This window comes from Chryseobacterium flavum, from assembly GCF_003385595.1.
GTDB classification, from domain to species: domain Bacteria; phylum Bacteroidota; class Bacteroidia; order Flavobacteriales; family Weeksellaceae; genus Chryseobacterium; species Chryseobacterium flavum.
Genome location: NZ_QNUE01000006.1, coordinates 230685 through 288160, shown reverse-complemented (window position 1 = coordinate 288160; position 57476 = coordinate 230685). Strand labels below are relative to the sequence as shown.

At 36.5% G+C, this 57476-nt stretch carries 60 protein-coding genes (2 of these 60 cut by a window edge); 36 read left to right on the top strand and 24 right to left on the bottom strand.

Going from position 1 to position 57476, the window contains the following annotated elements; all coding sequences use genetic code 11:
- The 12 genes from DRF59_RS10050 to tssO form a co-directional block, all read right to left on the bottom strand.
- Positions 1–164 carry the beginning of a hypothetical protein gene (locus DRF59_RS10050; RefSeq protein ID WP_115959236.1) on the bottom strand. The gene continues 196 nt to the left of window position 1, outside the view, so only the first 164 of its 360 coding nucleotides appear in the window; the start codon lies at positions 162–164; its stop codon lies off the left edge, out of view.
- A gap of 56 nt (positions 165–220) precedes the next feature.
- Positions 221–688: a hypothetical protein gene (locus tag DRF59_RS10045; RefSeq protein ID WP_115959234.1), complete on the bottom strand. Its 468-nt coding sequence runs from the start codon at positions 686–688 to the stop codon at positions 221–223.
- A 67-nt stretch (positions 689–755) separates the two neighbouring features.
- Positions 756–1271 carry a hypothetical protein gene (locus DRF59_RS10040; RefSeq protein WP_115959232.1) on the bottom strand — a complete coding sequence of 172 codons (516 nt, stop codon included), beginning with the start codon at positions 1269–1271 and terminating at the stop codon, positions 756–758.
- Between the two features lie 94 nt (positions 1272–1365).
- Complete coding sequence (locus DRF59_RS10035; protein ID WP_241505519.1) at positions 1366–1902, bottom strand: toxin-antitoxin system YwqK family antitoxin; 537 nt, start codon at positions 1900–1902, stop codon at positions 1366–1368.
- Positions 1903–2079: 177 nt separating this feature from the next.
- Entirely contained in the window at positions 2080–2646 is a 567-nt protein-coding gene (locus DRF59_RS10030; RefSeq protein WP_115959230.1) for a PepSY domain-containing protein, read from the bottom strand.
- Between the two features lie 68 nt (positions 2647–2714).
- Entirely contained in the window at positions 2715–4184 is a 1470-nt protein-coding gene (locus DRF59_RS10025; RefSeq protein WP_115959228.1) for a zinc metalloprotease, read from the bottom strand.
- A 2-nt stretch (positions 4185–4186) separates the two neighbouring features.
- On the bottom strand, positions 4187–6118 hold the full coding sequence (locus tag DRF59_RS10020; protein WP_115959311.1) for a type VI secretion system Vgr family protein: 1932 nt from the start codon (positions 6116–6118) through the stop codon (positions 4187–4189).
- A gap of 156 nt (positions 6119–6274) precedes the next feature.
- Positions 6275–6682 (bottom strand): type VI secretion system tube protein TssD, encoded by a 408-nt coding sequence (gene tssD, locus DRF59_RS10015; RefSeq protein WP_115959226.1) that lies wholly within the window; start codon positions 6680–6682, stop codon positions 6275–6277.
- A 457-nt stretch (positions 6683–7139) separates the two neighbouring features.
- The gene (gene tssR / locus DRF59_RS10010) at positions 7140–9545 is read right to left on the bottom strand and encodes a type VI secretion system protein TssR domain-containing protein (RefSeq protein ID WP_115959224.1); all 2406 of its coding nucleotides are present in this window, start codon (positions 9543–9545) and stop codon (positions 7140–7142) included.
- Positions 9546–9594: 49 nt separating this feature from the next.
- Positions 9595–10506 (bottom strand): PKD domain-containing protein, encoded by a 912-nt coding sequence (locus tag DRF59_RS10005; RefSeq protein WP_115959222.1) that lies wholly within the window; start codon positions 10504–10506, stop codon positions 9595–9597.
- A gap of 49 nt (positions 10507–10555) precedes the next feature.
- On the bottom strand, positions 10556–11080 hold the full coding sequence (locus tag DRF59_RS10000; protein ID WP_115959220.1) for a type VI secretion system transmembrane protein TssO: 525 nt from the start codon (positions 11078–11080) through the stop codon (positions 10556–10558).
- Between the two features lie 11 nt (positions 11081–11091).
- Positions 11092–11625, bottom strand: coding sequence for a type VI secretion system TssO (tssO, locus tag DRF59_RS09995; protein WP_115959218.1), 534 nt, complete (start codon positions 11623–11625; stop codon positions 11092–11094).
- A gap of 248 nt (positions 11626–11873) precedes the next feature.
- On the opposite strand from tssO, the gene DRF59_RS09990 reads away from it, so the two are divergent.
- The 8 genes from DRF59_RS09990 (at position 11874) to DRF59_RS09955 (ending at position 18943) form a co-directional block, all read left to right on the top strand.
- Positions 11874–12476, top strand: a complete 603-nt coding sequence (locus tag DRF59_RS09990) for a response regulator transcription factor (protein ID WP_241505518.1) — start codon at positions 11874–11876, stop codon at positions 12474–12476.
- Between the two features lie 286 nt (positions 12477–12762).
- Positions 12763–13053 (top strand): HU family DNA-binding protein, encoded by a 291-nt coding sequence (locus DRF59_RS09985; RefSeq protein ID WP_002984212.1) that lies wholly within the window; start codon positions 12763–12765, stop codon positions 13051–13053.
- Between the two features lie 366 nt (positions 13054–13419).
- Positions 13420–14979 (top strand): Rne/Rng family ribonuclease, encoded by a 1560-nt coding sequence (locus DRF59_RS09980; protein WP_115959214.1) that lies wholly within the window; start codon positions 13420–13422, stop codon positions 14977–14979.
- A 74-nt stretch (positions 14980–15053) separates the two neighbouring features.
- The gene (locus DRF59_RS09975) at positions 15054–15521 is read left to right on the top strand and encodes an OsmC family protein (protein ID WP_115959212.1); all 468 of its coding nucleotides are present in this window, start codon (positions 15054–15056) and stop codon (positions 15519–15521) included.
- 160 nt (positions 15522–15681) lie between these two features.
- Positions 15682–16311 carry an NUDIX hydrolase gene (locus tag DRF59_RS09970; RefSeq protein WP_115959210.1) on the top strand — a complete coding sequence of 210 codons (630 nt, stop codon included), beginning with the start codon at positions 15682–15684 and terminating at the stop codon, positions 16309–16311.
- A gap of 27 nt (positions 16312–16338) precedes the next feature.
- Positions 16339–17145, top strand: a complete 807-nt coding sequence (locus tag DRF59_RS09965; RefSeq protein ID WP_115959208.1) for a lysophospholipid acyltransferase family protein — start codon at positions 16339–16341, stop codon at positions 17143–17145.
- Positions 17146–17161: 16 nt separating this feature from the next.
- A complete protein-coding gene (locus DRF59_RS09960) occupies positions 17162–17599 on the top strand; it encodes a hypothetical protein (RefSeq protein WP_115959206.1) in 438 nt (145 codons plus the stop codon).
- 6 nt (positions 17600–17605) lie between these two features.
- Positions 17606–18943, top strand: coding sequence for a UDP-N-acetylmuramate--L-alanine ligase (locus DRF59_RS09955; RefSeq protein ID WP_115959204.1), 1338 nt, complete (start codon positions 17606–17608; stop codon positions 18941–18943).
- 46 nt (positions 18944–18989) lie between these two features.
- On the opposite strand, the gene DRF59_RS09950 is transcribed toward DRF59_RS09955, so the two are convergent.
- Together DRF59_RS09950 and DRF59_RS09945 are read right to left on the bottom strand one after the other, a co-directional pair.
- Entirely contained in the window at positions 18990–20054 is a 1065-nt protein-coding gene (locus tag DRF59_RS09950; protein WP_115959202.1) for an NAD(P)H-dependent flavin oxidoreductase, read from the bottom strand.
- Positions 20055–20225: 171 nt separating this feature from the next.
- On the bottom strand, positions 20226–21101 hold the full coding sequence (locus DRF59_RS09945) for an aldo/keto reductase (RefSeq protein ID WP_115959200.1): 876 nt from the start codon (positions 21099–21101) through the stop codon (positions 20226–20228).
- Positions 21102–21242: 141 nt separating this feature from the next.
- Between DRF59_RS09945 and DRF59_RS09940 the strand changes: the two genes are divergently transcribed.
- Both DRF59_RS09940 and DRF59_RS09935 read left to right on the top strand, forming a co-directional pair.
- Positions 21243–21677: a GNAT family N-acetyltransferase gene (locus tag DRF59_RS09940; protein ID WP_115959198.1), complete on the top strand. Its 435-nt coding sequence runs from the start codon at positions 21243–21245 to the stop codon at positions 21675–21677.
- Entirely contained in the window at positions 21678–22145 is a 468-nt protein-coding gene (locus DRF59_RS09935; RefSeq protein WP_115959196.1) for a GNAT family N-acetyltransferase, read from the top strand.
- Here DRF59_RS09935 and DRF59_RS09930 read toward each other — a convergent pair.
- A complete protein-coding gene (locus DRF59_RS09930) occupies positions 22119–23018 on the bottom strand; it encodes a LysR family transcriptional regulator (protein WP_115959195.1) in 900 nt (299 codons plus the stop codon). The genes DRF59_RS09935 and DRF59_RS09930 overlap by 27 nt on opposite strands.
- Before the next feature lie 403 nt (positions 23019–23421).
- On the opposite strand from DRF59_RS09930, the gene DRF59_RS09925 reads away from it, so the two are divergent.
- The 6 genes from DRF59_RS09925 (at position 23422) to DRF59_RS09900 (ending at position 27974) form a co-directional block, all read left to right on the top strand.
- Entirely contained in the window at positions 23422–24039 is a 618-nt protein-coding gene (locus tag DRF59_RS09925) for an NAD(P)H-dependent oxidoreductase (protein WP_115959193.1), read from the top strand.
- Complete coding sequence (locus DRF59_RS09920; RefSeq protein ID WP_115959191.1) at positions 24036–24323, top strand: putative quinol monooxygenase; 288 nt, start codon at positions 24036–24038, stop codon at positions 24321–24323. Before DRF59_RS09925 ends, DRF59_RS09920 begins: the two co-directional genes overlap by 4 nt.
- Before the next feature lie 3 nt (positions 24324–24326).
- A complete protein-coding gene (locus DRF59_RS09915; RefSeq protein WP_206606742.1) occupies positions 24327–25082 on the top strand; it encodes a type 1 glutamine amidotransferase domain-containing protein in 756 nt (251 codons plus the stop codon).
- Positions 25083–25291: 209 nt separating this feature from the next.
- Positions 25292–26275: an aldo/keto reductase gene (locus DRF59_RS09910; RefSeq protein ID WP_115959307.1), complete on the top strand. Its 984-nt coding sequence runs from the start codon at positions 25292–25294 to the stop codon at positions 26273–26275.
- 155 nt (positions 26276–26430) lie between these two features.
- The gene (locus tag DRF59_RS09905) at positions 26431–27399 is read left to right on the top strand and encodes a cyclase family protein (protein WP_115959189.1); all 969 of its coding nucleotides are present in this window, start codon (positions 26431–26433) and stop codon (positions 27397–27399) included.
- Between the two features lie 86 nt (positions 27400–27485).
- On the top strand, positions 27486–27974 hold the full coding sequence (locus DRF59_RS09900; RefSeq protein ID WP_115959187.1) for a VOC family protein: 489 nt from the start codon (positions 27486–27488) through the stop codon (positions 27972–27974).
- Positions 27975–28178: 204 nt separating this feature from the next.
- Here the strand turns inward: DRF59_RS09900 and DRF59_RS09895 are convergent, their stop codons facing one another.
- From DRF59_RS09895 to DRF59_RS09885, 3 genes are all read right to left on the bottom strand, one after another.
- A complete protein-coding gene (locus DRF59_RS09895; RefSeq protein WP_105702563.1) occupies positions 28179–28622 on the bottom strand; it encodes a carboxymuconolactone decarboxylase family protein in 444 nt (147 codons plus the stop codon).
- Positions 28623–28629: 7 nt separating this feature from the next.
- On the bottom strand, positions 28630–29061 hold the full coding sequence (locus DRF59_RS09890) for a DoxX family membrane protein (protein WP_167456667.1): 432 nt from the start codon (positions 29059–29061) through the stop codon (positions 28630–28632).
- Positions 29062–29124: 63 nt separating this feature from the next.
- Positions 29125–29697, bottom strand: a complete 573-nt coding sequence (locus tag DRF59_RS09885; RefSeq protein WP_115959185.1) for a Crp/Fnr family transcriptional regulator — start codon at positions 29695–29697, stop codon at positions 29125–29127.
- 65 nt (positions 29698–29762) lie between these two features.
- On the opposite strand from DRF59_RS09885, the gene DRF59_RS09880 reads away from it, so the two are divergent.
- From DRF59_RS09880 to DRF59_RS09865, 4 genes are all read left to right on the top strand, one after another.
- Entirely contained in the window at positions 29763–30128 is a 366-nt protein-coding gene (locus DRF59_RS09880; RefSeq protein ID WP_115959183.1) for a DUF1304 domain-containing protein, read from the top strand.
- Between the two features lie 493 nt (positions 30129–30621).
- A complete protein-coding gene (locus DRF59_RS09875; protein WP_115959181.1) occupies positions 30622–31872 on the top strand; it encodes a quaternary amine ABC transporter ATP-binding protein in 1251 nt (416 codons plus the stop codon).
- A gap of 1 nt (position 31873) precedes the next feature.
- Positions 31874–32701 carry an ABC transporter permease gene (locus DRF59_RS09870; protein WP_115959179.1) on the top strand — a complete coding sequence of 276 codons (828 nt, stop codon included), beginning with the start codon at positions 31874–31876 and terminating at the stop codon, positions 32699–32701.
- A gap of 1 nt (position 32702) precedes the next feature.
- Entirely contained in the window at positions 32703–33563 is an 861-nt protein-coding gene (locus tag DRF59_RS09865) for a glycine betaine ABC transporter substrate-binding protein (protein ID WP_115959177.1), read from the top strand.
- A gap of 59 nt (positions 33564–33622) precedes the next feature.
- Here DRF59_RS09865 and DRF59_RS09860 read toward each other — a convergent pair whose 3' ends face one another.
- Positions 33623–34012: a winged helix-turn-helix transcriptional regulator gene (locus DRF59_RS09860; RefSeq protein ID WP_115959305.1), complete on the bottom strand. Its 390-nt coding sequence runs from the start codon at positions 34010–34012 to the stop codon at positions 33623–33625.
- A gap of 92 nt (positions 34013–34104) precedes the next feature.
- On the opposite strand from DRF59_RS09860, the gene DRF59_RS09855 reads away from it, so the two are divergent.
- Together DRF59_RS09855 and DRF59_RS09850 are read left to right on the top strand one after the other, a co-directional pair.
- Positions 34105–35100, top strand: coding sequence for an NADP-dependent oxidoreductase (locus tag DRF59_RS09855; RefSeq protein ID WP_115959175.1), 996 nt, complete (start codon positions 34105–34107; stop codon positions 35098–35100).
- Entirely contained in the window at positions 35090–35563 is a 474-nt protein-coding gene (locus DRF59_RS09850; RefSeq protein WP_115959173.1) for a cupin domain-containing protein, read from the top strand. Before DRF59_RS09855 ends, DRF59_RS09850 begins: the two co-directional genes overlap by 11 nt.
- Before the next feature lie 300 nt (positions 35564–35863).
- On the opposite strand, the gene DRF59_RS09845 is transcribed toward DRF59_RS09850, so the two are convergent.
- Complete coding sequence (locus DRF59_RS09845) at positions 35864–36325, bottom strand: thioredoxin fold domain-containing protein (protein WP_115959171.1); 462 nt, start codon at positions 36323–36325, stop codon at positions 35864–35866.
- A complete protein-coding gene (locus DRF59_RS09840) occupies positions 36322–38388 on the bottom strand; it encodes a TonB-dependent receptor plug domain-containing protein (RefSeq protein ID WP_185144917.1) in 2067 nt (688 codons plus the stop codon). Before DRF59_RS09840 ends, DRF59_RS09845 begins: the two co-directional genes overlap by 4 nt.
- A 123-nt stretch (positions 38389–38511) precedes the next feature.
- Here DRF59_RS09840 and DRF59_RS09835 point away from each other — a divergent pair, with 123 nt between their 5' ends.
- From DRF59_RS09835 to DRF59_RS09790, 10 genes are all read left to right on the top strand, one after another.
- Positions 38512–39663: a homogentisate 1,2-dioxygenase gene (locus tag DRF59_RS09835; RefSeq protein WP_115959169.1), complete on the top strand. Its 1152-nt coding sequence runs from the start codon at positions 38512–38514 to the stop codon at positions 39661–39663.
- A gap of 161 nt (positions 39664–39824) precedes the next feature.
- Positions 39825–41336, top strand: a complete 1512-nt coding sequence (locus DRF59_RS09830) for a succinate CoA transferase (RefSeq protein ID WP_115959167.1) — start codon at positions 39825–39827, stop codon at positions 41334–41336.
- Between the two features lie 205 nt (positions 41337–41541).
- Entirely contained in the window at positions 41542–42816 is a 1275-nt protein-coding gene (locus DRF59_RS09825) for an acetyl-CoA hydrolase/transferase family protein (RefSeq protein WP_115959165.1), read from the top strand.
- A 135-nt stretch (positions 42817–42951) separates the two neighbouring features.
- On the top strand, positions 42952–43743 hold the full coding sequence (locus tag DRF59_RS09820; RefSeq protein WP_115959163.1) for a hypothetical protein: 792 nt from the start codon (positions 42952–42954) through the stop codon (positions 43741–43743).
- A gap of 236 nt (positions 43744–43979) precedes the next feature.
- Positions 43980–45110: a 4-hydroxyphenylpyruvate dioxygenase gene (gene hppD, locus DRF59_RS09815; protein ID WP_115959161.1), complete on the top strand. Its 1131-nt coding sequence runs from the start codon at positions 43980–43982 to the stop codon at positions 45108–45110.
- A gap of 69 nt (positions 45111–45179) precedes the next feature.
- Positions 45180–45641: a hypothetical protein gene (locus tag DRF59_RS09810; RefSeq protein ID WP_115959301.1), complete on the top strand. Its 462-nt coding sequence runs from the start codon at positions 45180–45182 to the stop codon at positions 45639–45641.
- A gap of 57 nt (positions 45642–45698) precedes the next feature.
- A complete protein-coding gene (gene fahA / locus DRF59_RS09805; protein ID WP_115959159.1) occupies positions 45699–46946 on the top strand; it encodes a fumarylacetoacetase in 1248 nt (415 codons plus the stop codon).
- 98 nt (positions 46947–47044) lie between these two features.
- Positions 47045–47458, top strand: coding sequence for a GxxExxY protein (locus tag DRF59_RS09800; protein ID WP_115959157.1), 414 nt, complete (start codon positions 47045–47047; stop codon positions 47456–47458).
- 83 nt (positions 47459–47541) lie between these two features.
- On the top strand, positions 47542–48363 hold the full coding sequence (locus DRF59_RS09795; protein ID WP_115959155.1) for a flavin reductase family protein: 822 nt from the start codon (positions 47542–47544) through the stop codon (positions 48361–48363).
- Between the two features lie 13 nt (positions 48364–48376).
- Positions 48377–48973 carry a hypothetical protein gene (locus DRF59_RS09790; protein ID WP_115959153.1) on the top strand — a complete coding sequence of 199 codons (597 nt, stop codon included), beginning with the start codon at positions 48377–48379 and terminating at the stop codon, positions 48971–48973.
- A gap of 54 nt (positions 48974–49027) precedes the next feature.
- Here DRF59_RS09790 and DRF59_RS09785 read toward each other — a convergent pair whose 3' ends face one another.
- A complete protein-coding gene (locus DRF59_RS09785; protein WP_115959151.1) occupies positions 49028–49540 on the bottom strand; it encodes a hypothetical protein in 513 nt (170 codons plus the stop codon).
- Between the two features lie 47 nt (positions 49541–49587).
- Positions 49588–50430, bottom strand: a complete 843-nt coding sequence (locus DRF59_RS09780; RefSeq protein WP_115959149.1) for an alpha/beta hydrolase family protein — start codon at positions 50428–50430, stop codon at positions 49588–49590.
- A gap of 127 nt (positions 50431–50557) precedes the next feature.
- Here DRF59_RS09780 and DRF59_RS09775 point away from each other — a divergent pair, with 127 nt between their 5' ends.
- The 4 genes from DRF59_RS09775 to DRF59_RS09760 all read left to right on the top strand — a co-directional run bounded on the left by DRF59_RS09775 (position 50558) and on the right by DRF59_RS09760 (position 54790).
- Positions 50558–51331 (top strand): HipA family kinase, encoded by a 774-nt coding sequence (locus DRF59_RS09775; RefSeq protein ID WP_115959147.1) that lies wholly within the window; start codon positions 50558–50560, stop codon positions 51329–51331.
- The gene (locus DRF59_RS09770; protein ID WP_115959145.1) at positions 51318–51701 is read left to right on the top strand and encodes a DUF3037 domain-containing protein; all 384 of its coding nucleotides are present in this window, start codon (positions 51318–51320) and stop codon (positions 51699–51701) included. The genes DRF59_RS09775 and DRF59_RS09770 overlap by 14 nt, the downstream gene beginning before the upstream one ends.
- Positions 51702–51724: 23 nt before the next feature.
- Positions 51725–52744 carry an alpha/beta hydrolase gene (locus DRF59_RS09765; RefSeq protein ID WP_115959143.1) on the top strand — a complete coding sequence of 340 codons (1020 nt, stop codon included), beginning with the start codon at positions 51725–51727 and terminating at the stop codon, positions 52742–52744.
- A 204-nt stretch (positions 52745–52948) separates the two neighbouring features.
- Positions 52949–54790 carry a carbon starvation CstA family protein gene (locus tag DRF59_RS09760; protein ID WP_185144916.1) on the top strand — a complete coding sequence of 614 codons (1842 nt, stop codon included), beginning with the start codon at positions 52949–52951 and terminating at the stop codon, positions 54788–54790.
- Between the two features lie 62 nt (positions 54791–54852).
- Here DRF59_RS09760 and DRF59_RS09755 read toward each other — a convergent pair whose 3' ends face one another.
- Positions 54853–57476, bottom strand: partial view of a TonB-dependent receptor plug domain-containing protein gene (locus DRF59_RS09755; RefSeq protein ID WP_115959141.1) — the 3' portion only. The gene runs 121 nt beyond the window's last position; only the last 2624 of its 2745 coding nucleotides appear in the window; its start codon lies beyond the right edge, outside the window; it ends in the stop codon at positions 54853–54855.

Below are 57476 nucleotides of genomic sequence, written 5' to 3'. Positions count from 1 at the left end.
ACTGCTGTTAATGAAGATATAAAATTTTTAAGATACCATGCTGTAAATACTCCGTATCCTTTAGCGGCTTCTCCTTGATAGTTTATATTTTTTTCAAAGCTCATCAGGATCAATATAACGAATGCTAACAACGCATTAAGAAAAAATACTTTTACTGATTTCATGGTTTATTTTAAAACTTCCCTGAATTTCTTCTGAAGTACGGTTTAAAATATTTATGCTACTTGTATCGCTGAATTAATAAATTGACTCTCTCTACGTCATAATCAAAAACAAATTCTTTATTCATTTCTTTTAAATGATATTGTTTGTTTTTTCCCTTTTCTTTATGTCCATATTCCTGATATTCACTTTCAATTTTTCCAACTCTTATAAATTTATTTTGCTTCCAATCCAGAAAATAAAACTTTGCAACAATATTTTCTTTTTGGGTAGAAGTTGTAAAATCTGTATATTCTGTATTCCTTACAGTATTTGTTTCCCTGATAATTAATATGGGGATCTTATTTTTGAGATAAACAATCAGATGATCATGATTCCATTTTTCTCCAACATCTTCTATTTTTATAATATCAGGATCAGATAGTTCTTTATCTATTTTATTTATAAATTTTCGCTCTGATTTGCTTTGAGAAAAAACTAAAACGGATAAAAAAATCAAGGAAGTTTTAATTATTTTTTCTATCATCAGATAAGCTTTAAATTTAATTATTAATTACAGGCTTAGAAAAAAGATTATCCTTAGCTTTTTATTATTAACTGCTTACAAACGGAACCTTTTTCCTCTCCATCTCCTTCCCTGTCTGACCATCTAAAACAACCATCTGTATATCTCCATCCGGGATCAGATATTTTATCACCCAGACCTTTTTTCCATTACGAGCTTCTTTTATAATCTGTGTATGAAAGCCAGATTTCTGATATCCTTTAGGAAGCTCAATCTTATTCTTTTCACAATATTTCACTACATTCTCCGGAGTAAAGCTATATCCCTCATCTGTATTTTCTTCTTTAATAAGCTTACCTGATTTATCAAAATGATACCAAATTCCAACAGGTGAGCCTTCATTGAAGGCAATCCCTTTATTTTTAATGTTTTTAGAAGGATAATAATTTTTTACTATAATAAAGTAACTGTCTTTATAATATTCTGTATAACTGGAACCAATTTTAGCGGAAACAAACGTTGTTGTTTTGTTATCATTAATAACAACCTCTTTCAGTCCTTCTGTATTGATTATTTCAAATTCATTACTAATTTTAGGAATCATTGTTTTTTGTAATTCCTGAGATTGGCATTGTAGAAAAAGACCCAACAAGAATACTACGAATAGTTTTTCTATAAATCTTTTATCAATCATTTAATTATGGATTATAAAAAGGTACTGTTTTTTTCTGAAGCTCTTTTCCTGTTTTAGCATCCAGAATGATTTCTTCTATTTTGTCGCCTGCAATTTGATGAGAAATTCTCCATACTTTTTTGCCTTCAAAATCCTGTTTTAATACTCTAGCCTGGTAACCAGAATCATGGTAGCCTTTAGGCAGATCAATTTTATTCTTTTCGCAGTATGCAATAATATCTGCAGGTTTAAAGTCGTAGCCTTCATCCATGTTTTCCTCTTTAAGAAGCTTACCAGATTCGTCATAATAGAACCATATACCTATTTCAGTACCATTATTGAACGTAATTCCTTTTTCCTTAATTTTTCCAGTTGGGTAATATAGGACAGTATGACAAAAGATATCATCTTTCTTGTATACCTGTTTTATAAATCCATACGATTGCTTATCCTCTACAACAGTAGCATCATTAGACTTTACAATCAAGGTTCCTCTTACAGAATTTTTTAGAAAATTTTCAATATCAAATTTTTCATACTTATTATCAACAATTGGTATCATATATTTATCTATTTTTTGAGATTGGCATTGTATAAACATACTCAACCATATTAACATTATTATTTTATTCATAATATTCTTTTTGTAGATTGAATGTTTTTTCATTGTCAATAATACAGTGTGATATGCTAATGACATTCAACGTGTAATTCCCACTGTTGGTTCATAACTAAAAAATCAATTGTTTATAAATTCTGACTCTCTTCTTGAAATTACTTTACCAGAAATACCATCCAAAATTATATTTTCAACACGATTCGACTTCTTTAACCATTCTATTTCCCAAATCGGTTTTCCATTTTCTATTCTTCTTGAAATTATAGTATGAAAACCTGTACTTTGTAATACCGGACCTTTTGTAATGGGAATAACTTCTTTTTCACAGAATTTTAAAATATCTTCAAATGTATATTTGTAAGGCTTATCATAATCAACCTCTTTAATCAGCTTTCCATTTTCATCAAAACCATACCAAATTCCTTTTTGAAAAGGAGCTCCCCAAGGAACATTAAACATGATACCTTTATCTTTTATATTTCCACTGGTGTAATAAGATTTAGATATCATAAAATAGGAATCTTTATATGATTCGGTATAATATTTACCAGAGTTTGCCATACTCATTTCAATATAGTTTCCATTGGGCAGAAACTCTCTTACAACATCAGTTTCTTTTTTTGTTGATTTACTAAATTTGTCTATATCAAACTTTTCAAATTTGTTATCTATTGTAGGAATTATCATATTTCTTTTTTGAGATTTACATGAAAAAAGTATCAATAAACTGAATAAAAAAAATATTTTTTTCATAATTATTTGGTATTTGTATTAGCTATCATCCATTGCCATTTCCAAAGATTATAACGTGTTTCGGGAATGTGATGAGAATAATCCATAATATTTTCTGTTTTAGCATATTCATAAGTAAACTGTGCTTTTGCATCGGCTTCTGAATTAGTAAAACTGTGAGGTAATGCAAAGCTATGAAGAAATTCGTGAGCTGCTGTTTGATTATTTTTTGTTGGAAATAATACCACAAACCTGCCATTACTATATCCATTGAGCGCAACTACATGATTAGAGGCATCTACAAATCCTCCACTTTCTCCGAGATAAATAGCAATGTAGTGATTATCATATTTTGCTTCAGGAATTTTATTATTTTTCAACTGTGTTTTCAGTTTATCATATATATAATTTTGAAGAGTAACAAACCCCGATGGAGCATTACCTGATGGTTGATAATAAGCAGCAATTTTACCTCCAATGACATACTTACCACCTGCTTTAAAATGGGAATCTGTAGATACGTCTATAGTTTCCGTTTCTACATCTGCTTCTATCAACGCCTGGCGTAAATAATTTTCAAACAATTCTTTCTGTCCAACGGAATTACCAGTTTTTGAAGTAGCTCCAGGTGTGAGCTCAGGGGTCTTTAATTCAATAATTAAAAACTTAGTTTTTTTCCTTTTGGCAGCATGATTAGCCCAAACCTTTAATCTCCCGGCGACTTCAGAAGTTTCAATACCCGCATTGTCTTTTTTTACTGCGATAACTTCTATAACCTGATCATTTGAAAACTCTTCCAAACATTCTATGGTTACAAAATCTTTAAGATTGTGTTTCCCTTTGGTTTTAGGAGAAATTTCCATAGGAGAAATTTTGAAAAATTTATTTTCTTTAAATTTTAAAACGTCCGGTTCTTCATCTACTTCAATATTGAGGCTTAAAACAGCTTTGGTATTTTTAAAATTAGATGCAGTAAGCTGGTTTGTTTTACTATCTTTGATCTGGGAAGGGTAAAGTGATAACCAGGAACAATAATAATTTTCAAGAGTACCATCTGCTTTTTTCTTCCACGGAATACTGTAAACACCATATATTTGCTTAAGTTTAGAATATAAGACAGGCGCCTTTTTAAAGCTCCCATCATATTCATTGATATTTCTTTCCAATGTTGTATAAGTAGCATCCGTATATTGCTTTGCTATAATATTTTCATAATCAACATCACCAAAATTAGAAGTCTCCCCCAATCTCATCCAGTCAAAACCATAATCTTCACCCTGCCAACCATTTTTACTGCGAAAGTGAACAATACATTTTGCTTTTATTTCAGAAGGAGGAGGATCGCTTGGCGTATTATGACTCACCCCTTTAGCATTCCCCTTTTCAGAAATCCATTTCATGGCACGTGAAATAATACTCTCCTGAGAGTACATATTGTGATTTTCATTTGAGATTTTATTATAGGTGCCTTTTACAATTCTCGTTCTGCTCATGGCTAATGTGCTTTAGATTTCTCACCGCTATTATTTTGAACTTCCTGTTGAGCATGTTTATTAATGGAAGCATTGGAGGTAATGTTGATTTCTTTTTCCGAAATCTCATTCCTTTCTTTCTTCGTTTCACTGTGTACATCCCCTTCAATGATCTCTGTAAGTTTACCTGTAATAAATGTGCTTACATTTCCTATGACTGAAGTAAGCTTCATAGCACCTACAGTCTCGGTATTATTCAATCCGATACTGTCTGATTTATTCATCCCCACCGTTGTAGTCATATTCTCCCCTACATTGATGTTCATGTTTTTACAATTCAGGGTCATCGTTTCCGGTGCCGTAATATTAATATTGCTTCCGGTAGTATCCAGATGGATTTCATTTCCACTTTTATCCGTAATAATAATACTTTCATCTTCTGTAAAAACAATGCGGTGACCGCTTCTCGTCTGAATAGATTTCACGCGGTTATCTGCTCCGCCTCCCAGACCTACGCCTCCGTGAAACATGCCCCCCATAACAAATGGCCTGTCCGGATGGCTGTGAACAAAATTAACCATCACCTGATCTCCCACTTCGGGAATAGCCACGTAGCCACGGTTTTGGGTAATCTGGTCCGTTCCTCCCGCATCGGGACTCATGACACGCACAAAATGGGTGGTATCGTTCATTTGCCAGTCAAACCTCACCTGAACCCTTCCTTGTCCTTCGGGATCAGCATTTGAAATTACAGTAGCAATCTGTGGCTGGGCATGAGGTATAGTAAATTCAGGTTTAGGTAAAAAACCTGTATCCGCGGCTATAGATTCAAAACTTCCGGTATAATGCCCTATGGTATCTATTTCATGAACCGCCTCTGTAATCATTACCTTGGTAAAGTAAGCCGTTTCATTGGTATCAGGCTTTCTCATATGGATGTCTGCAATACATCCGGGATGCAGAAATGGTACGGTGGTAGAACCTGAAACGGAAAATACACTCACCGCCTCACTTCCGGAGCTGCTTCTTTGGGAGTGCTCTACATCCAGGTGTGTGGATGCTTTGATAGGAGCTACCTGAAGTGCCGGGGTTTTATAAATTTTTTCGTTGTGGCTGTAAGCTGTTCTGGCAAGGTCTCCTACATGGTTTACAGGAGTTTCTCCGGATGTCAGTTTTTCGTTTTTACTGCTGTTATAGCCATAATATTGTGGTTTGGTATGTACCGCTTTTATTTCAACCCTTATATTATCAGCATTACTTCCATACAGTAATTTTATAGGTTTATTCTGTGGGGGAAGCTTTCCGAAATGCAATACTTCACCATCATAATAAAACTGTTCGCCATAAGCTTCTGCCATTCTTGCCAGGTAATTATAGTGCGTTTCATTATACTGGCTGCTGTAGATGATCTGGGAATAATCATGGGTATCAATTCTTACATCGAAACGCTCTTTATCAATTCCCTGTCTGATCACATCAGCTGCAATTATTCCCATATTAACGGGCTGACTGCCTCCGAAGCTCTGGATATGAGGAGCCCCGTCCAGTAATATCGTAGGGCTGTGACCGGACAGTACGATATTCCCAAGGCTCATTTTTTCCTGGCTGAATCCTACTTTTGTGATGATCCCTACAAAATTTCTTTCGGGACTGTTATCAATATCCTTATAGGAAATAACTGCTGTAAGCCGTTTTCCTAAAAATTTATTCGCTTCCTCAAGGGTATGATTCTGACGGTCCTCCAAAGCATCATGAGCAAGGGTAAGACTGAATTCATGGTGATGACTGGCTTTTTGTTTAAGTGTGAAGTGCTTATAGTGCTTAATGATTCTACCTTCCACAACTAATGAAAGTTTAACCAACCGATTGATTCCTGAATGGTGATTTTCGGATATTCTATCTGCATTTTGTGACGGACGGAAGGAAGAGCCTTTAGTCTGTAATTCGGTTTTCATATGCATTGTGTTTGTGTTTGTATTAAATATAATAATATTTTATCAATAATATTAAATATCTCTAATGAAAGTGATAAAGAATTTTATTCAGGCAAAAAAAGACCGTCTTCAGTAGGGACAGTCTTTTTGTATGAATGTGTGATAATGTGTATAATTTTAGCTGCTTGGCCAAAGACCTGCATATTCAGAATTACCATATGTAATGGTTTCAGCACTTACTACAAAGCTGATCAGCATACTGTTACTGTCGATCGCATCGAAATCCACCTGGTGCTGGATTACGTATCCGTTTTGCCAGTTTAAAGTAATCAATGTTCCTTCTTCGTGAGATTTGTTGAAAGTAATTTCTCCCACAGTAGGCTTATACTTCCCGTTTAGTAAGCTTTCCAGTATATCAGACTTTTCAGTAGCTTCTACTGTAACTTTGATCAATGCGTTGGAAGGGTCTGATGCTACACGTCCTGAAACGTCTGTAGATCTTGAAACACTATATTTCATTTTTAATAGTTTCTGTCCTTCTCCTCCGTTGAATTTTAAGATTCCTCTCGAATTTCTTTCTGCCATGATTAGTAAATTTTAATCGTTAGTAATATTTTGTGATTCAGTGATTGTACAGCAAAGATAGAGGGTCTTATCCTCTAAAAAAAACTTTTGAATGTAAATCTGAAAAATTGTAGTAATTCTACGATTTCATGTCGTAATTCTACGACAATAGATTTATCAGTATATCCGTAAACAGCTATAGCAAAGGAATTTAGCCATTTTATACATTTAAACAAAATTCAAAATTTTACACTTAAAAGAGAAATAGAAGAGATTTACAAAGCTTTTTTTAAACAGTTAACAAGACTTACTGGTCCTATTATTTTGCAATAATTAATTGAATTACAAATCAGAATTTATATTTAGGCTTTCTCTGTTCAGCATCTTTCATTTCTGATTCATTCTCTTTCACAACCAATATAGCTATAAAAAAAGCAGAAGTAGTGTACTTCTGCTTTCATTATGATAGAATAAACTGTTAATGCTTGGTATATTCCGGCTGTTCAGTTTCAATCATCGTTGGAGTAAAGTATTCATTCAGCCAATAGAAGGTCTGGCCATTCTGCTGGATCTTTACCGCAGGGTTATTTCTGTTGGCCAGCATTCTGTCAGCCAGGTCTTTATAGAGACGGAAATAATTTCTTACTGTTTCATTCCGAACTACTTTTGATTTTTTCCAGCCTTTAAGCTTATATTTATTCATTATTTCTTCGCCTGAAAGATCAAAACCGGTACTCATTCCTATGGCATAGGACATTGGCTGTTCATAAAGTGCACCTTTATCAAGGAATTTAATAGTAGGATTATATTTCTTAAGAAGCCTTACATATTCTTTAATTGCTCTGGCCTGGCTAAAGTCTGCTCTTTCAGAACCGGTATTTCTGTAAACCTCAGTATAAAAAGCTTTCAGATTATCATATTCTGCCTCTGAAAGTAAAATTCCCTTTTCTATTGCAGGCGTATAATCCGTAAGTTCTTTAGGAATATATCCTTTTACAAGGAACGGATTTCCATAATTGATCAGCTGTGCCGCAATTCCTGCAGAAACCGGATTGGTAAGGCCGGGATACAGATACTTGTATTTTAAGTCAACATCTGTTCTTCCTGCTCCTACTGAAGAATGGAAATAGTCATTCAGGGACTTGTCTATACTCTGATTATCATAAGTAACCTGCGCAATAAGGCTGTCCACAGATTTTTTAAGGAATCCCGGAGTGGCAACATCTCCTTTCTTAGGGAAAATAACAAATCCCTGAGACATACTCTGCTTAGGATAATCCAGAGAAAAGAAGCCGGCATCACCTTCTATCAGACTAAAGTTATTTTTAGTAAGAACATCATACTGATCGGTAATCTTTTGCTTTTTAAGCTCAGCAATATTTTTTGCTGTATTGGTCACCACATTTTCAGCCATCAATACAAAATCATTATAAGTATCGGATGATCTGGCACTCGTCTGGAACATGATCAGTTTTGCCTGAGCCTGGGTAAGAGAGCTGATCACACTGTACATATTTCCGCTTTGGTTCGCAGAAGTTCCTACCGTCACTACAATATTGGTCTCGTCCGGAACATTGGAAAGAAGGTTTCCGGCTGCCGAAAGCGCTTCCCCCACCGGCTGGTATCCGCTGTTACTGTTACAGTTCATTTCATTGGTTTTCTGATCAATGAATGAAGTAATTTTGCTGTAATCTGAACTTAAACTTGAAACTGACGTATTGTTCCCACAAGGATTATTTTTATACAGCACGACTCCATATTTTACATTCGAAAAATAAGACGGCTTTTCAAATCTGAGCTGAAGGTCCTGTAATAATGATTTTACAATTGGGGCATAAGGAGCATTAGGAGCACTTACATCCAATGCAAAAACGATATTGATATTTTTATTTCTTTCTGTAATCTCCCGGTAACGATCAAAATAAATAGGCTCACCTAAAACATTGAATACATAATTTTTACTGTAATCCAGGATATTTGTAAAGTATTTTGTTTTAATATCCGGAGTCGGGGTCTCATTCAGGGCAAGATTTACCGGATAAATATTTTCCAGTGGAGTTCTTTTGTTTACATCTGTAAGCAAAATAGCTTTTTTGTTTTCGGCATCAGATGCAGATCCTCCGGGATATCCTTCATGTATTCCCAGCTCAGAATCATTAATTCCGGTTGTATTTTTAAGCTTTATTGCAGAACGTTCTCCCCAGGTAGAAATTACGTTGGAACTCACCCATCCATAAAGCCCCGTACTGATACTGTCTATATCTATGGAAGGCTTTTTACCTACCAAAAGTCTCTTGTTGTTTTCTGCCTGCTTGTAAACATATACCATTTGTCCGTTAGGAATCTTTACATTGGCTGTTTCAATAAGGCTTGGTGAATTAAACACCATGATAGAATCATTCTTATAGTATCTTTCAGCACTTTTGATAACTTCGCTGTTACTAGGCACTACGGCTACTCTCACAGGATATCCTGTCTTTTCGCTCTTCAGAGAGTTGCTCCACAGCAAAAGATCAGATTCAGGAATCCAGCCATAGGTCTTGATGGATTTTGATGAAACTTTCTTCATCAATGCATCAGGAACATATTCTGCTACTTTTACCATTCCGTCTCTGTGTTTTAAAACCATTAACGGCTCAAGGAATTTCACTTCCTTATATGATTTTTCATCATTTTTATCCAGATATGCTATATTTCTTGACCGGTCTGAAATAACGATCCACGGAACTGATTTTCTAGGGTAACCGTTGACAACAGACGAATTGTCTATTTTCCCATACTGGGATGGTTCCGGAGTTTTCTTTGATGGAAGTTTTACCTGACAGCTCGTCAGTAATACTGATAGTCCTATATAATATGCTGCTAGAGGAAATTTATTTTTCATCCTATTTTATCTTTTTATGATTGGCATATCCGGGCGGTGCCGGATGGTATTATTTGCTTTGGTTTATATCTACTTTGGTTACGCAGTTCTGTGTATCATCCAGATTTACCTTTACGGTCTGGATCACAGTATTTTTATCAAACTGAAGACCCGCACAATACATATAGAAATTGTTTACTTTGCTGTCATTTACTTTTACTACTGTATTTTCATTATTACACAGATACGTTCTCAGCAAATAATTATAATGCATGTTAAAACTGTTTCCGTTAGCAATCTGTTGTAAATGATATTTGAAATCATTATCCACTTTTGCATAGGAATCTTCTACAGATACTTCATCTTCTTCCAGTGAATTGTAGGCAGGAAGAATTTTGATACGGTGATAAACAGGTTCCTGGGCTTCTTCTGTGTATAAGCTTACCAGATAATCCCCTGGCTTACTATAAGCATAAATAGCCAGCCTGTCTTTAGCGTCAGTATTTCCCGTTTCTCCAAATTTCCACGCAAACTTCTTAGCTTCAGAAATAGCACGGAACTGCACATTTTCATTTTGCATCGCCTGTGCAGGTGCCTCAATTGTTGTTTTGATCATTGAGGTATCTTTAGGTTTCTGAAGATTTCTTGCTGAAACCATTACCGGGAATGATTTTGTATACTTATTGTCTACAATTAAAATTACCTGATAATACCCCGGTCTGTTATAGAAATGAATTCCACTACTTTTATCCGAAGTGGTACCATCACCAAAATTCCATCTTTTGGTTTTTGCAAACTGGGTTTTGTCTTCAAATAAAAGCGTATCCCCTACCGACAGTGAAGACGGATAAACCACCCCGACAATATCATCAGCAGAATGAATTACTTTTTTCTGCAGCCATAAGGCAACAAGAGCCGCGATAAGCAATGTTGCAATTACACCAATGATAATGTTCTTTTTGTTCTTTTGAAAATAATTCATAGTTAATAATTGTGATGTGTTTTATTTATAGTTCCTAATATTTTCCGGATCATTGAGTACGTGCCTTTAATGCATTTTCCCGTTCATAAAGCTTGTTCTGCTTATCCTTATAACCAATCCTGCATTCTTCGACCTGTTTTTCAAACTTCTTAATATCTTCTGTAGTAGTTGAAACTACTTTTTTATCATCAAAATACATTTTATAGAATTTTGCAATTTGCGGATAGGCATCTTTTCTGATATCAGCAATATTTTTATCATCAAAATAATTGGCCAGATCATTGATCCCCACTCTGATATTGTTTTCTACAAAAGGTTGTGGTGTTTCGTCTGTAAGTTTTGTAACCATCATATAGGTACTGTCCATAATTGGCAGAACAATCTTCTGATGCTGGTCAAATTCAGCTTTCTGTTCAAGGTTCTGAATTCCTCTTACATCTTCATCAGAAAAAGGAGATTCAAACCCTTTTAGAAAGATAATTCCCAAAAATATCATGGAAGCAACAAGCATCAGTATTAAATAAAAAAACTGATAATGCCTTTCTTTTCTAGATAGTGTAATGTGTCCCTGCATATCTTTTCCTTTTATCTTCTTCTATTTCCTGTAAAATTTCTGGTAGGATCTTTCCGGAGCTCATTATTGGCTCTTCCTACTTTTCCCATACATTCTTCAAGATCTCTGATCACCGTTTTCTTTCTATACTCCACATCAAAAATTTTGATTTTCAGATTCACCATCGGTTCGATCTGTTTCATCAGAAGTGCATAATGTTTAAAATTTGATGTGCTGTCACTTCCCATCACATTTTTAGCATCCCTTACCTCATCTGCAATACTGGTTCTAAGGAAAACCTCATTTTCTACTTTATTACTACTGAGCTGTATCATATTTTCGTAAATATGATCAATGTGATTTCTAAGAACGTCACTTCGCTGCATCAATTCTTTGTAAGCATCAGCTTCTCTGCTGATCCCTTCTCTTTGCCGGTCATAGCTCTTAAAGAAGAGAAACAGACAAATAAAAGAAACAGCCGACAAAACAGCAAAAGACAGAAGAAACTTCCAAATGCCTGTTCTGACGTCATTTCTGTTCAATTTTTTTTCCCTGTTTGAAGACATAATTTGCGATTTGTTTGGCCTGTGAAAATATAAAAAAAAAATTTTATGCACAATACGTAAATTCCCCATACCAATCTGGGCTTTTCCCTATTTCACTGAAGATTAATTTTCACTTTAATAAGTTTTTCATAAATTAGGCCTCTGAATTTTGAATATCATTCGCCAAATCGATATTAAGAATGAATAAATTATTATCTAATACCGTGCGTTTTTCCATAGCTGACAGCGATTTTTATTTTAAAAAAATAATGATCAAAACTCTTATGGAAAATCCTTTCTATATGCTTCTTAATGACTGTAACAACGGGCATGAGCTTGTAAATAGAATCTACAGAAGACAGGAAGACGTGTTCATTATTGAACTGTTTATGCCGGTATTAAGCGGTATTGAAGCCATTAAATATATAAGGAAAAGCAATACTGAAACTCCTATTGTCACTTATTCCGGAACTTATCAGGAAGATATGGCTGAAATTCTTTCAAAAATCCCCAATATATATTACTGTCAAAAGAAAAGCAATATCATAAAAGACATCATCAAAGGAAGTATTGCTTCAGATGATTTTGATTATAAAGTTTATTCTAAAGAATGGGAGCAGCAACCACTTGCAGTACAGGAATATATGGACCGGCAGAAGAAAAGCCAGGAAGAACTCTCTCCCACAGAAATACAGCTGATGAAATTTTGTTATGAAGGATTCAGCAATAAAGAAATTGCAGAAAAGCTAAATCTGAGCACAAGAACAATTGATACATATATCAACAGGCTCACTGAAAAACTTGGATTAAAGACCAAACTTCATCTTATCCGTTTCTGCGTAGAAAACGGATACTATAATTCAAGTATGTAAAGCATAATAAATTTCAGACATACACAGGTGGATGTAAAAACTGGCAGAAGCAGCCATCAGAATACTTTAAAACCGGTTCATACGGTTATTTCTTAATGGCTCAGCTACAAACGGATGCGGTTTTTTCCGTATATTATTAAATTATTAAATATTAAAACAACACGTTAATATAACGTATACATTAAAATCTTAATGATCTGAACAAAAATATTTTGCCACTAATTTGCTAGTATTCAATTTTTTTAACTAAATTTGCACACCTAAAATTTAAAATTAAAATAAGGAAATGACAAAGGCAGAATTGGTAAACACCATCTCAAATAAGTTGGGAACAGAAAAGAATGAAACACAGAAAGTTGTAGAAGCTTTTATGCAAGAGATCAGAACTTCTATGTATAATGGGGATAACGTTTATCTAAGAGGTTTTGGATCTTTTATTATTAAAACAAGAGCTGCTAAAACAGGAAGAAATATTTCTAAAAACACTGCAATTGAGATTCCTGCTCATAACATTCCTGCTTTCAAGCCTTCAAAATCTTTTGTTGAGAAAGTAAAAACTAAAGTTGCAGTAAAATAAGAACAATAACTGAATATTAACTAGTTACTAAAAAATTAAAATTATGCCAAGCGGAAAGAAAAGAAAAAGACACAAGGTTGCGACTCACAAAAGAAAGAAAAGAAGAAGAGCGAACAGACATAAGAAAAAATAATCTCTTCTCTTCGAGATTTACAATATAATAATATAGTTGGTGATTTTAAATTTCTAAGGTTCACCGACTATATTTTTGTTTTACAACTATAAGATTTCGCGGAAAATGGATGATTTCAAATATTATTTTTATAAAAATATAAAGGTTTTCATTCAAAATCCTTATATTTAATATGAATTAACTGAGAAACATGCCGATTTCCTATAATCTTAACAATTTTATCTTATAACAAAATGAAGAAAGAACTAATAGTTTCGCATGAAGATGATCTGACAAAGATTGCACTGCTGGAAGACGGAAGACTATGTGAACTTCATGAGCAAGAGGACAAAAGCGATTTTATAGTTGGAGATCTGTTTATAGGAAAAGTAAAAAAACTGGCACCCAACCTGAACGCTGCATTCGTTAACATCGGATATGATAAAGATGCTTTTCTGCATTATCAGGATCTGGGACCACAATATCTGACCTACAGAAAGTTTTTAAAAGATACTATTTCTAAAAAACAAAGCACTTCAAGCTTAAAAAATTTCGAGATTCAACCCGAAATAGACAAAAACGGAACAGTAGATAAAGTAATTGCAAAAGACGATCTGGTATTATTACAGATTACCAAAGAACCTATTTCTACAAAAGGCCCCAGAATTTCTACCCAGGTCTCTCTGACGGGACGCTTTCTGGTTCTGATTCCTTTCGACAATAAAGTTTCCATTTCAAAGAAAATCAGAAGTTCGGAAGAAAAAGAACGGCTGAGAACTCTGATCGACAGTATTAAACCAGAAGGTTTTGGAGTGATTATCAGAACTGTAGCCGAAGGAAAAAAAGTAGCGGACCTTCATAATGATATGAATCAGCTGATTCAAAAATGGGAAAGTACTTTTAAAAATATCCAGAAAAATAAAGTTCCGTCCAAAGTTTTAAGTGAAGAAGATAAAGCTTCAGCTATTTTAAGGGACAATTTTAATCAGGACTTCGTCAATATCATTTGCGATGACGAACAGATGGTCCATGAAATGAAAAACTACCTGGAGGTAATTGCCCCGGAAAGGAAAAATATTGTCCAGTTTTATGATTCCCATATTCCTCTTCTGGAATATTACAATGTTGAAAAACAGCTTAAACAGAGTTTCGGAAAACATGTCAACATTCCAAGCTCCAAAGGAGCTTATCTTGTTATTGAACACACAGAAGCACTTCACGTCATTGACGTTAACTCCGGGAACAATATTACAACCGGAACCGCTGTCAATAAAGAGCACGCTCTTAAAGTAAATAAAATGGCAGCTACAGAGATCGCCAGACAATTACGCCTGCGTGATATGGGAGGAATTATCGTAATCGACTTTATCGATATGCCCAACTCTGAACACAGAAAAGAACTCTATGAACATCTGAAAGAAGAGATGAAACGTGACAAGGCCCGCCACAAAATTCTTCCTCCAAGCAAATTTGGACTGATCCAGATCACAAGACAGAGAAACCGTCCGGAAAAGCAGATCGAAACCAAAGAAGAAAACCCAAACAAAGATGGGGAAATTGTAGCTCCGATTGTCATTGTGGAAAGGATGGGTGAAACCCTGAGAAACCTTTTGCAGAAAGAAAAAGGAAAGATTTATCTCCATGTACATCCTTTCGTAGAAGCCTACCTGACCAAAGGCATCAAAAGCATCCAAATGAAATGGTTTATGAAATACAAAAAGTGGGTAACCATTGTTCCAAGGGATTCTTTTAAATATTTAGAATACAGGATCTACAATTCAAAAAAAGAAGAATTGATAGAATTCTCAAATTAAGACAAAATTTAAACCTTCAGTTTTCTGAAGGTTTTATTATTTAACAAATACAACTGCATAACAAACTATTTATAATGAAAAACCACCACTATAAAGCCACAATCCGCTGGACAGGAAATAAAGGGACCGGAACAAGCCATTACAGAGATTATGAACGAAATCATACCATTTCAATAGAAAATAAAGCAACCATTGACGGCTCTTCTGATCCTGCTTTCCGGGGAGATAAAACAAAGCACAACCCTGAAGATATGTTTCTTTCGTCATTATCATCCTGTCATATGCTCTGGTATCTTCATTTTTGCTCTGAAGCGGGAATCATTGTTACAGAATATACTGATGAAGCTACCGGAATAATGACAGAAACAGCTGACGGAAGCGGCCATTTTACAGAAGTTACCTTATATCCGTCTGTCACCGTTACAGAAGAATCCATGATTGAGAAAGCAAAACAGCTGCATCATAAAGCAAATGAATACTGCTTCATTGCCAAATCAGTTAATTTTCCTGTCAGACATGTGGTAAAAGTAAATGTACAGTAATTATTAAGTGTATAACGCTTCGGGGATCAGGTAATCAGCATCCAACATCTGTAAAATCTATAAATTTCTTCGTTCTCCTCTGGAGCCCGGAACAAAAAATTCATAGGTTAATTATTGTTAAGTCCCTCATTTCTTCGGGATATATTATTAAATTTGAAGTATGGAAAATTTTGGAAAAGATTTATTAAGGAAAATCAAAAGCGTAGAACTTCCCGGTGAGCATGCACATGGTGTATTCTCCCCTCCGTACCGTCCTGTTTTTACGTATGATGAAGTCCTGTCAAAGAATCCCAAATTTGCAGCTGTAAATATTGTAATGTACTTAAAAGATAATGAATGGTATTTTCCATTGATACAGAGAACCATTAATGAACATGACAGGCATAGCGGACAGATTTCATTGCCGGGCGGAAAACGGGAAGAAATGGACCGAGATTTTGCAGAAACAGCTGTCAGAGAGACCTCTGAAGAAATCGGAATAGACAAACACTATGTAAGAATCATCAGAGAGATGTCTCCTATTTATATTCCACCCAGCAATTTTTATGTATACCCTTATATTTCGTATACTAAAAAGAATCCTCAGTTTGTTCTTCAGCAGAGCGAAGCAGTGGAAACCATTGAATTTCCTGTTACTTCTTTTTTAAACCTGTCAGACACTCCAGAAATCATGGCTCTTCCAAGTGCAGGAGGCCATGAAGTTCCCGTTATTAATTTTAACGGATATATTATCTGGGGAGCAACAGCAATGATATTAAGTGAATTCAGCCAGTTGCTGAAAAAAATGTAACTTTGCACAACCGTGTTTAATTGAGAGATGGCGAAGAAAAATATTTTCACCGATGCATTCGGAACACCTTATTTTTTGAAAAGGTTTATTATTTTTATTTTAGGACTTGTATCGTACAGACGATTCAATGGCTTTAATAAACTAAAAATAACCGGCACAGAACATCTTGTGGATCTTCCGGATTCCAATGTCCTTTTTGTGTCTAACCATCAGACCTATTTTGCCGATGTAGCAGCCATGTATCATGCTTTCTGCGCTGTGAACAACGGATATTTAAATACAATAAAAAATCCGATCTATCTGCTGAATCCAAAGATTGATTTTTATTATGTAGCTGCTGAAGAAACAATGAATAAAGGTATTCTGCCGAAAATTTTTAAAATTGCAGGAGCTGTTACTGTAAAAAGAACCTGGAGAGCAGAAGGAAAAAGCGTCAACCGTATGGTTGACATGAGCGAAGTAGATAATATTATGAAAGCATTGGATAATGGTTGGGTAGCTACTTTCCCTCAGGGTACCACATCAGCTTTCGCACAGGGACGCAGAGGTACTGCCAAACTGGTAAAAAACCAGCGTCCTATTGTTATTCCCATAAAAATAAACGGATTCAGAAGAGCTTTTGATAAAAAAGGACTCCGTGTAAAGGTTACAGGCGTAAAACCTACCATGGAATTCAAAGCACCTCTGGATATTGATTATGATAACGAAAAAGCACCAGAAATTTTATTGAAAATTATGACTGCCATTGAGCAGACAGAAGATTTCAATGTATTACACAGTTATGATGAAGAACTTAAAGCTAAAAAATTAGAACAAAAGGATTCAAATAATTAAAGTAAGTAAAAAAATTATGAACAGAATAATAGGAATCTTATTCGCGATCATAGTGTTAGTTTCGTGCAACAGCCAGAAAGTGTATTCAGATTTTGATATAAGCTATTCAAAAAGCGGAGGTTATGCACCTGTATATGAAAACCTGCTGATAAAAGGAAATAATGCCCATTACTCTTTTGAAGGGCAGGGAAAAAAGCATAAACAGGATTTTAAAATCTCAGATGAAGATTTAAAAAAAATAAACCAGATCCTGTCACAGAATAATTTCAGAAGAATACAGGAAGATCATAAAAAGCTATATGATAATATAACAACATCTGTTAATATCAAAAAAGGACCTAATGAAGGAAGTAAAACCGATGCAAGTCTGATTATGCCAAATTTTCAGACCAATTGGAATAATATTCTTCAGGCTTTTGAGGAGCTCATTAATAATAATGTAAAAAAACAGTAAATACAATTGAAAACCCACTTCATTGCCATTGGCGGAAGCGCTATGCATAACCTTGCTATTGCGTTAAAAGATAAAGGATATCAGGTTACAGGTTCTGATGATGCTATATTTGAGCCATCAAAATCAAGGCTGGAAAAAAAGGGAATATTACCTCAGGAAATGGGATGGTTTCCGGAAAAGATCACCCCGTATATTGATGCTGTCATTCTTGGAATGCATGCCCATCAGGATAATCCTGAGCTTGCAAAAGCAAAAGAGCTGGGGTTAAAGATTTATTCTTATCCGGAGTTTTTGTACGAACAGTCAAAAGATAAAACAAGAGTCGTTATTGCCGGCTCACATGGCAAAACAACCATTACTTCAATGATCCTGCATGTTTTAAACTTTCATCAGAAGGATGTGGATTTTATGGTGGGAGCACAACTGGAGGGATTTGATTGCATGGTAAAACTGACTCAGGATAATGACTTTATGGTACTGGAAGGTGATGAATATCTTTCCTCTCCTATTGACCTGCGTTCAAAGTTTTTACTCTATCAGCCAAATATTGCTTTAATGAGCGGTATTGCATGGGATCATATCAATGTATTCAAAACATTTGATGATTATATTGAACAGTTCAGAAAGTTTGTGGCAAGCATTACTGCAGGTGGGGTTCTTGTATACAATGAAGAAGACCCGGAAGTAGTAAAAGTTGTGGAAAATGCTGAAAACTATTTCAGAAAGATCCCTTATAAAACTCCTGAATATGAAATCAGCAACGGTAAAGTTTATCTGAAAACTGAAATGGGAGATGTTCCACTTTCTGTTTTTGGTGCACATAACCTATTGAACCTTGAAGGAGCAAGACATATCTGCCAGCAGCTTGGTATCATGGATGAAGACTTCTATGAAGCTATTATGAGCTTTAAAGGAGCTTCCAAGCGTCTTGAAAAAGTAGAAAGAGAAGATAAGGGGATACTTTACAAAGACTTTGCCCATGCCCCAAGTAAGGTAAAAGCAGCTGTGAAAGCATTCACCGAACAGTTTAAAAATGATAAGAAATACGGATTTCTGGAACTCCACACCTATTCAAGTTTAAATCCGGCTTTCCTTGAGCAGTATGATCATGCCATGGATGGTCTGGACGAAGCTGTGGTCTTCTACTCTGAAGATGCTTTAAAGATTAAAAGAATGGAACCTATTTCTCCTGAATTTATCAAAGAGAAATTCAAAAATTCAAATCTAAGGGTTTTTACAAATGCTGAAGATCTTCACGCCTACTGGAATACATTAGATAAAACAGATGGTGTTTATCTCATGATGAGTTCCGGAAATTTTGGAGGATTGGATTTAACAAAATAACTTAATAAAAAAGCTTCAGAAATATGATCTGAAGTTTTTTAATGTCTTACCTGTATTTTCCACACTGACTGATTAAATCTTTCAAAATATCTTCTGTAGAAAGTTCACTATATTGATGGATAGACTGACCTACCCAGATTCCTACAAACTCTGGATTTTGCAGAGATTTTGCGGCTTTACGTAAGGCATTGGTCAATTTATTCTGATAAGGATACGGTAAAATATATTCTGAGTTTTCAACCGTTTCTATAAACTTATTTTTCACTCCTCTGGCATATCTTCCGGAAAAGCTCTTCGTTAAAACAATATCTTCTTCTCTTACTTTTTTCAGTCTTTCTTTTTCAAACGGCAGTAAGGCACTTTCCTGAGATGCTAATAAAAGATTACCAACCTGAAATCCCTGTGCTCCCAAACCTTTAACAGCCTGTAATGTTCTTGCACCATAAATCCCTCCTGCATAAACCAAAGGAACACTTACCTGATCATAAATCTGTGACAATAAAGATAAGCCGCCGATCTGCGGAATATTTTCTGCCTCAAAACTCCCTCTGTGACCTCCAGCTTCTATCCCCTGGACACAGATGATATCAATACCGGACTTTTCAAGAAGTAAAGCCTCATTCACAGAAGTACATGTTCCGATGAGAGTGATTCCGTTTTCTTTTAACTTCTGAATACTTGGGTCATCAAGATTCCCGAATGTAAAGCTTAAAATTTTACAGTTTTCCTCAATGAGAGCATCCACCTGTTCATGATAGCTGTTAATACTGATTGCTTCAAAGTCCGGAAGATATACTTCTATATTATTTTCTCTGGCCAGCTGCTCAATAAACTGCCTGGTTTTAATAAATCTCTCTTTTAAATCATCTGTCACATCCGGAATGTGATGGACAAAAATATTGACTGCAAAAGGTTTATCTGTCATTTTTTTTGTCTCCCTGATCAGTTCAGCAGACTGGTCTGCAGAAAGATCAGCCAATGCCAGTGATCCCAGACAGTCTGCTTTAGCTGCTGCTGCAACCATTTGTATCGTAGTGACTCCAAACATCGGAGCTTGAATTACAGGATATTCTATCCCTAGTTTTTTACTGAGTGTATCCGGCCAGAACATAAAAAATTATTTTAATCAAAAAGGTACAAAAAATAAGAACACTTCATTTTCAACAGGATATGATATTCCTCACAATCAATGAAAATACAATTCCCACAGACTTCAACAGAAAACACAGATTTAGCCTGTGAAATTGTGAAAACTGTGGGAATATTCTTAATCCTTATCTTGTTAAATATCTGCTACAGATTTTAACATCTTCTGTTCCCATTCAGGATCTTCAGGGTCAAAGAATAATCTTCTCCCGGTATCTAAAGAACGGATCACATTCATTTCTTCTTCTGTCAGTTGGAAATCAAATACATTAAAATTTTCCTCAATTCTTGAAGGGGTTACAGACTTAGGAATCACTACAAATCCTTCCTGCAAATGCCATCTCAGAATAATCTGTGCTACCGTTTTACTATATTTTTCAGCAATTGCTTTCAGCTCAGGATTGCCTAAAAGATTTGCATTACCGTTTCCAAGCGGGCTCCAAGGCTGTGTTATGATATTATTTTCCCTGTCATATACCTGTAATTCTTTTTGTTGAAATACAGGATGAAGTTCAATCTGATTAATTACCGGTAAAACTGTCGAATTTGCTTTTAATTCTTCCAGCTTCCCGACTGTAAAATTGCATACTCCAATGGCTTTGATTTTTCCTTCCTGATACAGCTCTTCCAAAGCCTTCCAGGTTCCCAGAAAATCTCCATATGGCCAGTGTATAAGATACATATCCAGATAATCCATCTGCAATCTGTCCAATGTTCTCTGAAAAGCACTTTTGGCCTTTTCGTATCCATGATCCTGAACCCATACTTTCGATGTGATAAACAGTTCATCCCTCTTTACTCCGCTATTTTTTACCGCAGCACCAACCGCTGTTTCATTCTGATAGATAGCAGCGGTATCAATCATTCTGTAACCTGTCTGAATTGCTTTCACTACAGCATTTTCACATTCTTTCAGATCATCCATCTGCCATACTCCAAAGCCTAAAGCCGGAATATCCACTCCATTATTTAAAGTTACCACAGGCTGCCCTGGATAGGTTTTCTTTTGCATAAATCTTTATTTTAATGATTAATATAAAGTGATAAACAAATTTGCAATAAAAAATCGGAAATTCTACCTACCAATTTTACTGTTTTCAATAAAACTAGCTTTCCCTCACAATTTTATTTATTTTTGTTCAAATTAAAAATCATGTCACAACACATCAGACTGGCTAATGCAGAAGACTATCCAAGAATCATGGAAATATGGGAATCAGCAGTAAAAGCAACTCACGATTTTCTTGCCGAAGAGGATTTCAATGATTTTAAAGAAGCTATTCCAAGAGATTATCTTCCTAATCTGGATGTTTATTTGATAACTGAAGATAATGATCCTAAAGGATTTGCTTCCGTGGCAGAAGGCAACCTGGAAATGCTTTTTATTCATAACGATACCCGGGGAAAAGGCTACGGAAAAACGCTATATCATTTTATGAAAGAGAAAACCGGCCTTACCAAAGTTGATGTTAATGAGCAGAATCTCCAGGCGATCGGGTTTTACGAAAAGATGGGTTTTAAAAAGATCGGAAGATCAGAAAAAGATGGCTCAGGAAAGGATTATCCACTTATTCATATGAGCTTGTAAATGGAAAACTTTTCATTCAGCCTACTAAATCCTGATTCGGAAATACCTTATCATTTACTTCTTTTGGCCGATGAAACCAAAGAAGCTATTGACCAGTATATTTTCAAATCTGCTATTTATCTTTTACATAACGGCATTGAAAATATTGCTGTAATGGTATTATGCAAAATCAGTGAGACAGAGCTGGAAATTAAAAATGTTGCTGTAACGGAAAGCTACAGAAGCAAAGGAATCGGAAGCATCCTCATGAACAAGGCTAAAGAAATTGCCAAAAAAGGTCATTATAAAACACTGACTGTCGGAACGTCGGACACCGGCTTCCAACAGATCAGATTTTATAAGAAAAACGGTTTCATAAAAACTGGAATCCGAAAAGATTTCTTTACTGAAAACTATCCGCTTCCTATTTATGAAAACGGCTTGCAGATGCGGGATATGGTATTACTTACTCATCATCTTGCGGAATAATCCTTTAATATGGTCTATTTCCGCTTGATAATTGGTCTTTTTTCTACATCCGAAATATAAGGTATTTTCCAGCTTTTTCTTACCCTCCCAGATCAGTTTCACTTCCCCGCTCTCAATTTCATTTTTGCACAGGAAATCAGGAACAACTGCAAGGCCGGTTCCTCCTTTCAGACAACGGATAATTGAGTTCAGGTTAGGAACAATATAATTCGGGCGGAAATTCGGCTTATGACCAAAGTTCAGGGTCCAGAACTGAAAGAGATGTTCCATATCTCCGGTAGTTCCATACCATTTTTCGTTCTTCAGCCATTCCTCAATCTCTTCTGCATCTTTTGTTTTTAAAATCTTTTTAAAACTATTTACATCTACATCTTTTCCGCCGACCAGAACGATCTGTTCAGAAGAGAAGGCTTCATGCTCTATATTCGGAGAAGATCCTTTTTTAGGAGTGATAATAAGATCTAATATTCCTTTGTCCAGCTGATCCAGCATTTCCGGATATTCCCCGAAACTTATGATCAGGTTAAAAGGTAATGTAGAAACATATTGTTCCAGCGTAGTCTGGAAAGTTTCAAAACACATTCCCACACTGATTGTAGGAGTATGCTTCTCGGTAGATTTCTGAAAATTCTTCTCTACATCCTCTAATTTTGTAAGAGGTTCGGCAACTGCATTAAACAATACTTTTCCTCTTTCCGTAGGGATCATCTTTCTGCCGGTTCTGTCAAATAATTTATATCCCACATATGCTTCCAATGAACTTAAATGCAGGCTCACCCCTGGCTGTGAAATAAATAAAGCATCTGCCGCACCTGTCAATGTCCCGGTTTTATAGATCGCTTTAAAAGTACGATACCATTCTAAATTAACCATGACTTAATTATTAATATTATGATGCAAATTTACGAAATAATTATAATATTAATACATATAAACTTTTCAAAAATGCTGCATCCCGGATTTCAATCTCCGCAATCTGACGGTGGTTAAAGAATAATAGATATGTTCCATTATAATGATATCAGATTTTGATTCCTACGGCATTTCAATAAAATAATATCTTTATCAGATTCAAAGACCATGCTATATATAATTACCATAAAAAATAAAAACAATCACAGACCCCATATAATGAGTATCAAGGGGTAATATCTCAACTAATTTTTCCAGCTCAATCTAAGTATAAATTTTATAATACTTACCTATAATTTATATTATTTTTATTATACAATTATCCCACCTAACTTTGCAGAGTAAAATTTAAACAATCATAAAAATGAAAAAAGTACTTATCATCAACGGAGGGCAGAACTTTGGGCATTCCGGAGGAAAATATAACCAGACTATTGCAGAAAATACTTTAGAGGTTCTTAAAGAATTCACTAATGTAGAAGTGAAAGTTACAAATGTAAGTGAAAATTATGACAAACATGAAGAAGTTCAGAAGTTTGTATGGGCTGATTACATTATTTATCATACTCCCATCTGGTGGTTCCAGCTGCCAAATGGTCTGAAGAAATACATTGACGAAGTATTCACCGCAGGTCATGCGAAAGGAATTTATATGAGTGATGGAAGGTATGCAGAAAATCCTGAGATTAATTATGGAACAGGTGGGATGCTTAAAGGTAGAAAATATATGCTTACCACAAGCTGGAACGCTCCTGCTACAGCTTTCACTCTTCCCGGAGAATTCTTCAATGAAAAAAGTGTAGACGAGGGTCCATTGTTTGGATTCCATAGAATGAATGCTTTTGTTTCCTTAGAAAAAATGGAAAGCTTTCATTTCCATGATGTAGAAAAAAATGCTAATGTAGAGCGTGATATGAAGCTTTACAGAGAGCATGTAAGAAATGTATTTGAAAAAGAATTAAAACCTGAATTAGTATCATGAAAATCCATCTTACAGCCATTATAAAAGCAAAAGAAGAACACCAGTCAGAAGTATTGGAAGTTCTGCAGAATATGGTAACAGAAACAAGAAAAGAAGAGGCATGTGAGCTTTACAGCTTACATCAGGGAATTGAAGACAAAAATCAATTTGTTTTCTATGAAATCTGGAAAAGTGAAGAAGGGCTTGCCAATCATAATCAACAGTCTTACATCCAGGCTTTCGGAGCTTTGGTGGAGGAGAAACTTCAGGAAAAACCACAGATTTATACTACTCATATTATTTAAATCATGAAAAAATTAGCGTTTTTAATGCTTGCAGTCTTTACGATAGGATTCATTCAGGCACAAACCCAAAAGTCAAAAAAAATGAAAAAGAAAATCTTATTCGTCGTTACCAGTCATGACAAAAAAGGCAGTACAGGCGAAAATACAGGATATTATCTTGGGGAGGTATCCCACCCATGGGAAGTTCTTCACAAAGCAGGATATGAAATAGACTTTGTAAGTCCGAAAGGCGGAACTCCTCCTGTAGACGGGTTCGATCTGAAAGATCCTGTAAACAAAGAGTTCTGGGAAAACACAGAATATAAAACCAAAATAGATCATTCCTTAACTCCTTCCCAGGTAAACCCGGATAACTATTCAACGATATTTTACGCAGGAGGTCACGGGGCGATGTGGGATTTTGCAGACAATAAAGAACTATCAGGTATTGCTTCCAGAATTTATGAAAACGGTGGTATTGTAGCAGGAGTATGTCATGGGCCGGCAGGTTTGGTGAATATCAAGCTGAGTAACGGGAAATATCTTGTAGACGGAAAGAAGATCAATGCTTTTACCAATGAAGAGGAGTCTGAAGTAAAACTAACAGATGTTGTTCCCTTCTTACTCGAAGATAAACTGAAAGAAAGAGGTGCAAAATTTGAAAAATCAGGGCTTTGGCAGAATCATGTAGTAACAGATCAGAGAGTGATCACAGGACAGAATCCACAATCTGCTAAGAGTGTTGGAGAAACTATTTTAAAAGAATTAAATAACAAATAATTTTTAACCATAAAAGTCACAAAAATTTTTAAACACTTAAGTAAATAGAAATTATAATGCAGTTGATATGAGCACTTAAGTTTAAAAAAAATCTTTGATTTTCATGAATATTTAAAATCGAAATGATGACAATTCCCCTCCTCAGATGGGGTGGCAAAATCGAAGATCTGACGGATGATTATAAAAACAATCAATTAAAAACAAACGAAATGGAATATAGAAAATTAGGAAACACAGATTTAGAATTATCAGCAATCACACACGGAGCTTTTGCTATTGGAGGAAATATGTGGGGTGGTAATGAGAAACAGGATTCTGTCAACTCTATTCACGCATCGCTGGATCATGGTGTAACTTCTATCGACACGGCCCCTTTTTATGGGTTTGGATTGAGCGAGGAAATGATTGGAGAAGCTATCAAAGGAAAAGACCGCTCAAAAATTCAGCTTTTAACAAAATTCGGACTGGTATGGGACGGAAGCAATAATGGAAAAGGAGAATTTTTCTTTGAAGCAGAAGACGAAGGAAAAACCATACCGGTTTACAAATTGGCTTCTAAAGAAAACATCATCAAAGAAGTTGAAGACAGCTTAAAAAGACTGGGAACAGATTATATCGATCTTTTACAGCTGCACTGGCCGGACAGCACAACTCCGATCTGTGAAACAATGGAAGCTATGGAATTACTGATCCAACAGGGAAAAATCCGTGCTGCAGGGGTAAGCAACTACAGTGTGGCTCAAATGGAAGAAGCTAACAGAACTTTAAAACTTGCCAGCAACCAGGTTTCTTACAGTATGCTGAACCGTTCTATTGAAAACGATCTTGTTCCTTATTCTTTGGAAAACAATTCAGGAATTATCGTCTACAGTCCTATGGAAAGAGGTCTTTTAACCGGTAAATATTTTAAAGAAAGTCAATTGAAAGATAACGACCACAGAAACGGATATTTCTCACAGTTTGATTTGAATAAGGTAAAAACCTTTTTAGAAAAAATTGAACCCATCGCTCAGGAAAAAGGAGCAAGCCTTTCCCAGCTGGTATTAAGATGGACTACTCTGCAGCCAGCCATAACAGTAGTACTGGCAGGAGCAAGAAATGCACAGCAGGCTATTGAAAATGCAAAAGCAATGTCTATAAATCTTTCACAGGAAGAATTGAGCTTTATCAATTCAGCATTGAGCGAAATTTAATGTGAATACCGGAAGATGGAGATGGAAGCATTACAAGCCTTTTAACTAAGATATTTACCTGATCTGATACAGATCCGAGCAAACAAAGCTTGTTCTCAGGCATCAATAACTTCCCTCTCCCACTTCCTTATCTTTTAACCCTACAATCATAAAAAATGAAAAATAATCTGGTCAAAATATTCGGGTTAGCAACCCTATTGACTATAAACAGTATTATATTAAAGGCTCAAACCCTTGTTAACCCTGAAGATAATTCCTGGTATCCTTCTGCTTACGGTGCAAAGGATGAAATAGGGGCCGCCAATTTATTGACTCCTGAAGTTGTAAAACAGGCTCTTGGGCTGGTAAAACAGGGTAAAACCCTGGCCCTGGCCGTCCCTATCGACAAAAACCTTCCGGCTTTCAGACACAGAAGTTTCAATTTATACAATATTCAGCCCGGAGAGCAGGGCGGGAAAAGCATAGGTCCCAATAAGTTTACTTTCAATGACGAGCTGGTCAACGGATGGACCGGAGTAGGAACGCAGCTTAACGGTATCGGGCATATTGGTATTGATAATACTTACTACAATGGAAATAAAGCAACAGACTTTGTAACTGTAGAAGGAGTAAAAAAACTGGGTGTGGAAAAAGTACCTCCTTTCGTAACCCGCGGTGTCGTGTTGGACATGACTGCTCATTATGGGAAATCAATAGTCCCTGGCGGAACAGAATTTACAGTAGAAGACATCAAATCCGTTCTCAAAAAGCAAAATCTCACGTTAAGAAAAGGGGATGTTATCCTCTTCAATACCGGATGGCTTGAATTGATAGGTAAAAACAACCAGCAATTTCTGGAAACAGAGCCTGGAATCGGAATGGATGCCGCAAAATGGCTTGCCGATCAGGGAATCGTAGCTTTTGGCGGGGACACCTGGGCTTCTGAAGTATATCCAAATCCAAAAAGTAAAGAAGAATTTCCAATCAACCAGTTTATGCTGGCAAAAAAGGGGATCTATAACCTGGAACTGATTGACAGCCGTCCATTGGTGAAGCAAAAAATATGGGAGTTTTTATTTGTGCTGGGGCAGCCTTTATATGTGGGTTCTACTCAGGTGAATGTAAATCCTGTTGCGATTTATTAGTTTCTTATTCAGTTTTAAGAGAATTATATGTAATTTAATGATCCGAATCTAAGATACTTTTCATATCAATTACAAAATTTAAAACAATGGAAAATACTACAAAAGGTTTCACCCGTGCCAACCACGTTGGGATCACAGTAAAGAATTTAGAGAAATCAATTGCCTTTTACGAAGCTTTGACAGGAACAAAAGTTTCTAATATAGATATAATAGGAGGAGAAAGAATGGCTAAAACCCAGGGATTGAATGATACCCGGATCAAATTTGCCAATCTTCATCTGGATAATCTGAACCTTGATATCTTGGAATATGTAGTTCCTGAATCTGAACAGGCATCTTACTCAAACAACCAGATCAGCGCTATGCACCTGTGTTTTGAAGTAGATAATATTGATGAGGCCATGCAGAGGTTAAAAGAAATCGGCGTAGAACCTGATGGAGAACCAATTGTTTTCGAGGAAGCCGACGGATTAAAGTCCGGATACGGAACCGCTGTTGCCTATTTTCGCGATCCAGACGGAACCAATCTTGAGATTATTGCCCCACAAGGACCATTCAAAAGAAAAAATCCATAAATCAAACAAATCAGTGAAGAATCCCGAAAACAAAACTTAATATTTACCCATTAAGATTTATTTAGAATTAATACCAATCGGGAACTATTCACTTTTCATCTTTTTATAAAACGGCCTTTCAAAATTGAAAGGCCGTTTTATAAAAAGTAAGCATCCGTAAATTATGCGGGCTTCTCAATTTTTATCTCCCCGTTTATTACTTCACTATTTTGCAATCGGAAGATGCGTACTCACTGCAATTCTGTTCCAGGCATTGATGGTTATGATCGCCATGATAATTTGAGCAATCTGGTTATCATCAAAGAATGACTTTGCTTTCTGATAGGTTTCTTCAGTTAACCCTTTGTCGCTTATCAGCGTAATTTCTTCTGTCATAGCCAGCAGCACCTGCTCTTCTTCCGTGAAAAATTCTTTTGCTTCTGTCCATCCGTTAAGAATGAAGATTCTTTGAGGGCTCTCTCCGTATTTGATAGCATCTTTTGTGTGCATATCAAGACAGAAAGCACATTTATTGATCTGCGAAGCCCTGATCTTAATTAATTCTTTCTGAATGTGTGTTAAGGAAATTGTCTGTAAATACCCTTCCAATCCCAGCATCGCCTTGTAAGCTGCTGAATCTACTGTTGCAATATTCAATCTTGCACTCATAATATTATTATTTTTTGGTTAGTTGATCTATACTTAAAGAATAATGTTGTTGTACAGCTAGTAAAAGCGCAGCAGCACTTCCTACCCATACAGAATAATCTAATGGAGCTTTTAACCCTGAAGCAATGGTCATGGACACCGCAAAAATCAGCAGCAGAATACAGCTTCCATAAGATGCAATTCTGATTTTAAATCCAAAAATCAACATCAAAGGGAAAAGAATTTCCAAAAAGGTAGCCGCATATGCCGAAAACGTACTCAAAGCTTCCGGAAGAAAAAATGTCAGCTGCCTTGCATATTCTTTAAAGCTTTCCATATTTCCCCATGACGAATTTTCTTTGCTCCATAATCCGAACCGGTCTGCAACAGCAGAAAGCATTGTCATAGCAAGAGCCAGTCTTAAAAACAGCTGTGGAAATTGATTTTTAGTATCTGTCATTGCATTAGGTTTTAATCACATGACAAATTTCCGGCTTCTGATCCGTAAAAAACTTAAACTGGTTTAAGAACGTAATTTTGATTTAATTTCACTTAAATATTCCGGTGTGAACCCCAGAAAAGAAGCTACAAGATATTGGGGTATCCTTTGAATAAACCATGGGTATAATGTACTGAAATGTATATACAGTTCTTCTCTTGAAAACTCTGACAGATAGCGAAGTTTTCTTTCTGAAGCTGCATAAGCCCTTTGATAAATAATTCTGAAATAACGCTCCATTGCAGGATGTTTTGCAAACAATAACTCCTGATTTCTAAAATCAATCACTAAAATAGTAGAATGCTCCACTGACTGAATATTAAAATCCGTCTGCTGCTGTCTCTCATAAGCAAACGTATCTGTAATCCACCAGTTTTCAATAGCAAACTGAGTAGTGTTCTCTACTCCTTTCTCATTGATAAAGAACTTTCTCAGGCAACCTTTCACCACGAAATACATATTCCGGCATATTTCTCCTTCAAGCATCAGGGTCTGTTTCTTTTTTACCTCCATAACAGTGAAAAATGATACAATAGAAGTATACTCCTCATCAGTTACCGTAATGAATTTATTTAAATGAGCTTTGAATGGGTCCATTGTAAGAATTAATACTCAAACTTAACTTTATTTTTTTAGTTTTACAATGAGAAAAATATTTAATCATGGAAATCGTTGCTAAAATTCTGATCGCTGCCGTTGCACTGGAACATCTTTATATCCTCTGGATGGAAATGTTTGCCTGGGAAACCAAAGGGAAGAAAGTCTTCAAAGCTGCATTACCTGCAGACATGTTTAAACCTACCAAAGGACTGGCTGCCAATCAGGGACTTTATAACGGCTTTCTGGCTGCAGGGCTGATCTGGTCACTATTGATTAAAGATCTTCAATGGCAAACAAATGTAGCTTTATTCTTTTTAGGATGCGTTGCCATAGCCGGAATCTATGGAGCTGTTTCTGCTACTAAAAAAATATTTTTCGTTCAGGCTTTACCTGCAATCCTTGCTATTATTGCTGTTTTATTGAAATAATCTCACTGGTAAAGGTTTCTTACTTTAATAATAAGATGAGAATCATATTGAAGTTCCATTCAGAAAAATATTGAAAATCAAAACTTTACACTCATAAAAATCCATTTAATATAAAATTCGTAAATTTGCAACGTCATAAAAATTAATATACCGTTTTATGACGGTCTGCATTCCGATGTAATGCAGAAATTCAAGTTGTTCAGTACACATATCTGTAATTACCTCATCAGTAATTTAATTGTAGAATCTATGTAAAAGATTAATTTCTTTTACAGGATACACTCTTTTTCTAGAGTATAATCTATTGAAATATTTAAAATATACATAGAACCTTATAGTTCTTATGCATTATTTTTTTGTTAAAAGCTTTTATCATTATAAGCTTAGCAAATTATTTTATCCTACCATCATCAGCAGAACAACTAAAGCTAAACGTATATAATAAATTGGTGTACAGTTTTTTATATCATTTATTAATTGAAAAATTCTGAATATGGAAAAAAATGAAAATGCTAGAAAAGTAAAACTTAAAGTGGAAGACCTGACTATTATTTTTGGCAAAAACAAAGAAAAAGCACAGGAACTTCTGGACAAAGGCTTTTCCAAAAAGGAAATTCTTGAGAAAACAGGCTGCACCATAGGTATCAATAAAGCCAGTTTTGAAATCTATGAAGGGGAATTCTTTGTAATCATGGGATTGTCAGGAAGCGGAAAATCCACTTTATTGCGCTGTCTTAACAGATTGAATGAGCCCACATCAGGAAAAGTATATATCAATGATGATGATATTACCAGTAAAAATAATAAAGAACTGCTGGAAGTAAGAAGAACGGAAATGAGTATGGTATTTCAGAAATTCGGATTGCTTCCTCATCATACCATTTTAGACAATGCAGGCTTCGGTCTGGAAATCAGGGGTGAAAGTAAAGCTTCCCGTGATGAAAAAGCACAAAAAGCATTAGATATTGTCGGTTTAAATGGTTTTGAAAATCAATATCCCTCTCAACTTTCAGGAGGAATGCAGCAGAGAGTTGGATTAGCAAGAGCTTTGGCGAATGATCCTGAAGTCCTGCTTATGGATGAAGCGTTCTCTGCACTTGATCCACTGATAAAATCTGAAATGCAGGATCAGATGCTTGAACTGCAGAACACATTACAGAAAACCATCGTCTTCATTACTCATGACCTGGACGAAGCCATTAAAATCGGTGACCGTATCGTCATTATGAAAGATGGTGTCATTGAACAGATAGGGACAGCTGAAGAGATTTTAACCAATCCCGCAAGCGACTATGTAAAAGCCTTCGTAGAAAAAGTAGATCGTAAAACCATTATTACTGCCAGATCTTTAATGTTCGATAAAGCTACTGTAGTGCGTTTCAGAAAAGACGGCCCTGAAGGAGCCCTAAGAAAAATGAGAACTACAGGTCTGGAAAACTTACCTGTCGTGGATTTTCAGAATAAATTTCTTGGTTTTGTAACACTTAATGATGTTGTACGTATTGCCAAAAAGAAAGAACCTACTGTAGAATCCATTATCAATAGTAATGTCCCATCGGTGTATCCTGAAGTGACTGTAGAAGAAATGCTGCCACTGATTTCCGGAAGCAAATCAGCCATCGCCGTAATCGATGAAGACAATAAATTTTTAGGACTTGTGACCCAGCTGTCTCTTGTCATAGAAGCTACCAAATTTAACGAAGAAGAGATCATAGAATTAAAAGAAATTGCAAACAACCAATAAGATGAATAAAACTATAGATATAGGTCAATATGTAGAAACTGCAATCAATTGGCTCACGGAAAACGGAAAGCCTGTATTTGATGTTATAAAATACCTGGGAAACGCTTCTATTATGGGGATTGAATGGGTGTTAACGAACACTCCTTTTTATGTCATCATTCTCTTTTTTACGCTGCTTGCACTCTGGAAAGCCGGAAAAGCTATTGCTGTGGTAACGGCAGCCGGTCTTAGTTTAATATTTTTAATGGGATTATGGAAAGAAACCATGGAAACTCTGGCTCTTATTTTTGTATCCACCATTACTGCTCTTATCTTTTCCATCCCTCTGGGAATTTTAGCCGCAAAAAACACAATAGCTGCAAAAATTATTCGTCCTTTACTGGATCTGATGCAGACAATGCCGGCATTTGTCTACCTTATTCCTGCGGTGCTGTTTTTCAGTATCGGTAAAGTACCCGGTGCTTTTGCAACCATCATTTTTGCAATGCCGCCAGCAGTACGATTAACGACACTGGGAATTGAAGCTGTTCCGAAAGATATTGTAGAAGCAGCCAGGGCTTTTGGAGCAACCAGCCGTCAGATTCTGTTTAAAGTAGAGCTTCCTTTAGCAATGAAAACGATTCTAACAGGGATTAATCAAACCATATTGTTGTCCTTATCCATGGTTGTGATCGCAGGAATGATTGCAGCAGGCGGATTAGGAGAGAAAGTACTGGAAGGAATTAATAATCTGGATATCGGATTAGGATTTGAAAGTGGTTTATCCGTTGTGATTTTAGCCATTATTCTGGACCGTATTACCCAGGGATTTGTAAAGAAAAAGCAATAAAATGAAACAATTAAAATATCTTTTTTTTCCTGTTTTAATGTTGATATTGGCAGCATTACATTCGTGTGAAAACATAAAAAACTCTAAATACATCACTATAGGAATGGTAGATGGCTGGGCTGAAGATGTTGCCATGACGCATGTCGCTAAAGCCATTCTGGATGAGCAGGGATATCATGTCATTATTCAAAAAGCCTCTACAGATATGATCCTGGCTTCAATGAATAATGAAGATACAGATCTTTTCATGGGCGTCTGGCTTCCTTATACTCATGCTAAAAAACTGGCCAAATTTCCGGGATTAGTTCATCTGGGAACCAATTACGACAACGGCCGTATAGGATTGGTTGTTCCGGAGTACATCCCTGTTCACTCTATTGAAGAACTCAATCAGTATAAAGATCAATTCAATCATAGAATTATAGGAATTGAAAAAGGAGCCGGATTAACCACCGGAACGGATAAAGCAATTATTGATTATAAACTGGATTATCATCAGATCAACTCGTCTACCATTGCCATGATCACCGAGTTACAGAATGCCATACAGCGAAAAGAATGGATTGTGGTAACCGGATGGCAGCCTCACTGGATGTTTGGGAAAATGAAACTTAAGTTTCTTGATGATCCCAAAAAGATTTATGGTGAAGCGGAACAGATTAAGACTTATTCAAGGAAAAGCTTTTCAAAAGATCATCCGGAACTGGCCAAATTCTTTTCAAGACTTCATTTTGATGATGAAAACATGTCTGATCTTTTAATGAAAATGGAACAGAGTAAAAATAAAGAAGCCACCGCAAAAGAATGGGTGAAAGATCACGCTGAGCTTGTACAGTCATGGCTAAATAAAAATTTACAATAAGATACTTTTTGATAGTATGAAAATCCTCAACCTTAGTCCGGTCTGAGGATTTTTTGGATCTATTGTTCCGAAGTATTCATGGATTCTTTGATCTTCTCCCGGTGAAGTAATCCCCAGTTCACCAAAGTTTCCGTCACAGGAAATACAGTTTTTCCATATTCCGTCACCGCATACGTTACTGTAATTGGTTTTGTATCCTGAATAGTTCTTGTGATCAGTAGATTGGTTTCCAGTTCTTTTAATTCTTTGCTCAGCATTTTTGCAGAGATTCCCTCAATACTGCGTTCCAGCTTTTTAAAATGAATCATCTGATCCGGTCTGTTGGTCAGATACCGTAAAATCATCAGTTTCCATTTCCCTCCTAAAACATCGAGACTGTCCCGCATCGCGAACAATTCTTCGGTGCAGCTGGCCTCTCTTTCGATACCGTTTTCAATGATCTTTGCCATAATAGTTTCATGAAGGTAACTAGTTACCATTGGTTAACTAATAGCAAATATAAACTATTCCCGTTTTACATTTGTGTATCAAATTTTAAAGTATGAAAGCAGTTATTTTAAATAAAAACGGAAAACTGGAAGACGGATTTGCAGAACAGCCAAAACCCAAAAGCAATGAAGTTTTAATCCGGATTAAAGCCAGCGGTTTCAATCCCATCGATTATCAGATGCTGGAAAATGAACTGGAAAGAAAACTCATCAGTTCCCCGATATTAGGAAGAGAACTATCCGGAATTGTAGTGGATAAAGGTTCAGAAGTTACAGAATTCAATATTGGAGATGAAGTCTATTGTGGCAGCGGTTCCATGGGAAGCAACGGCACTTATGCTGAATATATTGCTGTTCCTGAAGCCATTGTTTCCTTTAAACCAAAAAATATTTCTTTTGAACAGGCGGCTGCCATTCCTTCAGCAGGGCTTACTTCTTTACAGATCTTTAACCGTTTGAAATTAAATCCGGAAAATACAATCCTTGTTACAGGTGCAGCCGGAGGCGTGGGTTCTTTCCTGATTAAACTTTTATTAGCTTATAATATCAGAAAGATCACGGCAACCGCTGGCAGTGAAGAAAACAGGCAGATGCTTCTTAATTTAGGATTAAAAAGTGATCAAATCATCAATTATAAAGAAGAAAATCTTATTGGAAATATTCTGAAAGCCAATAATGACGACCCATTTGAATATGGAATTGATCTCGTAGGAAACTACATGTCAGAAGTAACGGCAGAAGTTTTAAAAATCAACGGTATGTATGTAGATGTTACTGCTTTGGTAACAAAAGATGCTCATGAAACATTATTCAACAAAGGAACTTTAATCATGAATATCTCCAATTACACTTATGGTATGAATAAAAAATATGACTATTATAAAAACAGTTTACTGGAAATAAAAAGACTTATTGAAAACGGAACCATTCTTCCTCCCCAACATAAAATAGTTGGAGATCTTTCTTTGGAAACTGTTATGAAAGCACATTCTATGTTAAAAAATAACCAGACCCAAGGTCATAAACTTATCATGAAAAATGATGAATAAAATACCAAGACGCATCGTTACAGGAATGAAAGACGGAAAATCCGTCATTATTGAAGATTTACCGGTGGAAAATGCTGTAGAACATTTTCCGGGTCTAATTATTTCAGATGTATGGAATACCCAGACCATGCCGGCAAGTTTAGACTTTGAAGCCAGAATTCCTAACACGGGATTTCCGAAAACACCTAAAAACGGCACTTATTTTAGGTATGTAGTAGTTCCTCCGGATAAAGATTTAGGCGTAAAGTGGAAAAAAAACGAACCTCATCCGATGATGCACCAGACTCTTACGTTGGATTATATCATTATCCTTTCCGGTGAGCTGTATCTGATCATGGAAGAAGGTGAAACGCTTTTGAAACCGGGCGACATTGTCATCCAAAGAGGAACGAATCATGCATGGAGCAACCGTTCTGACGAGCCTTGCATTCAGCTGGCGATTTTGATTGATGCAAAAATTTAATAGTAAAGAATTTCCCACAGATCACACAAATACCACAGATAAAAATTCATGTAATGCAGCAAATTCTACAGAGATCTGCGTAATCTGTGGGAAATAAAAAGACTTTTAAAGTTGGAAAACGCAAAGACGCAAAGAAAAAATAACAAGAAGTTGTCTTATGGGGCAATAAAAAAGACTTTCAGCAAAGATTAACCTAGTATTAGGAACATATAATTTTATCGCAGATAAAAATCCTTGCGTCTTATAAACAGATTAAAAAGAAATACCTTAGCGCCTTTGCGTTTCCCAACAAAGGACACCTTACAAAGCAGAAATTTCCTTTAGTTTCTGCTTCATTTTTTCAGGCGTCATCTGTCCTTCCTGATAATACACCAGATTCTGATGTTTATCTAAAAACACCCATAAAGGATAAACAGGCTGATTCTTATTCTTTGATAAAGCCAATGCCAACTCGTGAATTCCTGAATTCCCATTCTGCAGATATTCAAAATCCTGATTCTGGAAATGAATTTTCTCTTTGGTCTTCTCTGCCTCGAAATTGACAAAGTAAAAATGTTCATTCATCATAGTAACCAGCTCTTTATCTTTGTTCAAATGATAAGATTCAATTTTACAGACCGCACACCAGTCTGTATAAAGGTGGATCACAACCGGCTTGGGATTTTCTTTCTGCTGAACCTCAAGATCAGAAAAAGTGCCTGTCTTCATCTGTGACAGATAAAAACAAGGCACTAACATTAAAAATAAAGCTGATTTTTTCATTTCAAAGTATATTTTACTCCCAGAAAACCTCTGATCCCCTGCATCGGTGCATAACCGTATGCTGTATCAAAAGTATAATGATTAGGATTGTTGACAGGATCATCCACATATTTATCAAATGGGTCAAAAGGTCTCATCAAAGGGTCTTTAGGTCTGAAATTGAATAGATTCTTAATTCCGCAATACACTTCAAATCCTGATTTGAAACTCTTGGAAACCTGAATATTGGCTAAAGAATAGAATGGCGAATATTCAGGGCGATAGTCGTTCACCAGGACAGGAAGCCTCATCGGTCCGTAGAACTGTCCTGTAAAATCAATGGTCAGGCTGCTTGGAAACTTATAAGTCAGATTATAAGTACCACTCCATTTCGGGGCATGTAATTGTTGTATTTTTTGATTTTCATCATCAAATTTCTGATAGACATCAAGATAGGTTACTCCCACATTGACACTCAAAGGAAACTTAAAACTAAAATCCACATTCAAAGAAGCCCCTCTTGAAATTCCATATCCGTGAAGATTGTCATAAATAATTTTATCAGGGTCTGAATCAAAATCTCCAACAATTTTATTGCTGAAATAAGTGTAAAATGCAGAAGCATCCAGATTCAGCATACGGTTCCCAACCGGAATTTTCCAGATATAATTCAGGTTTCCGTTGACAGATCTCTCAGGTTTCAGGTCTGATTTTACTACCACTTCCCTTGAACCTGTCAATGCAGCGTGATCTTCTGTAAACAGGTTAACCACTCTGAAACCTGTTCCAAAATTAAAACGTAAGGTGTGATAAGGATTAGGATTAAATTTCCATGCAAACCTTGGCGAATGTACGGAATGGTGGACTTTATCATAATCATACCGGTATCCCAGCAATAAGGTGTTTTTATCATTGATCTCCCATTGATCCTGGATAAAGGCTCCCAAGATCGGAGATCGCATTGGTTCGTTGGTAATCCCGTCTGCCGCTAATGTTCCCGGAGTATTGTCATCATAAAAAGTTCTTTTGAAAGTAAGTCCGGCTGTAATATCATGTTTCCCGAAGCTTCTGTCCCAATAGGTCTGCACAAAAGCTACCTTTTGTGTAGCATTGAACGGATTGGATCCGTAAAACGAATTCTGGTCGTGATAATTATAAGAAAACTGAGTCACAATATGCTCTTTCATGGGCCATTCATATAAACCAAAAATCTCTGCTCTGTTGGTATATATACTTTCTCCATATGCCTCATCACTTCCGCGGAAGGACTTATTCCATTGCATTTCTCCGCCAAAGCGGTCTTCATACAGATATCTCATGGCAAAACTTGCCTGTCTGTTTTCCTTTCTTTTAAAATTCCATTTGTTAAAAACCGAAATCCTGCTCTGTAAGGTGGCATCTGTGAAATTATCTTTGTTCTGGTCTATTCTTTCCTGAAAACTGAAATAATTTAAACTTAATAATGAAGCTGCATTCCTTCCTACTTTGAATTTGGTGGAAAGATCCAGGTTATTTTCACTCCAGGTACTGGTCATCATATCAACACTCAGTTTAGGAGCTGTCAAAGCATTTTTGGTAATAATATTGATCACCCCTCCCATCGCTTCAGAACCGTAGATAGAAGATGCAGGACCCTTTACTACTTCTATTCTGTCCACCAGGCTATTTGGAATTCCGCTCAGTCCATATACCGTGGAAAGTGAGCTCACAATCGGCATTCCGTCAATAAGAATCATCGTATAAGGTCCTTCCAAACCATTGATGTGAATATCCCCTGTATTGCATACGGAGCAATTCAGCTGAGGTTTTACCCCATTTACCATAGCAATCGCTTCAAAAATACTGGGCGTCGGATTTTTCTGGAAAAATTTCTGACTGTAAATCTCTACTGCCACCGGACTTTTGGATCGGCTCATGGGTTTTATAGTACCGGTCACCACTACATCCTCTATATTACTTGTTTTGATTTTACTTTTTGCAGCTTTCACAGAGTCTTGTTTGATGCTTTGTAAACTCAAACTGTCCGTCTCCTGTGCGAAACAGTATGATGATAAAAAAGTAATAGAAAATAATATTCGCTTCATGAAATTAAAATTGTTAGACAAATCTAACAATTATTTTTCAAATACAAAACTTTGGCTAAAAAATATAGATTGAGCCAATTCATGAAAAATGATTAAATTTGAGAAACTACATATGAAAGTAAAATGAGATATCATCAATCGGGAAATATCCCACCAAAAAGGCATACAATCTTTAAGTCTCCGGAAGATAAATTTTACTATGAGCAGCTTTTCGGTACGGAAGGCTTCCATGGTATTTCTTCTCTGCTATATCATATCCACCGCCCTACTCAGATCAAATCTATCGGTGAGCCGAAAGATGTCACTCCTAAAATCGCTGTGGAAAAAAACATTACTCCCAGAATGTTTAAGGGAATGAATGTCACTCCTGAAAACGATTTCCTGGACAGCCGAAAAATTCTTTTGATGAACAATGATTTGAAAATGGGATTGGCAAAACCAAGAAAATCGATGGATTATTTCTACAAAAATGCGGAATGTGATGAGCTTTTGTACGTTCATAACGGAGCCGGAATTTTAAAAACATTTGTAGGAGATCTTGAATTCGTAACCGGCGATTATCTTATTATTCCGAGAGGAACCATTTATCAGGTAGAACTAAAATCTGATGATACTGTATTTTTCGTACTGGAAAGTCACTCTCCTATTTATACTCCGAAAAGATACAGAAATGAATTCGGCCAGCTTCTGGAACATTCTCCATTCTGTGAGAGAGACATGATTGCTCCTACTTTCAAAGAACCCGTTGACGAAAAAGGAGAATTCCTGATTAAAGTAAAAAAAGAAAACCAGATTACAGATTTCATCTACGCAACACACCCGTTTGATGTAGTGGGCTGGGACGGATATTTTTATCCTTATAAATTCAATATTAAAAACTTCGAACCCATTACCGGTAGAATTCACCAACCGCCACCGGTTCACCAGAATTTCGAGGGACACAATTTCGTAGTATGCTCATTCTGCGCAAGAATGTATGATTATCACCCGCAGGCTATTCCTGCTCCTTATAACCACTCCAATATTGATTCTGATGAGGTATTGTTCTACACAGAAGGTGATTTTATGAGCCGTAATCATATTGATTTGATGGATTTCACGCTTCACCCCGGAGGAATTGTACACGGACCTCACCCAGGTGCTATGGAAAGAAGTATCGGTAAAAAATTCACAGAAGAATATGCTGTAATGGTAGACCCTTTCCGTCCTTTAAAAATTACAGAAGAAGCTTTAAAAGTGGAAGATCCTTCTTATAAAACTTCTTGGCTGGAATAAATCTCAAAAAGTATTACTGAATACATACAAAAGACGCTTTAAATCCTTTATTTAAAGCGTCTTTTTTCGTAAATTTGTGAGGTATGGTTAACATATTTAACCATCATTATTTTTCATGACGCATCCTAAGTAATGGTGGTTTAAAACAAAATCAATATTACATGTTAGAAAGAATCAGATTAGAAAGTCTACGCGACAAAGTAACCACCGCGGAAAATGCAGTAAAAATCATTAAAGACGGTATGACCATCGGGTCCAGCGGCTTTACAAAAGCAGGTGACAGCAAGGCTATTTTGCCCGCACTTGCAGAAAGAGGAAAAACAGAAGATCTTAAAGTTACTTTAATGACAGGGGCTTCACTGGGACATGGTACCGATGGGAAACTGGCAGAAGCTAATGTTTTAAAGAAAAGAATGCCTTTCCAGGTAGATCCTATCCTAAGAAACAAAATCAACAACGGCGAAATTCTCTTCATCGATCAGCATTTAAGCGAAAGTGCCGAGCTTCTTCACACCAAAAACCTACAAAACATTGACGTAGCTATTATTGAAGCCGCTTATATTGAAAGAGACGGAAGTATTGTTCCTACCACTTCTGTAGGAAACTCAGTAACATTTGCCGCTCTGGCTAAAAAAGTCATTATTGAAATCAACATAGAAGTTCCCGAAGAAGTTTATGGAATCCATGATATATACCAGGCAGAAAATTATCCTTACAGAAATGTTATTCCCATTGTAGCCCCATGGAACAAAATCGGAAGAAAAAGCATTCCCATTGACCCGAATAAAATAGAAGCCATTGTTTTTACCAACCGTAAAGACAGCCCTGCAGATATTGCAGAACCGGACGAAAAAACAACAGCCATTGCCAGACACCTTCTTACTTTCTTTGAAAATGAAGTACGTTTAGGGCGTCTTACCGATCGCCTGCTTCCTCTTCAGGCTGGTATTGGTAAAGTTGCCAATGCTGTTCTTACAGGATTCAGGGACAGCAATTTTTATGACCTGACCATGTTTTCAGAAGTGCTTCAGGACAGTACTTTTGACCTGATCGATTCCGGAAAGCTGAGCTTTGCATCTGCATCTTCCATTACTGTTTCCAGGGAATGCTATGAAAGAGTTTTAGGAAACCTTTCAAAATATAAAGATAAGTTCGTTTTAAGACCTCAGAATATTTCCAATACTCCAGGACTGATCAGAAGATTGGGAGTAATAGCAATCAATACTGCTATTGAGTTTGATATTTATGGAAATGTAAATTCTACCCATATCGGAGGAACAAAAATTATGAACGGGATCGGTGGCTCAGGAGACTTTGCAAGAAATGCCTACTTAAGTATTTTTGTGACTCAGGCGGCTTCAAAGGACAATAATATTTCCCATGTCCTTCCAATGGTGTCTCATACAGATCATACTGAGCATGATGTTGATGTCCTGGTAACAGATGTCGGACTGGCTGATTTAAGAGGGCTGGCACCAAGAGAAAGAGCACAGAAAATTATTGATAACTGCGTTCACCCTGATTATAAGGAAGAACTGCAATCCTATTTTGACAGAGCATGCAAAAGAGGCGGCCACACCCCTCATTTGCTTGAAGAAGCTTTCAGCTGGCACCTGAGATTCTCTGAAACAGGAAGTATGAAGCAGAAAACAGCTGTTGAAACAGTTAATTAAAATTTTAATTAATAAGCATCAAATAAAAAGGACTGAATGCCCATGCATTTGGTCCTTTCTCTTTCATAATATTCCGGTTTTCTCTACATGATAAAAGTCTTTTAATATCTTTAAAATATTTGGAAAGGATATTATTATAAAGATTATCTTTGAAAGAAGAGAGATATTTTTATGAGGTGGAAAACACTATTAAAAAAGATAAGATATGAATAATTACATCAGCGCAGAAGAAGCAATATATACGATAAAAAGCGGAAATCGTGTCTTTTTTCACGGAAGTGCCTGTACTCCTAATTATCTGATTGATGAACTGGCAAAACAGTCTGACCGGTTGCAGAATGTGGAAATGGTTTCCATTACCCAGCAAGGAAATGTGGAAATTGCAAAACCACAATACAAAGACAGCTTTTTCATCAACTCTTTATTTGTTTCCACCCCTGTACGTGATGCTGTAAATTCCGACAGAGGAGACTTCGTCCCGGTATTTCTAAGTGAAATTCCTATTTTATTCAGAAAAAACATTTTACCTCTGGATGTAGCACTGGTTACCGTTTCTCCTCCGGACAGACATGGCTTCTGTACACTGGGAACCTCCGTAGATATTGCAAGAGCAGCTGTAGATACAGCAAAAATCATTGTGGCAGTTGTGAATCCGAGAATGCCAAGAACACATGGTGATGGTATGATCCACATCAGCAGGATTCATAAACTGGTATGGCATGAAGAGGAACTTCCTACAGTAGATTATGGCTCAAAGGTAGGTCCTGAAGAAATGCTCGTTGGAAAAAATGTAGCCGAACTCATTGAAGACAGATCCACTCTGCAGATGGGAATCGGAACTATTCCTGATGCAGTACTGAAATGCCTTACCAATCATAAAGACCTCGGAATTCATACGGAAATGCTCAGTGATGGTGTTATTGACCTGATTCAAAATGATGTAATCAACAATAAATACAAAGGTTATAACGATAATAAAACCATTACAAGCTTCTGCTTCGGAACCAGAAAACTCTATGATTATGTGGATGATAACACCGTGTTTGCCTTTAGGGATGTAAGTGAAGTTAATTTCCCCATAAATATTATGAGAAATAAAAAAATGGTGGCCATTAATTCTGCTATTGAAATAGATCTTACAGGACAGGTTTGTGCCGATTCTATCGGAACGCTGCAATACAGCGGGATCGGAGGACAAATGGACTTTATGCGTGGCGCAGCTTTAAGTGATGACGGAAAACCTATCATCGCGATTACCGCCAGAACCAAAAAGGGAGTTTCCAGAATTGTTCCCTACCTTAAACAGGGAGCAGGTGTTGTTACCACCAGAGGACATATTCATTATGTAGTTACAGAATATGGTACCGCATATCTGTATGGTAAAAATCTACGTCAGAGGGCGCAGGAACTCATCAGTATTGCCCATCCTGATGACAGGGAAATGCTGGAAAAAGCTGCATTTGAAAGGTTTAAACATTAATGATCAGATTAATAATTTTTTAGGTCAATATTTACATTTCCGAGAAACAGTGTTTTGCTTTCTGAGCTCCAAATCATAAAAAAGTATTAATATTTTGGCAGTATTTTTGATAAAACTCTTTCAAAAACATGGAAATTGAAAACAATATACAATTCGATACGAGAAGAAGTTGCACAGCATTCAAAGGTAAGAAATTCTGTTTTGGGGAATGTGAATGAATGGAAACGAAGCCATTATATTATTCTTTCCGAAATCATTAAAGAAGAATTATCTGAAGCTGAAGAACTTAAGGGAGGCAAAAAATTTGAAATAGGAAATACAATTTCTCACGTAACTTTACAACGTTTCTTTGAAAATGATTATCACGATAAAACCCACAGTGACTTAAGATTTTTAAAAACTCTTGATAAGATATGTATTTTTCTCGGGTATAAAGATCTTAACGATTATATTCTTACCGTAAAAGACAAGAAAAAAGAGGAACAGGCTGCAGATGATCAGTCATCCGTAATACAGATCGTGTATGATTATTGTGCCACTGCTTTTGAATTTTATAAACAGTTTCCCAAACATAACACCCATCTTTTTAAAGATCTTGTAATAGATGACTCACCATTTTTAGAAAGAGCATCACAATTCAGTAAAGAGCTGTGTGACAAAGATTTTCAATTGGTAACAAGAAACAACCGCTCCAACTATGAAGTATTTGACATTCATATCGTTACGAATGAGCCCGACAAAAAAATACTTGAATCCCAGGAGTTCTGGAATCTTCTGTTTAAAGTTGGAGAAACGGAAGAAGAACATTTTGTAAACCAGCTTACTACTCAGATCTATTTTATCCGGAAAATAAATGACAGCTGGAAGATATGGGATAATTACAATCCTGATGCCGGAATTTTAAACAAAAAAATCGGAACTATATAAATAAGAAAGCCGCAGAAAATTTCCTGCGGCTTTCATGTTCGAAACTTTTTTTTTCACTTTGTCTTTTGTATTACAAAAGTAGTCGCTGAGTCCTGAATTTAATAAACTTAAATATACTTAAGTAAACTTTTCTTTATTTTTATGTTAAATAAATACGAGGATTTCATTTTTATCCTTTCCCTATCTCTGAGATTTTTGTATTTTGCATACCAATAAAAAAAAGTAAAAAAGAAAATATGTCAACACTTACATTTGCCGAAAAAATTGCTCAAGCAGAGAATTTTTTACCAATTAATGGTACTGATTATATTGAGTTTTATGTAGGAAATGCAAAACAGGCTGCTCATTATTACAAAACCGCTTTCGGTTTCCAGTCTGTTGCCTATGCTGGGCCTGAGACAGGCGTAAGAGATCGTGCTTCATATGTTCTCCAGCAGGGAAAAATAAGATTGGTATTAACTACCGGCCTTAAGTCTGATTCTCCTATCAACGAACACGTAAAAAAGCATGGTGACGGAGTAAAAATCTTGGCACTTTGGGTAGATGATGCTTATGCTGCTTTTGAAGAAACAACAAAAAGAGGTGGAAAACCATATATGGAGCCGGTAACTTTGACTGATGAATATGGTGAAGTAAAAATGTCCGGTATCTATACATATGGAGAAACCGTTCACATGTTTGTTGAAAGAAAAAATTATAACGGAGCCTTTATGCCCGGATATGAAAAATGGGAAAGCGATTACAATCCTGAAGAAGCAGGATTATTATATGTAGACCACTGTGTAGGAAACGTAGACTGGAACAGAATGTTACCTACTGTAGAATGGTATGAAAAAGTAATGGGATTTGTAAATATCCTTTCTTTTGATGACAAACAGATCAATACAGAATATTCTGCACTGATGTCTAAGGTAATGTCCAATGGAAACGGATATGCTAAATTTCCTATTAATGAGCCTGCAGAAGGAAAAAAGAAATCCCAGGTGGAAGAATACCTTGACTTTTATGAAGGTGAAGGTGTACAGCACATTGCGGTAGCTACGAAAGATATCATTCATACAGTAAGCGAATTAAAAAAACGTGGTGTTGAGTTTCTTTCCGCTCCACCAGAGGCTTACTATGATATGGTTCCCGAAAGAGTAGGTCATATTGATGAAGATCTTAAAAAACTTCAGGAGTTAGGTATACTTATTGATCATGATGAGGAAGGATATCTATTACAGATTTTCACAAAACCTGTAGAAGACCGTCCTACCCTGTTCTTCGAAATCATTGAAAGACATGGTGCACAAAGTTTTGGTGCCGGAAATTTCAAGGCGCTATTTGAAGCGCTGGAAAGAGAACAGGAAAGAAGAGGAAATCTTTAATTTAACATTACATATAAAGTTTTGTCAGGATCCAAAGTCTTGACAAAACTTTTTTATAAAACACAGTATATGAGAAAATTTTTAATCGGAATTGTATTCCTTGGAAGCCTGAGCTTAAAAGCCCAATATGGAACTCTTAATGAGATTCTAAACAGACTTGAAGAAAGAAAAGGTATTAATCAGAATCTTGAAAGCGTAAATATTGACAACAAAAAGTTTGTTTTCATCAAAGATGAGGCAGATCATACGGAAAGAGATTTTATTATTATTAAAGGAAATAATGCCACCTATGTAGAGGTTTTCGATGATAAAGCTACCGGAGAAAGCAGTTCTAACGTTTTTACCGGAGATATTATCAGGAAAAATAATATTATTTCCCTGCGGGCAGATAAACTGGAGGATAAAAAAATTCCGCTGCCTGTTACCAAAACTTTGTTGCTAACGAAGCAAAAAGATATTCTCTATCTTATTGATGTCAATACAAAAGACCGATGGATTGATGAAGAATCTTATTCAGGCAAGGCAAAATAAGTATCCTGAAGGAAAAACAGCTTCTCAGGATGATTAATCTAACTAACATCTAAACTTATGAAATCATTTGTAGACTATTCCTCAAATTCGGATTTTTCTATACATAATATCCCCTTCGGAGTTGCAGTCTTTAATAAAGAATATATCGGATGCTGTACCAGGATTGGTGACCAGGTCATTGATCTTGCAACCCTTTATGATCTTGGTTATTTTGAAGATATCGAAGGACTGGATGATAATGTGTTTGAGGCTTATACCATCAACGAATTTATCGAACTGGGCAAACCGGTTACCAATGCTGTCAGATCTAAAATCCAGGCTTTATTGCAGGAGGGATCCACATTGTCTAAAGATCAGAAAACAATCGAAGAAGCATTCTATGATCTTGACAAAGTGAAAATGATGATGCCGGTACACATCCCTAACTATACGGATTTTTACAGCAGCATCGAACATGCCACCAATGTTGGAAAAATGTTCCGCGATCCGGCAAATGCTTTATTACCCAACTGGAAACATTTACCGGTAGGATATCATGGCAGAGCTTCATCAATTGTCGTATCCGGTACAGAAATTAACCGCCCTAAAGGTCAGATGAAGCCTGCAGATGCAGATAAACCTGTTTTCGGTCCGTGCAAACAGTTGGATTTCGAATTGGAAATGGCATTTATCATCAACAAAAATACGGAGATGGGAGAAAGCATTTCTACTAAAGATGCCGAAGACGCTATTTTCGGAATGGTTATTTTCAACGACTGGTCTGCAAGGGATATTCAATCATGGGAATATGTTCCGCTAGGGCCATTCCTTGCTAAAAATTTCGGTTCATCCATTTCTCCATGGGTGGTTACCCTTGAAGCTCTGGAACCATTCAGAACAGCTTCTCCAGTACAGGACCCTGAAGTTTTAGACTATTTAAAATTTGAAGGAGATAAAAACTACGATATCAACCTTGAAGTGTATATCCAGCCTGAAAACGGAGAGCAAAACCTGATCTGTGAAAGCAACTACAAGCACATGTACTGGAACATGACCCAGCAACTGGCTCATCATACCGTAAACGGATGTAATGTTGAGGTTGGTGATATGTATGCGAGCGGAACCATTTCAGGAAGTGATCCCAAATCTTTCGGATCTATGCTTGAGCTTACATGGAGAGGTCAAAATCCTATATCATTAAGCAACGGAGAAGAGAGGAAATTCATTGAAGACAATGATACAGTTACGATGAAAGCCTGGGCTGAAAAAAATGGCATACGAGTAGGTTTCGGAGAAGTTTCCGGTAAAATTATTCCAACAGTTTAATAACTATTTAAACACTTTAGTTTTTTAAGTTAGGATACTTATGATAAAATTAAGTTCACTTTAGTTTTGAAAACCTACGATTTTCATTTTCCTCTGTTATGATTACTCAAAAAGTCATTAATGATCTGTCTTATAAAGTTGTTGGAGCTTGTATAGAAGTTCACAAACTGGCGGGTCCGGGTTTATACGAAGATGCATATCATCAATGTTTGGAAAAGGAATTTAATTTAATAGGTTTACAATATAAAAGTGAGCTTGAAATACCATTTTTATATAAAGGAAGCCATATAGATTGCAAATTAAAATGTGATTTTTTGATTGAAGATCTGATTGTTTTAGAAATAAAATCAGTTACTGAAATTCATCAGATTCATAAGGCCCAAACTATGAATTATATGAATCTATTAAAAATACCTCGCTCAATCTTAGTTAACTTCAATGTTACCAATATTTATCATGAAGGCTGTGATTTCTTTGCTTCCAAATTATTTAAAGAACTCCCTAAAGAATGAAAATCAGAGATTTTCAAACTTAAGTGCCCTCATTAAGGTATTATTATAAATAACTAAAATAACTTAAGTGTCAAAAGAAAAAAATGAAAACAGTAATCCCCTCCGAGATAACCTCCGTACAGCTACAAACTATTATGCAGACAGCCGTTTCACCACGTCCGATTGCATTGGCTTCTACTGTAGACAAAGACGGTAACAGTAACTTATCTCCATTCAGCTTTTTTAATATGTTCAGTACGGTTCCGCCGATTCTGATTTTTTCACCTTCAAGACGGGTACGTGATAATACCACCAAACATACGCTGGAAAATGTTCATGAAGTACCGGAAGTGGTAATAGGAACAGTAAATTTCCCGATTGTACAGCAAATCTCTTTAGCATCTACAGAATATGAAACCGGAGTTAACGAATTTATCAAATCCGGCCTTACGATGAAAGATGCAGATTTGGTACAACCTAAACTGATTGAAGAATGTCCTGTTAATTTTGAATGTAAGGTTTTAGAGATAAAATCATTGGGAGATCAGGGTGGAGCCGGAAACCTTGTGATCTGCGAGGTTCAGAAAATTCATATCAGAGAAGAATATTTAAATGAAGCCGGAAATCTGGATCAGAAAAAACTGGATATGGTAGCCCGTTTGGGCAGCAACTGGTATTCCAGAAGCAATGAAAACAGTCTTTTTGAAGTACCAAAACCGTTGATAACAAAAGGAATTGGATTTGATCTACTGCCGGATGCTATAAAATACAGCAAAGTTTTTACAGGAAATGACCTGGGAATGCTTGCCAATACAGAAGTGTTACCTGCCAATGACTTCCATTCCGATGAAAATATTCATCTTGAGGCCCAGAAGTTACTTCTGGAAAGTAAAATTGAAGAGGCCTGGAAGGTATTAATCAGATAATTGAGTTACATTCATGAAAAAATATATTTTCTTTATCTTTCTATTCATAGCTTTACAGTCATGCTATTATCCGGTAAGGAAAGATTATGGCATTTACAGTAAAGCATTGGTGTTTTCTAAAGACAAAAAATGGTTGATTAATGACATCAGAACAGGGGTAGATTCCCACCACAGGGAAATGATGAGTAAAGAAACTCTTCAGCTATTTCAAAATTTAAGTAATGGTAATGCGTATGATTTAAAAATGGCAAAAGCGGGGAACCTCATTCAAAATAATATTCCATTTGAGCCGGAAAGTGAAGATCTTGAGACATTGAAAAACAATTCTGATTTTAATTTTCTGGTAAACATCTACACAATGAAGGTACGAAACGGTTTAGACAATTCAATTGGAACCCAGTATGAATATAAGAAAAATGAAACTTTTGCAATGATGGATGTTTATGATATTACAACCATGAAAAAGATATATTCTTTAAAAGCGTATTCGGAAGTTTCTGTAGATAAAGATCAGAAAGCAACCATTTTCACTCCTACAACTGAAATGATGACTATGAAAAACTTTAGAAGTCTTTTAAAGTCCGTAAAAAAGAATGCTGTTAAAAACTAAAGACATCTATTGATAACCAACAAAAAAGGAGTGAAAGTTTCACTCCTTTTTTTATTATTTGGATTTAAGCGATTCAGAAACAGTAATTTTCCCTTTTTCAGCAAAATCTGTTACCTTACCGTTTTTATCAATGGAAACATTCAGGTTGTCATTTTTCGCATCGTAGTAAATGCTTGTAGAATACCCCGGACAGTCGTGCTGCTTACAGCCTGTCAGCTTATAAATTCCGTTTTCAGATGCAATGGGGCTTTCAACATTGAAATTCTTTACCATTTCATCGTATTGGGATCCTGCCAGTTTTTTCAGCCTTTCTGATATACTTTTATCTTCAAAGAATTTAATATCATGCGGATATTTACCTACATTCTTGGTGATAATATTATCAGGAGCCGGAGCAGAAGGAGGTGGTGATGCAACAGAATCGTTTTTTGGAGTTGATACTGAGTCTTCCGGCATCGCAGTAGTAAGGGTATCCGTGCTGCTTACAGAAGATTCTGTTTTGATTTCTTTTTTACATGAAACAACAAATAATGACAGCGCGAATGCGCCCGCAATAACTTTTTTCATAATGATATTGATATGGTGATTAATATGTTAACGTAATTTTAAAACCTTTATTTTAATTTTTCTTTGATAAAATCAATACATTTTTTGGTTACAGTATTCAGATCCTTAGGTAAATCTGTTTCCGTCCATGGTTCTTTTGCCCCGAAAGTATGATTGGCATTTTCAATCAGAAACAGTTCGGAATTCGGGTGGAGAATATGAAGATGCTCTGCGTGTTTTACTTCTACAGCCTCATCTTCTGTTCCATGAATAATGAGCATATGTGCTTTTGCCATTTCTGCAGCTCTTTCCACATCAAAACGGTGAATATTCTGCTCATAATCCTCATAAAACTGGTAATAATGCGGCATTTCCTGTTTGGTACGTCCGTTAACCGCATAATACACTCCATTATTTTTCCAGTTTTCAAAAGCCTCTCCTTTTGGAAATCGGTCCAGATTATCAACACTGGCCAATGTTATCAACCCATTGATTCTTTCATCTTCAAAAGTTTTAATAATAGAAATACCCCCTCCCCTGCTGTGTCCCATCAGAACAATCTTTTCGTCATCCACATGAGGGTTTTTACTGAAGTGATCAATTACCACTCCAAGGTCAGAAAGTTCTTTGGAATAATTATTATTACCGAAAGCTTCGAGATCTCCAAAGTTCAGCGGATCATCTGTCGTTGTTCCGTTATGTGAAAAATTAAACTTGACGAAGAAAAATCCGGCTTCAGCAAACTTTTCAGCCATCAGACTCCAGGCACCCCAGTCCTTATAGCCTTTATATCCGTGAACAAATATTACAAGGGGAAGTTTTTGACCTGCATTCTGATAAAAAGCATCAGCAAGAAAACTTCTTGTTTCTTTATTTTCTAAGTATAAATTCTTTTCGACAATCAGATTCATAAGCAAATTTTCTTTCCTTTTTAAGAGGGTAATTTATGAAAAAAACTCTGTTTCCCAGTCTTCAATTCCTTATTTCTTTTATCGAAACTCAAGCCAAAGTTTATAAAAATAGCCTTATTTTTGCTTCATGCAGAATTTAAGAACGGTAACCGTTATGCGTTACATTCTGCCCCTGAGAGAAGGAGGATCTCTTCCCGCTCTGGCAGAAGCCGATGATGATTTCAAATATGTATTAAAATTCCGTGGTGCAGGCCATGGCGTGAAAATGCTGATTTCCGAACTTTTGGGTGGAAAGATTACCGAAGCATTGGGACTTAAGATTCCTGAACTTGTTTTTGTTAATCTTGATGCCGATTTCGGAAGAACAGAGGCCGATGAGGAAATCCAGGATCTGTTGAAGTTTTCCGAAGGTCTGAATCTTGGGCTTCATTATCTTTCCGGCTCTATTACTTATGATCCGGGAGTCAATGTAGATCCGCTTCTGGCTTCAAAAATTGTATGGCTGGATGCATTCATCACCAATATTGACCGTACTTTTAAAAATACGAATATGCTGATGTGGCATAAAGAACTCTGGATCATCGATAATGGTGCTTCGTTCTACTTCCACCACTCATGGCAGAATTTTGACGCAGCAGCTAAAACCCCTTTCAAATATGTGAAAGACCACGTGCTTCTTCCAAAAGCAAAAATGCTTGATGAAGCAGACAGGTTTGCTCATGAAGTTCTGAACGAAACGTTATTCCGGGAAATTGTCAATATGATTCCTGAAGACTGGTTACAATGGAATGACGCCGATGAAAGTCCTGCTGAAATCCGTGAGATCTATTTTCAGTTTTTGAAAACCAGATTAGAAAATTCTCAAACCTTTGTAAACGAAGCCAAAAATGCAAGAGGATAAAATATACGAATATGCGGTAATACGCCTTGTACCAAAAGTTGAAAGAGAAGAATTTTTCAATATCGGGCTGGTGATGTTTTCAAAAAAGGAAAAATTCATTCGCGTGGAATTCTATCTGTGCCCGGATAAGTTCAGGCTTATGCACAGTAAACTGGACTATGATGATATCATCCAGAATCTGGAGAGTTTCCGGAAAATTGCTGAAGGCCATAAAGATGGCGGTCCCATCGCTTTACTGGATATTCCTGAGCGTTTCCGCTGGCTGACAGCGGTAAGGAGTTCTGTGATACAGACTTCGAGACCTCATCCCGGTAAATCCAGAGACCTGAATATCACTTTTGGTAAACTTTTTGAGGAATTAGTAAAATAGCACCACCTCACAAAAAAATTACTATGAAATCAGTCAATAACATATCAGCCCACAGGTTTTTCAAAAACCTGTTTTTTATTTTGGCCTTAAGTATATTCTGCTTAAGCTTTTCTCAGAATCAGCCTGAATCAGAAGCCAGGAAGAGTCTCTTTCTTCCCGAAATAGCAACGATATCTGAAAATATTGTTTATAAAACAGGTGTGAATGGAGACGATATAGCCCTGGATATATATGTTCCGAAAAACATTACGATTGATAAATTACCGGTATTGATCTATGTGCATGGCGGCGGATGGGTAAAGGGAGACAAAACTGTACGGACAGAGAGCTATCTTGAGCCTGTCATAGAAAAGCTTATTGCCAGGCAGTACGCTATCATCAGTATTGATTACACCCTATTGAATGACAGCACTCATTTTCCGCTTCCGCTGGAAGATACCAAGGATGCAGTAAGATGGGTAAGGAAAAACGCTGAAAAGTACCAGTTTGATGTTGAAAATATAGGCCTTTTTGGTGCTTCGGCAGGAGCTCACCTCTCTCTATTGGCAGCCTATACTCCTGACCATGCATTCACGGGCAGTCCGGAACTTTCATCTTATTCTGCTAAAGTAAATTATGTAGTGGATCATTACGGACCTGCAGACCTTAACAAACTGTTCCACACCCGTGCCGGGACTGTTCCGGTTTTCATGATTGGCCTGATTTCAAAGAAAATCATCAATTTGCAGCAGAATTTAGTAAAAGGACTTTCAGGATATGACATACAAAAAGATCAGGAAAAAGTTATCAGCTACTTTAAAACCCTATCTCCTTGCAATTATGTATCCAGTGGTGTTCCCACTTTAATCATGCAGGGCAATAAAGATAAAGTGGTTCCTTTGAGCCAATCTAAAAAACTTTACAGAAAATTAAAAAGAGCCGGTGTACAGAGCTCTCTGATAATAATTGAAAATGGACAACATGGTTTTTCAACCACCGAAAAAGCAAGTCTTAATAAAATGGTTGGCCAGATGGTTGACTTCGTACTTGCTCAGAAAAAATAATATATACACATTATTAAAACAAAACCATATAATCCTAAAAATCAAAACAATATATATACAAAACACAAACTTAAATGTTAATTTGCTAAATTGATATACATATCATTATTTTTTACATTTAAAATAATTAACTTGGTCAATATTTGAATTATTACCAACAAAATACATCCAAATATAATTATTCATTAAAAAAACCAAGATGATATGGATTTTCTGAACAATATCAATGCACTTACCCTTATTTTTGTATCAATTCTTATTTTTGCCATAGCCTACCGCTTTTATGGTATTTTCATGGCCAATAAAGTCTTGCGTCTTAATGATCAGCATACTACACCTGCAGTTGAATTTGCAGATGGAAAAGATTACGTAGCCACCAACAAGAATGTACTCTTCGGGCATCATTTTGCAGCAATTGCAGCAGCAGGCCCTCTGGTAGGCCCTGTTCTTGCTGCCCAGTTCGGATATCTTCCCGGAGCCCTCTGGATTTTGATTGGCTGTGTACTTGGAGGCGGAGTACATGATATGGTGGTATTATTTGCATCCGTCAGGCATAAGGGACAAAGTCTTGCAACAATTGCATCAAAAGAAATTGGTAAAGCTACCGGTACTGTAGCGGGTTTTGCCATTTTATTTATTCTGATCCTTACTTTAGCCGGACTATCACTTGCCTGTATCAATGCGATGCATGAAGCTTCATGGTCTCTTTTTACCGTGGTCATTACAATGCCTATTGCTGTTATTATGGGACTTATCATGCGTTACAGAAAGAACAGCGTTCTATTCGCGAGTATCTTAGGAGGAATTCTTTTAATTGCCGGAATTATCGGTGGCCATAGTTTAATGCAAAATCCTTTTATGAATAAATTGTTTTCTTGGGATATCAAAACTATTTCCATTGCAATTCCATTGTATGGATTTTTAGCTTCCGTACTACCGGTCTGGCTACTTTTGGTTCCGCGTGACTATTTGTCTACTTATTTAAAGATTGGAACAATTGTTATGCTTGCTATCGGCGTTATTGTTATCCACCCTACGGTACAAATGCCGGCATTAACGGCATTTATAAACGGTGGCGGTCCTGTCATTGGCGGTCCTGTTCTTCCTTTTATTTTTATTGTAATCGCCTGTGGGGCAATTTCAGGATTTCATGCTGTTATTGCTACAGGTACCACTCCGAAAATGCTAAACAAAGAAAGGGAAATTCTTTTTGTCGGATATGGAGCAATGCTTGTAGAGGGGTTCGTCGCATTAATGGCTTTAATTGCAGCGTGTACATTAATGCCGGGTGATTATTTTGCGATCAACACGCCTAAAGAATCTTACGATGCTTTCCTCGCTGCCCATCCTTCATTACATGGAGTGGATATCGATTACTATTCTCAAAAGATAGGGATAGATCTTCATGGAAGAACCGGAGGTGCTGTATCCCTGGCTGTGGGAATGGCTCATATTTTCAATAAGATCCCATATATGGATCAGCTGACAGCTTATTGGTATAATTTTGCGATCATGTTTGAAGCGGTGTTTATTCTTACCGCTATTGATGCCGGAACCAGGGTCGGACGCTTCTTTTTACAGGAAATGCTTGGTTCTGTTGTTCCAAAGTTTAATGATAAAAACTGGGTTCCCGGGATTATTATCAGCAGCCTTCTGTTTACTTTTGCCTGGGGCTATCTGGTTTATACCGGAAATGTGAGCAGTATCTGGCCACTCTTCGGAATCAGTAACCAGTTGCTTGCCGCCTGTGGGCTGATTGTATGTACTACAATGCTTATCAGAATGAACAGAGGTAAATACGCATTATGTTCAGCCATTCCCGGAGTCTTTATGGCAGGGATCACTTTCTGGGCCGGGTACATTCAGGTAACAACAATATATATTCCCAAGGAACAATATTTACTGGCTGCTCTAGCCATAACGGCAATGGTCCTGATGCTTATCGTATTTGCCGGAGCGTTCAGAAAATGGTATCAATTGCTTCAAATTAAAAAAACAGAAATCGATTTTTATGGAGAACCGGTAAAAGAACTGGTAGAAAGGTAATCATAAAATTAAAAAACTGTTCGGGAGTCCGAACAGTTTTTTAAGTATTACCGGCTGTTATATTAAAAATTGAAATTAAGCCTTGCGAAAACGTATCTTCCGTTCTGTCCAAACTGAGAAGTTGAACGTGAATAAATGAACTGATCATTATTTGTAGAAGCAGGAAGGTTTTTCGTTGGATAAATATCAAACAAGTTATTGACACCTAAAGTTAATCCTACATTTTTAGTAAACTGATAAGCAGCCGAGATATCAGTAATGATTTTATCCCCGATCTGCTGATGTTCATTAAAATCAATGATTCCATCTCCGTTCACATCAATAATATCAGCACCTGTTACTTTTCCGAAATAAGTATTTCTCAGATAGAAGTTTGCATTTTTCCATGAAAGGGTATGCGAAAGACTGGCTTTTACTCTAGGCACTGCTTCTTCCAGGTATACTCTTGATTTTTCAGAGAAATAAATCTTTTCGAGTGCAGGAGACTGCAATAACCCTGAAGAGTGGACCGTTCCTACCTGCTTGGTTTTATTAAGGTTAATAGCAAAGTTGTTATCCAGTTTAAATCCTGAGAACCTCATATTATGTGAAATCACAACGTCTATCCCTTTTGTTTCTGTATCAATCGCATTGGTAAAGAACTGAGCACCATTTACGTTTAATTTATCATATTCTTTTTGTGCATCAGAAGGCACATCCTTTCTTAGAAACTGATCAGTAAGAATAATGCGGTTATCAATTCTTGTAAAATAACCGTCTGCAGTGAAACTAAGCCCTGCTGAAGGAATTCTGTAGGTAAATCCTACACTGGCAGATTTTGAAGTTTCCTGCTTCAGTTTAGGCATATTCAGCTGTTGTGCCAGTTGAGAATCATTACTGAAAGTTCCTACTTCCAATAGTTGATTATTAGTAAACAATGTAGATGTTACATTATAATAGATCTGGTGGATTGACGGTGCTCTGAATCCTGTAGAACCTGCGAATCTCACATTAAAATTTGGAGCGACTTTGATTCTTGATGCCAATTTATAATTGAATGTCGATCCGAAATCAGAATAGTTTTCATATCTCGCAGCTGCATCTACCAATAACCAGTTTGTAAAATTGAATTCAACATCTGCATAGGCTGCTAATGCCTGTCTGTTTTTATTCACTGCATTTTCAGGTCTGAATCCGTTAAATACCTGAGAGCCTCCCGGCAGAGGTTGTCCGAAAAAATCCGTAGCTCTCTGGCTTGGATCTCCGTTCCAGATATTTCCAAACTGATCATATGTCTGATAGGAAGCTTCTTCTCCCTGGTTAATTTTAAAATTTTCATAGCGGTGTTCTCCTCCGAAGGCTACGTTAATTCCTTCCCATACATCGTATTTTTTAGAGAAATCTAAATTGATAGTATTTTGAGAAAACCTTAAACCTCCCGCATTGAATTCATTGGGGGAAGCAAAACGCATAGAGGTGTTTCCTGTATTTTCGATGTTATATGTAAAAGAGTTTTGTCCGAAAGTATTACTAAAGTCAATATTCCAACCGTCCCATTTTCCTTTAATTCCTGCAGCTAATGAAATATCCTGGATATCAGTTCCTATCTGAGGAAGATAACCACTGGAATATAAACCGGTGAATGTTCTGCTCTGATTAGGCTTTCTGTAAAACCCTCCTGAAGTACCATGTCTCAAACTATATCCTCCAAAAGAATAAACTTTCCAGTTCTCACTTAGCGGAACTTCCATATTGATAAAAAGCTGGTGGTTATTGAGTTTGGACTGCCCGACCTGCATATTGAAGTCTTTTCTTGTCTGGCCCCTGTAAGCCAGCTCCTGATCGGTAACGTTTGTATTTAAAAGACCCTGTAAAGCTGCAATGGTATTCGCTGCCTGAATTTGATTCTGAAAATCAGAAGTAAAATAATCTACTCCCTGCGCATATTGATGGATATAATTTATAAGCTGCTGAGAATTCGGAGTAGTATTGATATTATTAAAAAGAGACGAAAGGTTAACACCATTATTCAGTGCACGCTGTTCGATTGCATTGTAAGCATTATAGATTGCTCCACTCTCGGCTCCTGCTCTTGAGGTAGAATCTCTGAACTGTGAAGACCAGGTGATATTAAAGAAACCACCCTGGGTTCCGATTTTATTTCCATAGTTCAAATCCAGCTGAATATTCTGGCCGTCAAAATCTCCGGTATGATCATTAGCTGTTGGAGTAAGGTTTCCTCCATAACTGATCTGTCCCGCCAGTTTCCCTGTATCTCTTTTCAGATCAAGGTTGATAACACCGGCAATCGCATCAGATCCATATTGTGCTGCAGCACCATCTCTCAATACTTCAATCCTGTTTAAAGCAAAGGACGGGATAGCATTCAAATCCGTACCTACTGTACCTCTTCCCGGTGTTCCGTTTACGTTCACCAATGCTGACGTATGTCTTCTTTTTCCATTCACCAGCACCAAAACCTGATCTGGTCCCAGACCTCTCAGCTGTGCAGGATCCAGGTGGTCTGTACCATCGGAATTGGTCTGAATGGTGGAAGTAAATGAAGGTGCCACAGCATTCAGGATCTGTCCTATATTGGTCTGTGGAAGGATTATGGAAGACTCCTTCACATTGAATACATCTACAGGAACCGGACTCTCCGTTTTAGACCTGGCACCTGCTCTTGAACCCAAGACTACCACTTCTT

Excerpts from the sequence above, each read along its gene's own strand:
- DRF59_RS10045 (WP_115959234.1), bottom strand. The coding sequence starts at position 688 with ATGATAGAAAAAATAATTAAAACTTCCTTGATTTTTTTATCCGTTTTA.
- DRF59_RS10040 (WP_115959232.1), bottom strand. The coding sequence starts at position 1,271 with ATGATTCCTAAAATTAGTAATGAATTTGAAATAATCAATACAGAAGGA.
- DRF59_RS10035 (WP_241505519.1), bottom strand. The coding sequence starts at position 1,902 with ATGATACCAATTGTTGATAATAAGTATGAAAAATTTGATATTGAAAAT.
- DRF59_RS10030 (WP_115959230.1), bottom strand. The coding sequence starts at position 2,646 with ATGATAATTCCTACAATAGATAACAAATTTGAAAAGTTTGATATAGAC.
- DRF59_RS10025 (WP_115959228.1), bottom strand. The coding sequence starts at position 4,184 with ATGAGCAGAACGAGAATTGTAAAAGGCACCTATAATAAAATCTCAAAT.
- DRF59_RS10020 (WP_115959311.1), bottom strand. The coding sequence starts at position 6,118 with ATGAAAACCGAATTACAGACTAAAGGCTCTTCCTTCCGTCCGTCACAA.
- tssD (WP_115959226.1), bottom strand. The coding sequence starts at position 6,682 with ATGGCAGAAAGAAATTCGAGAGGAATCTTAAAATTCAACGGAGGAGAA.
- tssR (WP_115959224.1), bottom strand. The coding sequence starts at position 9,545 with ATGAAAAATAAATTTCCTCTAGCAGCATATTATATAGGACTATCAGTA.
- DRF59_RS10005 (WP_115959222.1), bottom strand. The coding sequence starts at position 10,506 with ATGAATTATTTTCAAAAGAACAAAAAGAACATTATCATTGGTGTAATT.
- DRF59_RS10000 (WP_115959220.1), bottom strand. The coding sequence starts at position 11,080 with ATGCAGGGACACATTACACTATCTAGAAAAGAAAGGCATTATCAGTTT.
- tssO (WP_115959218.1), bottom strand. The coding sequence starts at position 11,625 with ATGTCTTCAAACAGGGAAAAAAAATTGAACAGAAATGACGTCAGAACA.
- DRF59_RS09990 (WP_241505518.1), top strand. The coding sequence starts at position 11,874 with ATGATCAAAACTCTTATGGAAAATCCTTTCTATATGCTTCTTAATGAC.
- DRF59_RS09985 (WP_002984212.1), top strand. The coding sequence starts at position 12,763 with ATGACAAAGGCAGAATTGGTAAACACCATCTCAAATAAGTTGGGAACA.
- DRF59_RS09980 (WP_115959214.1), top strand. The coding sequence starts at position 13,420 with ATGAAGAAAGAACTAATAGTTTCGCATGAAGATGATCTGACAAAGATT.
- DRF59_RS09975 (WP_115959212.1), top strand. The coding sequence starts at position 15,054 with ATGAAAAACCACCACTATAAAGCCACAATCCGCTGGACAGGAAATAAA.
- DRF59_RS09970 (WP_115959210.1), top strand. The coding sequence starts at position 15,682 with ATGGAAAATTTTGGAAAAGATTTATTAAGGAAAATCAAAAGCGTAGAA.
- DRF59_RS09965 (WP_115959208.1), top strand. The coding sequence starts at position 16,339 with ATGGCGAAGAAAAATATTTTCACCGATGCATTCGGAACACCTTATTTT.
- DRF59_RS09960 (WP_115959206.1), top strand. The coding sequence starts at position 17,162 with ATGAACAGAATAATAGGAATCTTATTCGCGATCATAGTGTTAGTTTCG.
- DRF59_RS09950 (WP_115959202.1), bottom strand. The coding sequence starts at position 20,054 with ATGTTCTGGCCGGATACACTCAGTAAAAAACTAGGGATAGAATATCCT.
- DRF59_RS09945 (WP_115959200.1), bottom strand. The coding sequence starts at position 21,101 with ATGCAAAAGAAAACCTATCCAGGGCAGCCTGTGGTAACTTTAAATAAT.
- DRF59_RS09940 (WP_115959198.1), top strand. The coding sequence starts at position 21,243 with ATGTCACAACACATCAGACTGGCTAATGCAGAAGACTATCCAAGAATC.
- DRF59_RS09935 (WP_115959196.1), top strand. The coding sequence starts at position 21,678 with ATGGAAAACTTTTCATTCAGCCTACTAAATCCTGATTCGGAAATACCT.
- DRF59_RS09930 (WP_115959195.1), bottom strand. The coding sequence starts at position 23,018 with ATGGTTAATTTAGAATGGTATCGTACTTTTAAAGCGATCTATAAAACC.
- DRF59_RS09925 (WP_115959193.1), top strand. The coding sequence starts at position 23,422 with ATGAAAAAAGTACTTATCATCAACGGAGGGCAGAACTTTGGGCATTCC.
- DRF59_RS09920 (WP_115959191.1), top strand. The coding sequence starts at position 24,036 with ATGAAAATCCATCTTACAGCCATTATAAAAGCAAAAGAAGAACACCAG.
- DRF59_RS09915 (WP_206606742.1), top strand. The coding sequence starts at position 24,327 with ATGAAAAAATTAGCGTTTTTAATGCTTGCAGTCTTTACGATAGGATTC.
- DRF59_RS09910 (WP_115959307.1), top strand. The coding sequence starts at position 25,292 with ATGGAATATAGAAAATTAGGAAACACAGATTTAGAATTATCAGCAATC.
- DRF59_RS09905 (WP_115959189.1), top strand. The coding sequence starts at position 26,431 with ATGAAAAATAATCTGGTCAAAATATTCGGGTTAGCAACCCTATTGACT.
- DRF59_RS09900 (WP_115959187.1), top strand. The coding sequence starts at position 27,486 with ATGGAAAATACTACAAAAGGTTTCACCCGTGCCAACCACGTTGGGATC.
- DRF59_RS09895 (WP_105702563.1), bottom strand. The coding sequence starts at position 28,622 with ATGAGTGCAAGATTGAATATTGCAACAGTAGATTCAGCAGCTTACAAG.
- DRF59_RS09890 (WP_167456667.1), bottom strand. The coding sequence starts at position 29,061 with ATGACAGATACTAAAAATCAATTTCCACAGCTGTTTTTAAGACTGGCT.
- DRF59_RS09885 (WP_115959185.1), bottom strand. The coding sequence starts at position 29,697 with ATGGACCCATTCAAAGCTCATTTAAATAAATTCATTACGGTAACTGAT.
- DRF59_RS09880 (WP_115959183.1), top strand. The coding sequence starts at position 29,763 with ATGGAAATCGTTGCTAAAATTCTGATCGCTGCCGTTGCACTGGAACAT.
- DRF59_RS09875 (WP_115959181.1), top strand. The coding sequence starts at position 30,622 with ATGGAAAAAAATGAAAATGCTAGAAAAGTAAAACTTAAAGTGGAAGAC.
- DRF59_RS09870 (WP_115959179.1), top strand. The coding sequence starts at position 31,874 with ATGAATAAAACTATAGATATAGGTCAATATGTAGAAACTGCAATCAAT.
- DRF59_RS09865 (WP_115959177.1), top strand. The coding sequence starts at position 32,703 with ATGAAACAATTAAAATATCTTTTTTTTCCTGTTTTAATGTTGATATTG.
- DRF59_RS09860 (WP_115959305.1), bottom strand. The coding sequence starts at position 34,012 with ATGGCAAAGATCATTGAAAACGGTATCGAAAGAGAGGCCAGCTGCACC.
- DRF59_RS09855 (WP_115959175.1), top strand. The coding sequence starts at position 34,105 with ATGAAAGCAGTTATTTTAAATAAAAACGGAAAACTGGAAGACGGATTT.
- DRF59_RS09850 (WP_115959173.1), top strand. The coding sequence starts at position 35,090 with ATGATGAATAAAATACCAAGACGCATCGTTACAGGAATGAAAGACGGA.
- DRF59_RS09845 (WP_115959171.1), bottom strand. The coding sequence starts at position 36,325 with ATGAAAAAATCAGCTTTATTTTTAATGTTAGTGCCTTGTTTTTATCTG.
- DRF59_RS09840 (WP_185144917.1), bottom strand. The coding sequence starts at position 38,388 with ATGAAGCGAATATTATTTTCTATTACTTTTTTATCATCATACTGTTTC.
- DRF59_RS09835 (WP_115959169.1), top strand. The coding sequence starts at position 38,512 with ATGAGATATCATCAATCGGGAAATATCCCACCAAAAAGGCATACAATC.
- DRF59_RS09830 (WP_115959167.1), top strand. The coding sequence starts at position 39,825 with ATGTTAGAAAGAATCAGATTAGAAAGTCTACGCGACAAAGTAACCACC.
- DRF59_RS09825 (WP_115959165.1), top strand. The coding sequence starts at position 41,542 with ATGAATAATTACATCAGCGCAGAAGAAGCAATATATACGATAAAAAGC.
- hppD (WP_115959161.1), top strand. The coding sequence starts at position 43,980 with ATGTCAACACTTACATTTGCCGAAAAAATTGCTCAAGCAGAGAATTTT.
- DRF59_RS09810 (WP_115959301.1), top strand. The coding sequence starts at position 45,180 with ATGAGAAAATTTTTAATCGGAATTGTATTCCTTGGAAGCCTGAGCTTA.
- fahA (WP_115959159.1), top strand. The coding sequence starts at position 45,699 with ATGAAATCATTTGTAGACTATTCCTCAAATTCGGATTTTTCTATACAT.
- DRF59_RS09800 (WP_115959157.1), top strand. The coding sequence starts at position 47,045 with ATGATTACTCAAAAAGTCATTAATGATCTGTCTTATAAAGTTGTTGGA.
- DRF59_RS09795 (WP_115959155.1), top strand. The coding sequence starts at position 47,542 with ATGAAAACAGTAATCCCCTCCGAGATAACCTCCGTACAGCTACAAACT.
- DRF59_RS09790 (WP_115959153.1), top strand. The coding sequence starts at position 48,377 with ATGAAAAAATATATTTTCTTTATCTTTCTATTCATAGCTTTACAGTCA.
- DRF59_RS09785 (WP_115959151.1), bottom strand. The coding sequence starts at position 49,540 with ATGAAAAAAGTTATTGCGGGCGCATTCGCGCTGTCATTATTTGTTGTT.
- DRF59_RS09780 (WP_115959149.1), bottom strand. The coding sequence starts at position 50,430 with ATGAATCTGATTGTCGAAAAGAATTTATACTTAGAAAATAAAGAAACA.
- DRF59_RS09775 (WP_115959147.1), top strand. The coding sequence starts at position 50,558 with ATGCAGAATTTAAGAACGGTAACCGTTATGCGTTACATTCTGCCCCTG.
- DRF59_RS09770 (WP_115959145.1), top strand. The coding sequence starts at position 51,318 with ATGCAAGAGGATAAAATATACGAATATGCGGTAATACGCCTTGTACCA.
- DRF59_RS09765 (WP_115959143.1), top strand. The coding sequence starts at position 51,725 with ATGAAATCAGTCAATAACATATCAGCCCACAGGTTTTTCAAAAACCTG.
- DRF59_RS09760 (WP_185144916.1), top strand. The coding sequence starts at position 52,949 with ATGGATTTTCTGAACAATATCAATGCACTTACCCTTATTTTTGTATCA.